Source organism: Xanthomonas sp., from assembly GCF_017163755.1.
Lineage (GTDB): Bacteria > Pseudomonadota > Gammaproteobacteria > Xanthomonadales > Xanthomonadaceae > Xanthomonas_A.
In genome coordinates, this window is sequence record NZ_JAFIWC010000031.1 from 1 (window position 1) to 57,671 (window position 57,671).

39 protein-coding genes and 1 tRNA gene (1 of these 40 running past the window's edge) are annotated in these 57,671 nt (G+C 70.2%); 15 read left to right on the forward strand and 25 right to left on the reverse strand.

The window, feature by feature from the left end:
* Positions 1-139 precede the first annotated feature (139 nt).
* The 3 genes from JR065_RS18000 (at position 140) to JR065_RS18010 (ending at position 2,902) form a co-directional block, all read left to right on the forward strand.
* Positions 140-1,363, forward strand: coding sequence for an ATP-binding protein (locus JR065_RS18000; RefSeq protein ID WP_206235751.1), 1,224 nt, complete (start codon positions 140-142; stop codon positions 1,361-1,363).
* Positions 1,360-1,935, forward strand: coding sequence for a response regulator transcription factor (locus tag JR065_RS18005; RefSeq protein ID WP_206235752.1), 576 nt, complete (start codon positions 1,360-1,362; stop codon positions 1,933-1,935). The genes JR065_RS18000 and JR065_RS18005 overlap by 4 nt, the downstream gene beginning before the upstream one ends.
* Before the next feature lie 121 nt (positions 1,936-2,056).
* On the forward strand, positions 2,057-2,902 hold the full coding sequence (locus tag JR065_RS18010; protein ID WP_206235753.1) for a CHAD domain-containing protein: 846 nt from the start codon (positions 2,057-2,059) through the stop codon (positions 2,900-2,902).
* A gap of 48 nt (positions 2,903-2,950) precedes the next feature.
* On the opposite strand, the gene JR065_RS18015 is transcribed toward JR065_RS18010, so the two are convergent.
* From JR065_RS18015 to pcnB, 11 genes are all read right to left on the reverse strand, one after another.
* Entirely contained in the window at positions 2,951-4,513 is a 1,563-nt protein-coding gene (locus JR065_RS18015; protein ID WP_206235755.1) for a sodium:solute symporter family transporter, read from the reverse strand.
* 274 nt (positions 4,514-4,787) lie between these two features.
* A complete protein-coding gene (locus JR065_RS18020; RefSeq protein WP_429001887.1) occupies positions 4,788-7,370 on the reverse strand; it encodes a glycoside hydrolase family 3 N-terminal domain-containing protein in 2,583 nt (860 codons plus the stop codon).
* A 636-nt stretch (positions 7,371-8,006) separates the two neighbouring features.
* Positions 8,007-8,705, reverse strand: a complete 699-nt coding sequence (locus JR065_RS18025) for a DUF4142 domain-containing protein (RefSeq protein WP_206235756.1) — start codon at positions 8,703-8,705, stop codon at positions 8,007-8,009.
* 113 nt (positions 8,706-8,818) lie between these two features.
* On the reverse strand, positions 8,819-9,016 hold the full coding sequence (locus JR065_RS18030) for a hypothetical protein (RefSeq protein WP_206235757.1): 198 nt from the start codon (positions 9,014-9,016) through the stop codon (positions 8,819-8,821).
* A 71-nt stretch (positions 9,017-9,087) separates the two neighbouring features.
* A complete protein-coding gene (locus tag JR065_RS18035; RefSeq protein ID WP_206235759.1) occupies positions 9,088-13,212 on the reverse strand; it encodes a CheR family methyltransferase in 4,125 nt (1,374 codons plus the stop codon).
* Positions 13,213-13,815: 603 nt separating this feature from the next.
* Positions 13,816-15,336 (reverse strand): glucose-6-phosphate isomerase, encoded by a 1,521-nt coding sequence (gene pgi, locus JR065_RS18040; RefSeq protein ID WP_206235761.1) that lies wholly within the window; start codon positions 15,334-15,336, stop codon positions 13,816-13,818.
* Positions 15,333-15,713 carry an aspartate 1-decarboxylase gene (gene panD / locus JR065_RS18045; protein WP_003470181.1) on the reverse strand — a complete coding sequence of 127 codons (381 nt, stop codon included), beginning with the start codon at positions 15,711-15,713 and terminating at the stop codon, positions 15,333-15,335. The genes pgi and panD overlap by 4 nt, the downstream gene beginning before the upstream one ends.
* Positions 15,714-16,335: 622 nt before the next feature.
* A complete protein-coding gene (gene panC, locus JR065_RS18050) occupies positions 16,336-17,175 on the reverse strand; it encodes a pantoate--beta-alanine ligase (RefSeq protein WP_206235762.1) in 840 nt (279 codons plus the stop codon).
* Complete coding sequence (panB, locus tag JR065_RS18055; protein ID WP_206235764.1) at positions 17,172-17,990, reverse strand: 3-methyl-2-oxobutanoate hydroxymethyltransferase; 819 nt, start codon at positions 17,988-17,990, stop codon at positions 17,172-17,174. The genes panC and panB overlap by 4 nt, the downstream gene beginning before the upstream one ends.
* Before the next feature lie 31 nt (positions 17,991-18,021).
* Positions 18,022-18,534: a 2-amino-4-hydroxy-6-hydroxymethyldihydropteridine diphosphokinase gene (folK, locus tag JR065_RS18060; protein ID WP_206235765.1), complete on the reverse strand. Its 513-nt coding sequence runs from the start codon at positions 18,532-18,534 to the stop codon at positions 18,022-18,024.
* On the reverse strand, positions 18,531-19,895 hold the full coding sequence (pcnB, locus tag JR065_RS18065) for a polynucleotide adenylyltransferase PcnB (protein WP_206235797.1): 1,365 nt from the start codon (positions 19,893-19,895) through the stop codon (positions 18,531-18,533). The genes folK and pcnB overlap by 4 nt, the downstream gene beginning before the upstream one ends.
* A gap of 82 nt (positions 19,896-19,977) precedes the next feature.
* Between pcnB and JR065_RS18070 the strand changes: the two genes are divergently transcribed.
* Positions 19,978-20,052: transfer RNA gene (locus JR065_RS18070), tRNA-Glu, on the forward strand.
* A 250-nt stretch (positions 20,053-20,302) separates the two neighbouring features.
* Here the strand turns inward: JR065_RS18070 and JR065_RS18075 are convergent.
* From JR065_RS18075 to JR065_RS18130, 12 genes are all read right to left on the reverse strand, one after another.
* On the reverse strand, positions 20,303-21,730 hold the full coding sequence (locus JR065_RS18075) for a sugar porter family MFS transporter (protein ID WP_206235766.1): 1,428 nt from the start codon (positions 21,728-21,730) through the stop codon (positions 20,303-20,305).
* Positions 21,731-21,821: 91 nt separating this feature from the next.
* Positions 21,822-23,162 carry a xylose isomerase gene (gene xylA / locus JR065_RS18080; protein ID WP_206235768.1) on the reverse strand — a complete coding sequence of 447 codons (1,341 nt, stop codon included), beginning with the start codon at positions 23,160-23,162 and terminating at the stop codon, positions 21,822-21,824.
* Positions 23,163-23,212: 50 nt separating this feature from the next.
* Positions 23,213-24,706, reverse strand: a complete 1,494-nt coding sequence (gene xylB, locus JR065_RS18085; protein WP_206235769.1) for a xylulokinase — start codon at positions 24,704-24,706, stop codon at positions 23,213-23,215.
* The gene (locus tag JR065_RS18090; RefSeq protein ID WP_206235770.1) at positions 24,703-27,075 is read right to left on the reverse strand and encodes a glycoside hydrolase family 95 protein; all 2,373 of its coding nucleotides are present in this window, start codon (positions 27,073-27,075) and stop codon (positions 24,703-24,705) included. Before JR065_RS18090 ends, xylB begins: the two co-directional genes overlap by 4 nt.
* Before the next feature lie 103 nt (positions 27,076-27,178).
* Positions 27,179-30,064 carry a TIM-barrel domain-containing protein gene (locus JR065_RS18095; RefSeq protein WP_206235771.1) on the reverse strand — a complete coding sequence of 962 codons (2,886 nt, stop codon included), beginning with the start codon at positions 30,062-30,064 and terminating at the stop codon, positions 27,179-27,181.
* A gap of 53 nt (positions 30,065-30,117) precedes the next feature.
* Positions 30,118-31,842 (reverse strand): DUF5597 domain-containing protein, encoded by a 1,725-nt coding sequence (locus JR065_RS18100; RefSeq protein WP_206235772.1) that lies wholly within the window; start codon positions 31,840-31,842, stop codon positions 30,118-30,120.
* Positions 31,843-31,859: 17 nt separating this feature from the next.
* A complete protein-coding gene (locus JR065_RS18105; RefSeq protein ID WP_206235773.1) occupies positions 31,860-33,785 on the reverse strand; it encodes a sialate O-acetylesterase in 1,926 nt (641 codons plus the stop codon).
* 114 nt (positions 33,786-33,899) lie between these two features.
* Positions 33,900-36,134, reverse strand: coding sequence for a cellulase (locus tag JR065_RS18110; protein ID WP_241093737.1), 2,235 nt, complete (start codon positions 36,132-36,134; stop codon positions 33,900-33,902).
* 462 nt (positions 36,135-36,596) lie between these two features.
* Positions 36,597-39,347, reverse strand: coding sequence for a TonB-dependent receptor (locus JR065_RS18115; protein ID WP_206235775.1), 2,751 nt, complete (start codon positions 39,345-39,347; stop codon positions 36,597-36,599).
* Positions 39,348-39,503: 156 nt separating this feature from the next.
* A complete protein-coding gene (locus JR065_RS18120; protein ID WP_206235776.1) occupies positions 39,504-42,230 on the reverse strand; it encodes a TonB-dependent receptor in 2,727 nt (908 codons plus the stop codon).
* A gap of 531 nt (positions 42,231-42,761) precedes the next feature.
* Complete coding sequence (locus JR065_RS18125) at positions 42,762-45,566, reverse strand: TonB-dependent receptor (protein ID WP_429001888.1); 2,805 nt, start codon at positions 45,564-45,566, stop codon at positions 42,762-42,764.
* Positions 45,567-46,128: 562 nt separating this feature from the next.
* Positions 46,129-47,088 carry a LysR substrate-binding domain-containing protein gene (locus JR065_RS18130; protein WP_206235778.1) on the reverse strand — a complete coding sequence of 320 codons (960 nt, stop codon included), beginning with the start codon at positions 47,086-47,088 and terminating at the stop codon, positions 46,129-46,131.
* Between the two features lie 335 nt (positions 47,089-47,423).
* On the opposite strand from JR065_RS18130, the gene JR065_RS18135 reads away from it, so the two are divergent.
* The 5 genes from JR065_RS18135 (at position 47,424) to fdxA (ending at position 51,558) form a co-directional block, all read left to right on the forward strand.
* Complete coding sequence (locus JR065_RS18135; RefSeq protein ID WP_206235779.1) at positions 47,424-48,044, forward strand: 2-dehydro-3-deoxy-6-phosphogalactonate aldolase; 621 nt, start codon at positions 47,424-47,426, stop codon at positions 48,042-48,044.
* A complete protein-coding gene (dgoD, locus tag JR065_RS18140; RefSeq protein WP_206235780.1) occupies positions 48,041-49,192 on the forward strand; it encodes a galactonate dehydratase in 1,152 nt (383 codons plus the stop codon). The genes JR065_RS18135 and dgoD overlap by 4 nt, the downstream gene beginning before the upstream one ends.
* Positions 49,193-49,196: 4 nt before the next feature.
* The gene (locus JR065_RS18145; RefSeq protein WP_241093738.1) at positions 49,197-50,102 is read left to right on the forward strand and encodes an SMP-30/gluconolactonase/LRE family protein; all 906 of its coding nucleotides are present in this window, start codon (positions 49,197-49,199) and stop codon (positions 50,100-50,102) included.
* Positions 50,099-50,983 (forward strand): 2-dehydro-3-deoxygalactonokinase, encoded by an 885-nt coding sequence (locus tag JR065_RS18150; RefSeq protein ID WP_206235783.1) that lies wholly within the window; start codon positions 50,099-50,101, stop codon positions 50,981-50,983. Before JR065_RS18145 ends, JR065_RS18150 begins: the two co-directional genes overlap by 4 nt.
* A 251-nt stretch (positions 50,984-51,234) precedes the next feature.
* Entirely contained in the window at positions 51,235-51,558 is a 324-nt protein-coding gene (gene fdxA, locus JR065_RS18155) for a ferredoxin FdxA (RefSeq protein WP_206235784.1), read from the forward strand.
* 390 nt (positions 51,559-51,948) lie between these two features.
* On the opposite strand, the gene JR065_RS18160 is transcribed toward fdxA, so the two are convergent.
* Both JR065_RS18160 and dapA read right to left on the reverse strand, forming a co-directional pair.
* Entirely contained in the window at positions 51,949-52,476 is a 528-nt protein-coding gene (locus JR065_RS18160; RefSeq protein WP_206235786.1) for a hypothetical protein, read from the reverse strand.
* Between the two features lie 18 nt (positions 52,477-52,494).
* Positions 52,495-53,403, reverse strand: coding sequence for a 4-hydroxy-tetrahydrodipicolinate synthase (gene dapA, locus JR065_RS18165; protein WP_206235787.1), 909 nt, complete (start codon positions 53,401-53,403; stop codon positions 52,495-52,497).
* Positions 53,404-53,549: 146 nt separating this feature from the next.
* Between dapA and JR065_RS18170 the strand changes: the two genes are divergently transcribed.
* The 6 genes from JR065_RS18170 to thiD all read left to right on the forward strand — a co-directional run.
* Positions 53,550-54,125, forward strand: a complete 576-nt coding sequence (locus JR065_RS18170) for a glycine cleavage system protein R (protein ID WP_087943489.1) — start codon at positions 53,550-53,552, stop codon at positions 54,123-54,125.
* A 64-nt stretch (positions 54,126-54,189) separates the two neighbouring features.
* A complete protein-coding gene (locus JR065_RS18175) occupies positions 54,190-54,669 on the forward strand; it encodes a peroxiredoxin (protein WP_206235788.1) in 480 nt (159 codons plus the stop codon).
* Between the two features lie 82 nt (positions 54,670-54,751).
* Positions 54,752-56,152 carry a PhoH family protein gene (locus JR065_RS18180; protein ID WP_206235790.1) on the forward strand — a complete coding sequence of 467 codons (1,401 nt, stop codon included), beginning with the start codon at positions 54,752-54,754 and terminating at the stop codon, positions 56,150-56,152.
* A complete protein-coding gene (locus tag JR065_RS18185; RefSeq protein ID WP_206235791.1) occupies positions 56,149-56,637 on the forward strand; it encodes a hypothetical protein in 489 nt (162 codons plus the stop codon). Before JR065_RS18180 ends, JR065_RS18185 begins: the two co-directional genes overlap by 4 nt.
* 35 nt (positions 56,638-56,672) lie before the next feature.
* Positions 56,673-57,341, forward strand: coding sequence for a DUF1275 family protein (locus tag JR065_RS18190; RefSeq protein WP_206235793.1), 669 nt, complete (start codon positions 56,673-56,675; stop codon positions 57,339-57,341).
* Between the two features lie 94 nt (positions 57,342-57,435).
* A protein-coding gene (gene thiD / locus JR065_RS18195; RefSeq protein ID WP_206235794.1) for a bifunctional hydroxymethylpyrimidine kinase/phosphomethylpyrimidine kinase crosses the window boundary here: on the forward strand, positions 57,436-57,671 show its 5' end (the start). The gene runs 574 nt beyond the window's last position; only the first 236 of its 810 coding nucleotides appear in the window; it begins with the start codon at positions 57,436-57,438; its stop codon lies beyond the right edge, outside the window.

Consider the following 57,671-nt stretch of genomic DNA (forward strand, 5'->3'; position numbering starts at 1 on the left):
ACGGCGTCGTACATGCGATCATTTTAGCTTGGCTGGCGCCCGTCCCCTACTCCCGGGACGCGCCGGTTCAGCCGGCCGCCGGCCGTTGCGACCGTTTGTCGCAGGCGGCTTCACCGATCACCGCATACGATGGGCCGCGATGAACCCCTCCGACGCTTCGTTCCTGCGCACGCTGTGCAGCCTGCGCTGGCTGGCCACCGCCGGCCAGGCCGCCACCATCCTGGTGGCCACCTGGCCGATGCGGCTGCCGCTGCCGCAACTGCCGCTGTGGGCCGGCGTGGCCGCGCTGGCGCTGTTCAACCTGTATGCCCAGCTGCGCCTGCGCCATGCCGACGCGGCGTCGCCGGCCACCGCGTTCGGCCACATCCTGGTCGACGTGACCGTGCTGACCTGGATGGTCGGCTGGAGCGGCGGCATCGCCAACGCCTTCGGTTCGCTGTTCCTGGTGCTGATCGCGCTGGCGGTGCTGGCGCTGCCGCTGCGCTGGGCGCTGGCGGTGGCGGTGGCCTGCGTGGCCGGCTACGCGGTCAGCGCGATCTTCGGCATCCCGCTGCCGCCCGGCCCGCACCAGCCGCTGGACCTGCAGCGCTGGGGCATGGCCGCCAACTTCCTGCTGTCCACCGGCGTGGTGCTGGTGTTCTCGACCCGGCTGGCGCTGGCGTTGCGCGAACGCGAGCGCGAGCTGGCGCTGCTGCGCGAACGCTTCACCCGCAACGAGGGCATCGTCGCCCTGGCCACCCATGCCGCGTCGGTGGCGCACGAACTGAACACGCCGCTGGCGACGATGACCCTGCTCACCGACGACATCGTCGAGCAGAGCACTCAGCCGGAACTGCGCGAGGACCTGGAAACCCTGCGCGAACTGCTGGTGCAGTGCCGCGAGCGGGTATTGGCGCTGGCCGCGCCGGCGCAGCGCGCCGGCGGCGGCAGCGTGTCGCTGGCGCACGTGCTGCACCAGTGGCAGCTGGTGCGGCCGACGGTGGAACTGCGCCGCAACGACGATGCGCCGCTGCAGCTGAGGCTGGAGAGCGCGGTCGGCCACCTGCTGCAGGTGCTGCTGAACAACGCCGCCGACGCCGGCGAACGCGCCGGTCACCCGCTAGTCGACCTGAGCGTGCGCGTGGCCGACGGCGAGCTGCACGGCGAAGTGCGCGACTACGGCGGCGGCTTCGATGCCAACCAGGTCGCGCTGCCGGCGACCCTGTTCCGCAGCGGCAAGCCGGAGAGCATGGGCGTGGGCCTGGCGCTGTCGCATGCGACCATCGAACGTCTCGGCGGCGAGCTGTGGACCCAGCCGGCGCCCGGCCACGGCGCCCGGGTCGGCTTCCGGCTGCCGCTCATCGCCCTGGAGACTGCGCCATGAACGATTCCCCGCTCGGCCTGCTGGTCGACGACGACCCGCTGTACCTGCGCACGCTGCAACGCACGCTGGCGCGGCGCGGCATGCAGACCCTCACCGCCGACAACGGCGCGGCGGCGCTGGCCCTGGCCGCCGACACGCCGCCCGACTACGCGCTGATCGACCTCAAGCTCGGCGACGAATCCGGGCTGGCGCTGATCCAGCCGCTGCGCGCGATCCGCGCCGACATGCGCATCCTGCTGGTCACCGGCTACGCCAGCATCGCCACCGCGGTGGAGGCGATCAAGCTCGGCGCCGACGACTACCTGCCCAAGCCGGCCACGGTGCCGATGATCCTGCGCGCGCTGGAGCTGGACGGCGAGCCGGTCGAGGACGACGACGCCGGCGACCTGGTTCCCGATGCGATGACCCCGCTGAGCCGGCTGCAGTGGGAGCACATCCAGCAGGCGATGCACGAGACCGGCGGCAACATCTCCGCCGCCGCGCGCCTGCTCGGCATGCACCGCCGCTCGCTGCAGCGCAAGCTGGCCAAGCGCCCCAGCCCGCAGAATCCGCCGCGCGATCCCTTGCGCTGAACGGCTCTGCCCGGGCCGCCGGTGCCCGCGCCGACATGACGTGGCGGCCTCACGGCCCGACGGTGATGGCATCCCACACGCAGGGGGGCGATCCGCTTCCGGCGCCGCAGCGAGGCGGGATATGCTGCACGCCCCGACCTGCCGCACCGTGCCGATGGACACCGCAGCCCGCACTCCGCCGTCGCAGGCCCTGCCGAGGTACGTGGCCGCGCAGCTGACCCAGGCCATCGCCCTGCTCGGCCGCGAACGCGGCCACCTCCATCGCGGCATCCACCAGGGGCGCAAATGCATCCGCCGCAGCCGTGCCGCGCTGGCCCTGGCCGCGGACGCGCTCGGCCCCGCCGGCGCGGCGCTGGACGCGCAACTGCGCACGATCAACCGCAGCCTGTCGGCGGCGCGCGATGCGCAGGCGCTGGTCGAGGCCGTGGCCCGGCTGGAAGACCAGGCGCAGGGCGAGAAGCGGCGCAAGCTGCTGCACCGCGCGCGCCGCCGCGCGGCGAAGGCGCGCGCGCCCGCGCTGCGCGCGGTGCTGGCCGCGGATCCGGGATTCGCGCGGCTGCGCCGGCAGCTGTTCGACCTGCAGACCGCGATCGCCGGCCTGCCGTGGCGCGAACTGAGCGAGGAGATCATCGAGGACGCGCTGGCCGCCAGCGCCGCACAGGTCCGGCGCGCCGCGCGCAAGGCGGCCAAACGCGGCGACGACGAACACTGGCACCGCTGGCGGCGGCGCGCGCGCCGGCTGTCGCAGCAACGCGGCCTGCTCGGCGAACTCGGCTGGCGGCTGCCGAAGGACCGCGACAAGGCCGTGGCGCTGGTCCTGGGCGAACAGCAGGACTACTCGCTGCTGCTCGCGCACTGCGGCGACGCCTCGCCGTTCAAGCCGGGCGACCGCGCCGAACTGCGCGCGCTGGCGCAGGCCAAGCTGCACAAGCTGCGGCGCCGGCTGGCCAAGTCGGTGGCGCGCTGAGCCTGGCGCGGTGCCGGTCGCCGGCACCGCGCACGAGGCGGCGCGCGCTCACCAGAACGTGGCGTACAGCGCGATCAGGATCGCCAGCACGCCGGCGGCGCCGGCCTTGAAGCTGATCGTGGTGCCGTAGGCGACGTCGTCGGTGCGGATGGTGTCGCGCCCGGGCGCGGCCGGGGTGGCCAGCGAGACCACCACCGCCAGCAGCAGCGACAACAGGAACACCAGGCCGATGCGGTCCATGAACGGCAGCGCCGGCCAGGCCAGCTTGAGCACGATCGACAGCGCGAACGAGCCCAGCGCCGCGGCCAGCGCGCCGGCCTCGTTGGCGCGCTTCCAGAACAGGCCGAGCATGAAGATCACCACGATGCCCGGGGTGAAGAAGCCGGTGTACTCCTGGATGTACTGGAAGGCCTGGTCGAAGCCGCCGAGCAGCGGCTTGGCGGTCAGGATCGCCAGCACCACCGATACCGTCGCGGCGATGCGGCCCACCCGCACCAAGCGCTTCTGCTCGGTGTTCGGGCGCGCCTTGGCGTAGAAGTCCAGGGTGAAGATGGTCGCCACCGAATTGATCTTCGACGCCAGCGAGGCCACGATCGCCGCCACCAGCGCCGCGAACACCAGGCCGAGCACGCCGGTCGGCAGCAGCTGCATCATCGTCGGGTACGCGTGGTCCGGCTTGCCCAGCCCGGGCGCGAGCATCACCGCGGCGATGCCCGGCACCACCACCACCGCCGGCATCAGCAGCTTCAGGAACGCGGCGAAGACGATGCCCTTCTGCGCCTCGCCGATGTCCTTGGCGGCCAGCGCGCGCTGGATGATGTACTGGTTGAAGCCCCAGTAGCTGAGGTTCATCACCCACAGGCCGCCGATCAGCACGCTCAGCCCCGGCAGGTCCTTGTAGAACGGGTTGTCCTTGGACAGGATCATCTGGAAATGCTCCGGATGGTTCTGCCACAGGGTGTGGAAGCCGGCGAGCATGCCTCCGTCGCCGCCGATCTTGCTCAGGGTCAGCCCGGTCACCAGCAGCCCGCCGAGCACCAGCAGCGAGACCTGCACGATGTCGGTGAGCGCCACCGCCTTCAGCCCGCCGTAGATCTGGTAGGCCAGCGCGAACAGGCCCATCAGGGTCAGCGCCAGCACCTGGTCCATGCCGGTGACCTGCGCCACCGCGATCGAGCCCAGCCACAGGATCGAGGTCAGGTTGACGAACACGTACAGGCCCAGCCAGAACACCGCCATCAGCGTGCGGATGCGGTTGCCGTAACGCTGCTCGAGGAACTGCGGCATCGTGTAGATGCGGTTGCGCAGGAAGATCGGCAGGAAGAACTTGCCGACGATCAGCAGGGTCAGCGCGGCCATCCACTCGTAGGACGCGATCGCCAGGCCGATGGCGTAGCCGGAGCCGGCCATGCCGATGATCTGCTCGGCGGAGATGTTGGCCGCGATCAGCGACGCGCCGATCGCCCACCACGGCAGCGTCTTGCCGGCGAGGAAATAGTCCTCGGCGCTCTTGCTGTGCCCGGCCTTCTCCCGCGACACCCACTGCGCCAGGATGAAGATGCCGGCCAGATAGACCAATACGATGGTTACGTCCAACGTCGCCAGACCCACTGCACATTCTCCCGTTCGGCCGCAGCCATGTCGTAGTCGATTGCCGATCGCCTGGCCCTGCCCCGATGGGCACCGGGGACAGGGTTCGGGCGAAGCCTCGGACGGTCCGGCGCAGGAAACCGCGCCATCGCTCGTCCGTTCTTGCGAGTAACGTGTTGCCTGGTGCCGTGGTCGCGGCGCCGGACCGGCGCGGCCGCCTCGCGCGCGGCGCCGCGATCCTCGGGATCGCCCTGCCCCTGCGGATGCCCGCAGGAGCGGGACTATCGGTGCCGGGTCAGCGCACCGGGCAGTCGAGCACCGTCTGCGCCTCGTTGCTGGCGCCCAGCGCGATCCGCGACACCGCCAGGTCCAGCGCGCCATCGCTCTCGATCACCGGGATGCGCTCGAGCTTGGACACGTCGCCGCCGGCCACCGCGAAGCACTTCAGCGGCACGCCCAGCGTGCGCCATTCGTTCTTCGGGAACGCCGCCAGCGTCTTGCCCAGTTCGAGCCTGGGCGCGCAGCCCTGGCCGCAGGCCACGCCCAGCGTCGGGTTGCCGCCCGGCGCCGCGCCGAGCTTCAGGGTCAGGATCAGCTGCACGTCGCCGTTGCTTTCGCGCGACACGTCCAGCGGCTTGGGCAGCACCAGCGCCGCGGCCGCCTTGCCGCCGCCCGACCACACGAAGCGGCGCGCGTCCTCCTGCGCCTTGTGGTCGATCGCGCTGACCTTCAGCGTGCCGTCGGCCAGCGCCGCCGGCATCGTCGCCGCCGGCAGGTTGGCCTGGCTGGCGCCCTGCAGGACCAGGTTGATCCCCGGCGCCGGCTTGCCGCGCTCGAAGTACACCCCGCCCACCGCCTGCGCGCCGGACACGCCGGACACCTCCGACAGCCGCGGCAGTTCGCCCTTGTCGGCGTAGGTCAGGCCGTAGCCGAACGCGAACTGCGGGTTGTAGTTCTTCTGCCCGACGTTGTTGGCGTACTGCGTGGCGGTGCGCGGCCAGGAGAAGCTCAGCTTGCCCTTGAAGTCGTGCTGGATGCCGCCATCGGGCTTGCGCAGCAGCACGTCGGCGACGCCGGCGCCTTCCGAGCCCGGCAGCCACGCGGCGACGAACGCGTCGGCGGCGTTGATCTCGCGGTTCATCCACAGCGGACGCCCGCTCAGGAACACCGCCACCACCGGGATGCCGTCGGCCTTGAGCCGCTTGATCAGCTGCAGGTCGCTGTCGTCGCCGGGCTTGTACAGCAGCGTGGCGATGTCGCCCTGGAACTCGGCGTAGGGGTTCTCGCCGAACACCACCACCGCCACGTCCGGCTTGGCCTGGTACTTGCCGTCGATCGCCAGTTCGGCGCTGCCGCCGGCGGCCTTGACCTGCTGCTGCAGGCCTTCCCATATCGTGTTGCCGTTCGGGTAGTCGGCGCGCTTGGTGCCGGTGCCCTGCCAGTTCAGGGTCCAGCCGCCGGACTGTTTGCCCATGTCGTTGGCGCCGTCGCCGGCGACCAGCACCTTGCTCTGCGGCTTCAGCGGCAGCAGCTGCTTGTGGTTCTTCAGCAGCACCAGCGACTCGCGCACCGCCTGCCGCGCGATGGCGCGGTGCGCCGGCGCGCCGAGCAGTTCGAATTTGCCGCCGAGCGGGCGCTGCGACGGCTTGCCGGCCTCGAACAGGCCCAGGCGCAGCTTGACCCGCAGGATGCGGCGCACCGCGTCGTCGAGCCGGGTCATCGGGATCTCGCCCGTCTGTACCGCCTTCAGCGCGCTGTGGTAGTAGCCCTTCCAGCTGTCCGGCGCCATCAGCATGTCCACGCCGGCGTTGAACGAGGCCGGGCAGTCGTCGTTGCTGCAGTCGGCGACCTGGCCATGGCCGTTCCAGTCGCCGACGACGAAGCCACCGAAGTTCATCCGGCCCTTGAGCACGTCGGTCAGCAGCGGCTGGTTGCCGTGCATCTTGACCCCGTTGAAGCTGTTGAACGAGGCCATCACCGTCTGCGCGCCGGCCGCGATCGCGGACGGATAGCCGGCGCCGTGGATGTCGCGCAGCTGTTCCTCGCTGATCCGGGTGTCGCCCTGGTCCTTGCCGTCGGTGGTGCCGCCATCGCCGAGGAAGTGCTTCACCGAGGCGATCACGTGCGAGCCGTCGAGGAAGCCCGGCTGCCCGGGGATGCCCTGCAGGCCTTCGACGACCTTGCCGGCGAAGCTGGCGACCACCTCCGGCGACTCGGAATAGCCTTCGTAGCTGCGGCCCCAGCGGTCGTCCTGCGGCACCGCCACGGTCGGAGCGAAGGTCCACTCCATGCCGGTGGTGCGCGTCTCGGCGGCGGTGACCTCGCCGATCTGGCGCATCAGCTCCGGGTTGCGCGTGGCGCCCAGGCCGATGTTGTGCGGGAACAGCGTGGCGCCGACGATGTTGCTCTGCCCGTGCACCGCGTCGATGCCGAAGATGATCGGGATCGCGTGGCGGCCGCCGGCGCTGTCCATCGACGCGTCGTAGAAGGCGTCGGCCAGCGCCAGCCACTGCGCCGGCGTCGCGTCGTACTTGCCGCCCGGGTCGGAGTTGCCGCCAGCCAGCACCGAACCGATGTGGTACTTGCGCACGTCGTCGGGGGTCATGCTGGCGATGTCGCCCTGCACGATCTGCCCGACCTTCTCCTCCACCGTCATCTGCGCCATCAGCTTGGAAATGCGCGCTTCCAGCGCCGGATCCTCGGCCAGCGGCCACGCCGGCGCGGGCCAACGTTCCGGATGCACCGGTGGGGTGGCGGTGGCCGCGGCGGGCGCCGACTGCCCGGGGCCGATCGCGGCCAGCATCAACAAGCCGAGCGCGGCCGCCATGGCCAACGGATTGCGGGTCGGCGCAGACACGCCACTGGACTGCTTTTCCAAGATATCCCCTCCAGGAACGGTGATTGCGACATGCGCGCCTGCAGCCGGAACCGATCCGGGGCGCTCAGCCCGCCTACGCTTTCTCAATCGGCGGACGGTGTCAACCAACGTGCGGAGTATGCCATTCGCGCAATGGCATATCGGATTGCGCTATAGCGAAGGAATACCTCATCGCCTGTGATCCCACGTCCGGTGCATGCGCGCCTGCGTGTGCATGGCCGGTGGCGTCGATGCGATTGCTGCAGCACAGCATGAGCCCGATGGCGCACTGCGCAAAACAGGCGCGTCCCACGCCGGGCGGCCCGGTCCGGTTCGGCCGCCCGGATCCGGGCGTCGGCAGGCAGCCAGCCGGCGTTGGCGGCCGCGACTGCTGCGTGCGGCCTGTGCATTGCGAAAGACACCGACGTGCGGCCAGCGGCGGTCGGCCAGCATGCCTGGCGCTACGCCCACCGCATGGGTTTGCCTCCACGCCCCTTCGTCCATCAAAGAAGGCCGACGTTCGCCCAGCGCACTCGCGACACGGCGAACGCCCCGGCTCGGATGCTTCGAAAGCTGCACCGCGCGACCGGGCATCCGCAGGCAGCTTCCACGCATCCCCACCCCGAATGCCCAATCGCGCGCCACCGCGCGCTTGGCCTATTGCAACTTCTTCGCCGCTTCCAGGTGCTGGGCCACGTGCTCGCGGGTCATCTTCAGGTGCGCCACCACCGCGTTGGTCTTGGCGCTGGGAATCAGTTGGTCGTCGAGCAGGGTCAGCGCCTCCTGGTGGCCCTTGACCATGGCCTGCACGTACGCCTTCTGGAAGGCCGCACCGTCCAGGCCGCGCAGGCTGCGCAGTTCCGCCTCGCTCTTCTTGAGTTGCGCGGAGACCTTGGCATCGTCGCTGTCGGGCATCAGCTTGTCGGTGGCCTGCTTGTTGGCGCTGTGCTCCTTGATCATCATCTCGGCGTAGTCGCGCACCGGCGTGTCGACCTTCTTCTCCACGGCCAGGCGGCCGCTGTCGATCTCGTGGTTGTTGATCGCGTTCAACACGCCCAGCCCGACGCGTTCGTCCGCGGTGGCCGGGCTGTTGGCGGCGGCATTGCCCTGGGTGCCGGCCGCCGCGGTGTCGCCGGCCGCCGTGTCGCCGGCCGCGGTACCCGCCGCGCCGGCGTCCGCCCGCGCCATGCCCGCGGCGCCCTGCCCGCCCGCCGGGCTGCCGTCGGCGCCGGTGGATGCGGTGCCGTCCGCCACGCCGGGCGTATTGCTGTCGTGGGCGGTGTCGTCGCGGCGCTCGCATGCCGTCGCCAGCGCGACGGTCAGCGCCAGCACCGTGATCTTGGATAGGGTCTTCATGCGCAAAGCCTCCTGGTTGGACCTGCGCAGTGTCTTTGCCCCACGGTGACCGGCCCGTGCAGCCGGCGTATACGCGGCGCGAGACGCGGCGGCCTCGGCCTGGGCCGCGCTCGCTACATCGAACCGGCGCGCGGCGCCGGATCGGTCGCCAGCAGTTCCACGCAACGCTCGCAGGCGGTGTCGATCTTCTCCAGGCAGTCGCGCAGCATCTCCTCCTGCCCGAGCTCGGCCGCGCGCTTGGCCAGGCGCCCGGCCATGCAGATGGAGTTCACCTGGTTGCGGATGTCATGCAGCAGCTCTCGCTCGCCCATCGTCTTTCCTCGCCGACACCGACCTTGCACCGAGCATAGCCGCAGCGCGTGAAAGGCACGCGCAAAAAACGCTAACGCGACTTGCGGCCGCGCGCGCGGGTCTGGATCCGGATCTCCGACAGCAGCGTATCGATCGCCACCGGCTTGTTGATGTGCGAAGTGAAACCGGCCGCCAGCGCGCGCGCCACGTCCGCCTGCGCGCCGAAGCCGGACAGCGCGAACGCCGGCACCTGCTCGTAGCCGGGCAGCTGGCGCAGCCGGGTGATCAGCGCCAGGCCGTTCATGTCGGGCATGCCGATGTCCGAGAGCACGATGTCGAAGCGCGAGGCCGCCGCCAGTTGCAGCGCCTCGGCGCCGCTGGTCGCCACGCTGACCATCGCACCCTCCAGCTCCAGCAGCGCCGCCAGCGATTGGACCGTGTCGCGGCTGTCGTCCACCACCAGCGCGTGCAGCCCTGTGAACGGCTCCGCCCCGGCTTCGGTCTGCAGCGCCGTGCGCGCGACGGCCGGCTTGGCCAACGGCAGCCACACCACGAAGGTGCTGCCGCTGCCCAGGCCCTGCGACAGCGCCTCGACCCGCCCGCCCTGCTGGTCCACCAGCTGCCGCACCAGCGCCAGGCCGATGCCCAGCCCGGTCTGCTTGCTCGCCACCCGCGCCGCCGCCTGCCCGAACATGTCGAACACGCGCGGCAGGAAATCCGGGCTGATGCCCAGGCCGGTATCCTCCACCGCCAGCCGGCCGTAGCCGCCGACCTTGCTCAGGTGCACGGTGACGCGGCCGCCTGGCGGGGTGAACTTGATCGCGTTGGACACCAGGTTCCACACGATCTGCTCCACCCGCTGCGGGTCGCCGCGCACCAGCAGGTCCTCGTCGTCGCACAGCACGCTCAGCTGCAGCTCGGAGGCCGCCGCATCGGCCGCGGCCACCTCGACGATGTTGCGGGTCAGCGGCAGCAGCGGCAGGTCGGTGATGTTCAGGTGCAGCTTGCCGGTGCGGATGCGCGACAGGTCCAGCAGGTCGTCGATGATCTTCGACTGCCCATGGATGGCGCGCTTGACCACATCGATGATGCCCACGCTCTTGCTCGAGTTGCGGAACTCCGGCATGCGCGACAGCAGCTCGATGTTGACGCTGATCAGGTTCAGCGGATGCTTGAGCTCGTGCGACATCACCGCCAGGAAATCGCCCTTGAGGTCCTGCTCGCTGCGCGTATCGGCATCCAGCGCCGCGGCCGGCGCGCTGGCCGACGCCAATGCGCGTTCCGGCGCCTGGCGCCAGAGCAGCTTCAGCGACTCGGCGGCGGCGACGCCGAGCGGGATCGTCATCTCGAACAGGTCGACGAGCTCGCCGTCCCGGCAGCGCAGTGCGCGGCGCTCGGTGCGCGGCTCGCGGCCCGGTGCCGGCGCGGCCGCCTCGCCGCCGGGCGCGCGCGCCTGCGACGGCGGATACAGCTGCGCGAACGGCGTGCCGAGCATGGCGTCGGCGTCGTAGCCGAGGATCTGGCCGGCGCCGGCGCTCCAGCAGCGGATCGCGCCGTCCGCATCGACCGCGACCACGCCAAGCTCGCCGCCGTCGCCGGGCGGCATGCCGGCCGACGGCCCCAACTCGCGCGCCTGCTGTTCGGCGCGGCGCAGGCTGGTCACGTCGACGAAGGTCAGTACCGCGCCGTCGATGCGGTTTTCCTGGGTGCGGTACGGCAGCACCCGGGCGATGTAGCTGCGGCCGTCGATCGCCCGCACCTCGCGCTCGCGCACCTGCAGCGAGGAGAACGCGGCCTGCGCGTCGGCCGCCAGTTCCGGATAGTCCAGGCGGTGGGTGATGTCCAGCAGGCGCCGGCCGACGTCGGCCGGGATGATGCTGAAGATGCCCTCGGCATGCGGCGTGTAGCGCTTGATGCGCAGTTCGGCGTCGACGAAGATCGTGGCGATCTCGGTGGAGGCGATGAAATTGCGCAGGTCGTCGTTGACCTCCGCCGCCTCGTCCACCTTGGTCTTCAGCTCGTAGTTGACCGTGGTCAGCTCCTCGTTGAGCGACTGCAGTTCCTCCTTGCTGGTTTCCAGTTCCTCGGTGGCCGAGCGCAGTTCCTCGTTGATCGCCTGCAGTTCCTCGTTGGAGGCCTTCAGCTCCTCGGTGGAGGTCTCGGACTGTTCGATCGTGGTCTGCAGCCGGTCGCGGGTGGCCTGCAGTTCCTCCTCCAGCCGCAGCAGCACCGCGTCCTTGGCCGGCGATGCGTCCTGCGTCGCCTGCTTGGGGCTGAGCGTGTCGTCGACCTCGTCGAAGAACACCAGCATGAAGTCGGCATCGGCATCGGGGTCGCGGAACGGCCGCACCACCATGTTGAGATAGCTGCGCATGCCGTTGCGTTCCAGCCGCACCTGCCGCGCCTCCACGCTGCGCTTGGTGTGCACGGCCTGGAACAGCGCGCTGCGCAGCTCCAGCCGCAGCGCCGGGTCCACGACCGACAGCAGGTTGTAGCTGGGCTCGCCGCCGGCGAACTTCATGAACCGGCCCACCTCGCTGGACATGTGCACGATGCTGTAGTCCTGCGCGACGATCACGCTCGGCGGCGCGTAGTGCTCGAGCACGCGCTGGTGCACCTCGGCGAAGGAGAACCCGCGCGCGCGCGCGGACGGCAGCGGCAGCGCGCTCGCCGGCTGGCCCGCGCGCAGCGGCAGGCTCGGCGTCAGCAGGCTGCGCGACTGCGCGCGGGCGCGGAAGATGCGGCTCTTCTTGTCCACCGGCTCGAACAGCGCCGAGGCCGCGTCGGCCGATTCGGAACTGCCCAGGAACAGGTAGCCGCCGGGGTTGAGCGCGAAATGGAACATCTGCAGCAGCCGCGCCTGGATGTCGCGGTCCAGGTAGATCAGCAGGTTGCGGCAGCAGATCAGGTCCACGCGCGAGAACGGCGGATCGCGCAGCACGTTGTGCAGCGCGAACAGCACCCGGTCGCGCACGTGCTTCTTGACCCGGTACTGATGGTGCTCGCGGCCGAAATACTCGCGCAGCCGCGCCGGCGGCACGTCGGTCACGATCGAGTCCGGGTACAGCCCGGCGCGCGCGCGCGCCAGCGCGCGCTCGTCGATATCGGTGGCGAACACCTGGACCGGCGGCGGCGACTCCATCCGCGCCGCTTCGTCGCACAGCAGCATCGCGATCGAATACGGCTCTTCGCCGGTCGCGCAACCCGGGGTCCAGACCCGCACCGCGCCGCTGTCGCGCCCGCGTTCCATCAGGCTGGGCACGATGTCCCGTTCCAGCGCCTCGAACGCCTCGCGGTCGCGGAAGAAATTGGTGACGCTGATCAGCATGTCGCTCAGCAGCGCGCCGGTCTCGGCCTCGTTGGCGGCCAGGAAGTCGCGGTAGCTGGCGATGTCCTTGAGCAGGTTGACCTGCAGCCGGCGCTCGATGCGGCGCAGCACGGTGGCGCGCTTGTAGTGGTGGAAGTCGTGGCCGGTGCGCACGCCGAGCATGCTCAGGATATCGCGCAGCGTCTCCTCGTCGCTGCGGCTGGCCTGGACCTTGGTGGCCATCGTCGGCTCGTCGATCTCGCCCTTGGCCGGCAGCACGATCTGGCGCGCGTTGAGCCACAGCTGCATCAGCTTCTGCGGCATTTCCGCGGTGGGCAGCACGAAATCGACGAAGCCGCTGGCGATCGCGTTGCGCGGCATGTCCTCGTACTCGCTGTCGTCCGGCGATTGCGCCAGGGTGACGCCGCCGTATTCCTTGAGCGAGGCGATGCCGACCGAGCCGTCCGAGCCGGTGCCCGACAGCACCACCCCGACCGCGCGGTCGCGATGCGCCAGCGACAGCGTGCGGAAGAAGGTGTCGATGGCGGTATGGCGCCCGCGCGGGCGCTCGGCCTGTTGCACGATCAGGCTGCCGTCGTTCATCAGCAGGTCGACCGACGGCGAGATCACGTAGACGTGGTTGCGCTCGATCTTGCGCGGCTCGGTGACCTGGACCACTGGCATGCGCGTGGCGCGCTGCAGCAGCTGGTCGGCGCTGCTCTCGTGCTTGGGCGACAGGTGCAGGATGACCACGAACGCCATGCCGTTGTCCGCGGGCAGGTTCGACAGCAGCGTCGATACCGCGGCCAGGCCGCCGGCCGAGGCGCCGATGCCCACCACCGGAAAATCCAGATGGCTGATCTGGATGGTGCACTCGTCGCTTTCGGCTGCATCGGCTGAGATCGTCATCGTTGGATCGAGGGAGAGCGCCAGGGCCGTTCATGTTACCGCCCGGCTTGTGATTTCTCCGCATTCAACGAACGTTCACCCGCCTTTTCGCGCGCGGCGACGTCTGGAGCTCTTCGCTTTCTGCCGGCCGAACAGGCCGCAGCACGTGCTCTGGCAGGCGTGTATTTCCGCGCGATATGCGTCGTTATGCGGTTTTCCCGCGCATTCATGAGGATGTGCAGCATCGCGAACGAACATCGCGGGCGTACGGTCTCACAACTGCATCTGTCTACGGCGCAGGTCCAAGACGCTGGCGCAGGATCTTCTTCTACTACCGTGCCTTGCGCAGCCCTCGCTGGCCAACCGCCCTGCACGCGCGCCAAGGCGCGCGCCCAGCCATGCGCAGGCGCATGGGACGGGACGGGACGCGGCGCATCGCGATCGCACCGCGTGGGGAGCGGCAGGCGCGATCGCGTCTATTCACCGCGGCCTGCAGCGATCGTCCGCCGAGTTGACGCGGATTTCGTTCGTTCGCGATTCCTTCGCAGGCCTGGCCGGCCGCCGTTGCACCCGGCGCGAGCGCACCGGGCGCGCCCGCGCTACGCCCGCGCACGCCAGCGAAGCTCAGCCGCCGGCCTGCAGCCGCGCCAGCACCGCGCGGGTCACCGGATCGGCGATCTCGGTGTCCTCGCCCTGCAGCGCCGGCAGCAGCTGGCTGGCCAGCTGCTTGCCCAGCTCGACGCCGAACTGGTCGAAGGCGTTGATGCCCCAGATCACCGACTGCACGTAGACGCTGTGCTCGTACATCGCGATCAGCGCGCCCAATGCCTGCGGGGTCAGCGCATCGAGCAGGATCAGCGTGCTCGGGCGGCCGCCCGGGTAGTCGCGGTGCGGATCGTCGCTGCCCTGCCCGTTGCCCAGCGCCTCGGTCTGCGCCAGCAGGTTGGCCAGCAGCGCCTGGTGGTTGACCAGGTAGGGATCGTCGTTGCGGATGGTGCCGATGAAATCGGCCGGCACCACGCTGGTGCCCTGGTGCAGCGCCTGGAAGAAGCTGTGCTGCACGTCGGTGCCGGCGCCGCCCCACCACACCGGCACGGTATCGGTCTGCACCGGCGTGCCGTCCAGCCGCACGCGCTTGCCCAGGCTCTCCATCACCAGTTGCTGCAGGTAGGCCGGCAGCAGCGCCAGGCGCTGGTCGTAGGTCATCACCGCCTGCGTGGCGTAGCCGAGCGCGTTGCGGTTCCACAGCGTGGTCAGCGCGTGCAGCACCGCCACGTTGCGCTGCAGCGGCGCGGTCAGCGCGTGCTCGTCGAACTGCGCCGCGCCGGCGAGCAGTTGCTCGAAGCCGTCGGCGCCGATCGCCAACGCGATCGGGAAGCCCACCGCCGACCACAGCGAATAGCGCCCGCCGACCCAGTCCCACATCGGCAGCACGCGCCCGGCGGCGATGTCGAAGGCCTTGGCGGCGCGCTCGGGATTGGCGCTGACCGCGTACAGGCGCTCGCTGCCGCCGAGCCAGTCGCGCAGGATCTGGCCGTTGAGCAGGGTTTCCTGGGTGCCGAAGGTCTTGGAGATCAGCACGCCGGCGGTGCGCGCCGGGTCCAGCGCGGCCAGCGTGCGCTGCATCGCCGCGCCGTCGACGTTGGAGACGAAATGCACGCGGAACCGGCCGCCGTCGACCGGGCGCAGCGCGTCGGCGACCAGGCGCGGGCCCAGGTCCGAACCGCCGATGCCGACGCTGACGATATCGGTGACCTCGGTCTGCGCCAGCGCATCGATCAGCGCGCGCATGCGTTGCTGCACCTCGCGCGCGGTGGCATTGGCCTGCGCGGCCACCGGCGCGCCGCTGAGGTCGCCGCGCAGCGCGGTGTGCAGCGCCGCGCGGCCCTCGGTGACGTTGACCGTCTCGCCCTGGAACAGGCGCTTGAACGCGCCGGCCACGTCGTGCTCGGCGGCCAGCGCCAGCAGCGCATCGAGCGCGGCGCGGTCGTATTTCTGCCGCGCGAAATTGAAGTACAACGGCCCGACCTGCACTGCCAGCGCTTCGGCACGACCGGGCTCGGCGGCCAGCAGTTCGGGAAGACGGGCCCCGCGCAGGCGCTGGGCGTGGGAGTGCAGTGCGTGGAAACCGTTGGACTGTGTCATGCGGCCTGCTTCGGGATGCTGTGGTTGGTGTGGGTGATCTTGTTGGCGCCGTCCACGTAGACCAGGGTCGGCTGGAAGCGCGCGGCCTCCTCCTCGCTCATGCCGGCGAAGGCGGCGATGATGATCAGGTCGCCGACCTGCACATGGCGCGCGGCGCCGCCGTTGAGCGAGACGATGCCGCTGCCTTCGTCGGCGCGGATCGCGTAGGTGCTGAAGCGCGCGCCGTTGGTGACGTCCCAGATGTGCACCTGCTCGAACTCGCGGATGCCGGTGGCGTCCAGCAGCAGCCCGTCGATGGCGATCGACCCTTCGTAGTTCAGCTCCGAATGGGTGACGGTGGCGCGATGGATCTTGGTCTTCAACAGGCTCAGTTGCATGGCTCGCGGTGCTGCGGTGGGGAAAGGCGCGCAGTTTAGCAGCCGGGGGGTTAAGCGGCAGCGGCAGCAAGGCCCGGCGGCCCGTGCGGGCGTTGTCCGATAGCGTCCCGGCATGCCGACCGCAGGACATGATTGGCTGCCTGATGCGGCAATGCGCGGCGCGAACAACGTCGGCCGCGGCCGAGCGGCGGATCCCGCGGCACGGATAGCGTTGCCAAGCGGCAAGCCTGCCAGCGTCGGGGCTGAAGCCCCTCCCACAGTGCACCCAGCTGGCTCGCCGCAAGTCCCTGTAGGAGCGGCTTCAGCCGCGACGAACGAAGCGGAAGGCTCGACGGCTTCGGACACCGACGGGGCTGAAGCCCCTCCTACAGTGCACCCAGCTGGCTCACAGCAAACCCTGTAGGAGCGGCTTCAGCCGCGACGAACGAAGCGAGAGACCCGACGGCTTCGGACACCGTCGGGGCTGAAGCCCCTCCTACAGTGCACTCGGCCGGCTCACAGCAAACCACTGTGGGAGCGGCTTCAGCCGCGACGCGCGACGCCGACCTGCGATCCGTCCCTTCGACCACATTCGGCACGGTGCCGACGCCGACGCCACGGCAGCCACTGCGCGCTGCCGCGCTCAGAACTCCAGATTGTCGATCAACCGGGTGCGCCCCAGGCGCGCGGCGATCAAGGCCACGCGCGGGCCTTCCTGGTCCTGTGGTTCGCTCAGGTCGGGCAGGCGCAGCACGGTGTAGTCGACGTCGAAGCCGGCGTCCTGCAACTGCCTGGTCGCCGCCGCCTCGACCTCGGCGCGCGGGGTCCCGGCCAGGTGGCCGTCGCGCATCGCCAGCAGAGCCTGGCGGATCTGCGCCGCGCGCGGCCGCTCCTCGGCCGACAGGTACTGGTTGCGCGAGCTCATCGCCAGCCCGTCGGGCTCGCGCACGATGCTGCCGCCCAGGATCTCGATCGGGAACGCCAGGTCGGCCACCATCTGCCGGATCACCGCCAGTTGCTGGTAGTCCTTCTTGCCGAACGCGGCCACGTCCGGCTGCACCTGGTTGAACAGCCGCGCCACCACCGTGCACACGCCGTCGAAATGGCCCGGCCGGCAGGCGCCTTCCAGCACCTCGCTGACCCCGGGGGTGTGCATGCGCAGCGCCAGCTCCACGCCCAGCGGGTACATGCTCTCCACCGTCGGCAGCCACAGCACGTCGCAGCCGGCGTCCTCCAGGCCGCTGGTGTCGGCCTCGGGGGTGCGCGGGTAGCGGGTGAAGTCCTCGTTCGGGCCGAACTGGGTCGGGTTGACGAACACGCTGGAGACCACCCGGTCGGCGTACTGCCGGGCCAGCATCACCAGCGAGAAGTGCCCGGCGTGCAGGTTGCCCATGGTCGGCACGAACGCCACGCGCAAGCCCTGCCGCTTCCAGCCGGAGACGACGGCGCGCAGCCGCGCCAGTTCGGTGATGGTCTGGATCATTTGGCGTAGGCGTGTTCGGCGTCGGGGAAGGTGCCGGCGCGTACCGCGTCGGCGTAGGCGCGCACGGCGCCGGCGATGGAGCCGCCTTCGGCCAGGAAGTCCTTGACGAAGCGCGGCCGGCGGTGGCCGCTGTCCAGGCCCAGGAAGTCGTGCAGCACCAGCACCTGGCCGTCGCAGTCCGGGCCGGCGCCGATGCCGATGGTGGGGATGGCGACCTCGGCGGTGATCCGCGCGGCCAGCGGCGACGGCACGCATTCGAGCACCAGCAGCGCGGCGCCGGCCGCGGCCACCGCCTTGGCGTCGGCGAGCAGCTTGGCCGCCGCGGCCTCCTCGCGGCCCTGGATCTTGTAGCCGCCGAAGGTCAGCACCGACTGCGGGGTCAGGCCCAGGTGCGCGCACACCGGGATGTCGCGCTCGCTGAGGAAGCGGATCACCTCCAGCTTGTGCCCGGCGCCCTCCAGCTTGACCATCTCCGCGCCGGCCTGCAGCAGCCGGGTCGACGCGTTCAGCGCGCGCTCGGGAGTGGCGTCGGACTGGAACGGCAGGTCGGCCACCAGCAGCGCCCGCTGCAGCACCCGGGCCACCGCGGCGGTGTGGTAGGCAATGTCGGCCACGGTCACCGGCAGGGTCGAGTCGTGGCCCTGCACCACCATGCCCAGCGAGTCGCCGATCAGGATCAGGTCCACGCCGTTGGCGTCGAACGTGCGCGCGAAGCCGGCGTCGTAGGCGGTCAGCATCACCAGCTTCTGCTGGCGGCGCTTGGCCTCGGCCAGGGCGGGAACGGTCCAGGGCTTGCTGTCGGCGTGGCTGCTCATTAGCTCATGCGGTGCGGTGATAAGCCGGGCATTATCTACCGATTGGCGCGATTCCGTCGGTTTCGATGCGGTCGCGTATGTCACGCACCGTTCCATGCCCGGGAATGACCGCCCCGGCGGCGATCTCGGCCAGCGGCAGCAGCGCGAAGGCCCGCTGGTGCAGGTAGGGATGCGGCACCTGCAGCCCGGGCAGGTCGATCACCGCGTCGGCGTACAGCAGCAGGTCCAGGTCCAGCGTGCGCGGGCCCCAGCGCTCGCCCGGGTCGCGGCGGCGGCCATGGCGGCGCTCCAGCGCCAGCAGCGCGTCCAGCAGCGCCGGCGCCGGCAGCGTGGTGCCCAGCACCGCGGCGGCGTTGATGAAGTCCGGCTGCGCCTGGTTGCCCCAGGCCGGGCTGCGGTACAGCTGCGAGGCGCGCAGCAGGCGGGTCTGCGGCAAGCCGTCCAGCTCGGCCAGGGCGGCGCGCAGCGTGGCCACGGCGTCGCCCAGGTTGCCGCCCAGGCCGACGCAGGCTTCGACCGGCGCGGCGGCGGTCGGCGCGCTCACTCGGCCGGCGCGGTGCTGTCCGGGCGCCGCCGCCGGCGCCGGCGGCGCTTGGGCATTTCCTCGCTGTCGGCCGGCGCCAGCGCGACCTCGTCGCCGACGTAGTCGATTTCCGGGTCGAAGCCGCGCGGCGGCGGCGCGAAGCCCGGCTGCTGCTGCAGTTCGCGCCAGTAGGCGATGTCGGCCTCGTGCTCGGCCGAGGCGAACTGGCGCAGGATCAGGAAGTCGAACGCGGCGCGGAAGCGCGGATGCGACAGCGTGCGCACCACCCGCTTGCGCAGGCGCGAGCTGAAGCGCGACTGCAGCAGCCAGATCTCCTGCATCGGCAGCGAGAAGCGGCGCGGCAGCGCCACCGTGGTCAGTTGGTGCAGGGTCACCCGGTCGGCGGCGCGGCGCTGCGCCTCCTCCAGCTGCATGCCCTGCTTCTGCAGCGCCATCAGCGCGCGGCAGTAGGCCGGCCACAGCAGCAGCGCGAACAGGAACGCCGGCGATACCGGTTCGTCGTTGGCCACCCGCGTGTCGGTGTTGCGCAGGCCCTCGACCAGCATCCGCCGCAGCGCGCCGCTGCGGTTGGACTTCAGCGCGGCCGCGCTCTCCGGGAACAGCGCGGCGAACAGGCCGTAGCGCTCCAGGCCTTCGAAGCTGGCCACGCCGTTGCCGGACAGGAACAGCTTCAGCACTTCCTCGAACAACCGCGCCGGCGCCGCTTCGGACAGCAGCCCGGCCAGGCGCGGGATCGGCTCGGCGGTGGCCGCCTCGATCTGGAAATCCAGCTTGGCCGCCAGCCGCACCGCGCGCAGCATGCGCACCGGGTCTTCGCGGTAGCGCTGCTCTGGGTCGCCGATCAGGCGCATCAGCCGCGCCTGCACGTCCTCGAAGCCGCCGGTGTAGTCGCGCACCGAGAAATCCTCGATCGCGTAGTACAGCGCGTTGCAGGTGAAGTCGCGGCGCACCGCGTCGTCCTCGATGCTGCCGTAGACGTTGTCGCGGACCAGGCGGCCGTTGTCGAGCTCGCGGTCGCCGCTGCCGTCGTCGACGTTGGCGCGGAACGTGGCCACCTCGATGATCTCGCGCCCGTACACCACGTGCGCCAGGCGGAAGCGGCGGCCGATCAGGCGGCAGTTGCGGAACAGCTGCTTGACCTGCTCGGGGGTGGCGTCGGTGGCGACGTCGAAGTCCTTGGGCTGCAGCTCGACCAGCAGGTCGCGGACCGCGCCGCCGACCAGGTACGCGCCGAAGCCGGCTTCGCGCAGCCGGTAAAGCACGCGCAATGCATTGGGGCTGATGTCCTTGCGCGAAACGTTGTGCTGGTCGCGCGGGATCAAGTGCAGAGTGAACGGCGATGGAACTGGCGGATTGATGATGGCGCTTCCGTATCGAGTTGCGGGATTGCCGACGGGCGGCTAGCCCCATATACTAGCGCCCTGCAATCGGCGCGACCAATACGCTCCCTTCGTCTAATGGTTAGGACGTGGCCCTCTCAAGGCTAAAACAGGGGTTCGAGCCCCCTAGGGAGCACCAACTTCGCACCGGTCGCAGTGAAAACCACAAAAGCCCCGCCATCGCGGGGCTTTTGCGTTTCCGGCGGGCGCCGGCATGCGGCGGCCCACGGCGCCATGCCCCGCCGGCCCGGCCGGGCGGTCGCGAGCCGGGCGCGTGGCGGCGGCAACGCGAACGGGCGCCCCAGTGGCGCCCGTCCCCTGCGGCGGCGCATCGCGCCACCGCGTCGTCCCCTGCCCGGCACGTACCCGTGCCGGGGGCGGGTCCGGCCTCAGCCCTGCATCTGTTCCAGCTCGCGGCCCTTGGTCTCGTACACGTACTTGAGCACGAAGAACACCGAGATGAAGGCGGCCACGGTGTAGATGCCGTAGGCGCCGGCCAGGCCGATGCTGCCGAGCAGGATCGGGAAGCTGACGGTGATGGCGAAGTTCGAGGTCCACTGCGCCGCGCCGGCCACCGCTAGGCCCGAGCCGCGGATTTGGTTGGGGAACATCTCGCCCAGCATCACCCACATCACCGGGCCCCAGGACATGTTGAAGAAGATCACGTAGACGTTGGCGGCGATCAGCGCCAGCCGGCCCATGCCCGGCGACAGCGCCAGCTTGCCGGCCTCGTCCAGCGACGCGCTGGCGAAGGCCAAGGTCACCAGCGCCAGCGACACCGCCATGCCGGCCGAGCCGATCCACAGCAGCGGCTTGCGCCCGATCTTGTCGATCAGCATCACCGTGACCAGGCAGGCGCCGATGCTCAGGCCGCCGGACAGCACGTTGATCAGCAGCGCGTCGCTTTCGGAGAAGCCCACCGCCTGCCACAGCACCGCGCCGTAGTAGAACACCACGTTGATGCCGACCAGCTGCTGGAACGTGGCCAGGCCGATGCCGATCCACACGATCGGGCGGATCTTGCCGGTGGCCTTGCTGACCAGGTCCGACAGCTTGGGCCGGTGCTGGTCGGCGGCCAGCGAGCCGGAGATCTCAGTGAGCTTGGTCTGCGCCTCGCGCGGGCCGTACAGCTTGGTCAGCACGGTCAGCGCATGCTCGCGGCGGCCCTTGACCACCAGATAGCGCGGGCTTTCCGGGATCGCCAGCAACAGCAGCAGGAACACCAGCGATGGGAACGCCTGCATCCAGAACATCCAGCGCCACGCCGCCTGCCCCAGCCACAGCGCCTCGGTCGAGGCCCCGGCCGCCTTGGCCAGGAAGTAGTTGCTGAGGAAGGCGCAGAACAGGCCGCTGATGATCGCGATCTGCTGCACCGTGGCCAGGCGCCCGCGGTAGCGCGCCGACGCCACTTCGGCGATGTACGCCGGCGACATCACGCTGGCCGCGCCGACCGCGAAGCCGCCGAGCACGCGCGCGAGGATGAACACCAGCGAGGTGTGCGCCGCGCCGGCCGCCAGCGCCGACACCAGGAACAGCACCGCCGAGATGATCAGCACCACCCGGCGGCCCCACAGGTCGGCCAGGCGCCCGGCGAAGAACGCGCCGATCGCGCAGCCGAGCAGCATCGAGGCGACTTCGAAGCCGATGCCGGCCTCGCTGGACTGGAAGGTCTGCTTGAGTCCGTCGACGGTGCCGTTGATCACGCCGCTGTCGAAGCCGAACAAAAAGCCGCCGATCGTCGCCACGCAGCTGATCAGGACGATGAAGCGGGTGTTTTCGCCGGCACTGGCGGCGGTGTCGAGTGAAGCGCTGGACATGGGATCACCTGGATTCGTGCAAGGGGCCGGGGACGCCGGGCATGTGCGGATACTGGCACGGCGCGCCGCGGCGCGCCGGCCCGGGCAAGCGTCAGCGCAGCAGGTACTGGTTGATCAGGTTCTCGTAGGCTTCCTGGCGGCCGCTGCGCTGCTGCGGCGCGCCGGCCTTGAGCGCATGCGCGTGCAGCTGCGCCAGCGTGCTGCGGCCGGCGGCGAACTCGGCGCCGGCGCCGCTGTCGAAGCTGGCGTAGCGCTCGGCCCGCCACTGCTCCAGCGGCGAGGACGTCAGCAGCGCATGCGCCACCTCCAGCCCGCGCGCGAACGCGTCCATGCCGCCGATGTGCGCCAGGAACAGGTCCTGCGGGTCGGACGACTCGCGCCGCACCTTGGCGTCGAAGTTCAGTCCGCCCGGCGCCAGACCGCCCTGCCGCAGCACCACCAGCATCGCCCCCACCGTGTCGTACAGGTCGGTCGGGAACTGGTCGGTGTCCCAGCCGTTCTGCGGGTTGCCGCGGTTGGCGTCGATGCTGCCCAGCAGCCCCGCATCGGAAGCCACCTGCAGGTCGTGCTCGAAGCTGTGCCCGGACAGCGTGGCGTGGTTGGCCTCGATGTTGAGCTTGAAGTCCTTGTCCAGCCCGTGCTCGCGCAGGAAGCCGATCACCGTGGCGCTGTCGAAGTCGTACTGGTGCTTCATCGGCTCCATCGGCTTGGGCTCGATCAGGAAGTTGCCGGTGAAGCCGATGCTGCGCCCGTAGTCGCGCGCGGCGGTCAGGAACCGCGCCATGTGCGCCTGCTCGCGCTTCATCTGCGTGTTGTGCAGGCACGCATAGCCTTCGCGCCCGCCCCAGAACACGTAGTTCTCCCCGCCCAGCGCCACCGTGGCGTCCAGCGCCGCCTTGACCTGCACCGCCGCGCGCGCCACCACGTCGAAATCCGGGTTGGTCGAGGCGCCGTTCATGTAGCGCGGGTGGCTGAACAGGTTCGCCGTGCCCCACAGCAGCTTGATCCCGGTGTCGGCCTGGCGCTGCCTGGCGATGCCCACCATGTGCTGCAGGTTGGCCTCGTACTCGCCGATGTCCTCCGCGTCCGGCGCCAGGTCGATGTCGTGGAAGCAGTAGTACGGCACGCCGAGCTTGGTGAAGAACTCGAACGCCGCATCGGCCTTGGCCTCGGCGCGCGACAGCGCCGCGCCGCCGGCATCCCACGGATAGGCGCGCGTGCCCGGCCCGAACGGATCGGCGCCGTTGCCGCAGAAGCTGTGCCAGTACGCCACCGCAAAGCGCAGGTGCTCGGCCATGGTCTTGTCGCCGATCCGCTTGTCGGCGTCGTAGACCTTGAACGCCAGCGGGTTGTCCGAGGCCTTGCCTTCGAACGGGATGCGGCCGATGCCGGGGAAATATTCCTGGGCGCCGACGAAAACGGAAGTGCTCATGACGAAGTCCTGGTTGCGTTTGGGGGAATGCGGAACGGGAACGAAAATACTCAGCCGGCGTAGAGCGGGCCGATGGCGTGCAAGTGTTGCAGGAAAGTCCGGTAGTGCGCCTGGTACTGCGCACCGCGCTGCGGGTCCGGCCGCGCGGCCAGCGACGCGTCGTCCTGCTGGTGCGCCAGCACCACCTCGGCCAGCGTGGCGCGCGCGCCCTGCGCGTGGCCGTCGGCCCACAGCGCCTGCAGCGCGGCGCCGAACGCGGCGCCCTCGGCCTGCGCCGGCACGTGCACCGGCAGCGCGAACAGGTCGGCGACCAGCTGCCTCCAGCCGGCGCTCTTGCTGCCGCCGCCGGTGACGTAGATCGAGTCGAAGCGCAGCCCGGCGTCGACGAAGGCGTCGAAGCCGTTGCGCAGGCTGTAGGTCGCCCCTTCCATCGCCGCACGGTAGAAGTGCGCCGGGGTGGTGTTGTGCAGGTCCATGCCGGTCAGGCAGCCGCGCGCGGCCGGCAGGTTCGGGGTGCGCTCGCCGTTGAAGAACGGCAGCAGCACCAGCCCGCCGGCACCGGGCTCGGTGGCGGCCAGCAGCGCCTCGCCTTCGCCGGTCCTGATCCCGAACAGGCGCGAGATGGTCTCGGTGGCGACGGTGCAGTTCATCGTGCAGATCAGCGGCAGCCAGCCGCCGCTGGACGAGCAGAACGCGGCCCAGCGCGCGGCGTCGTCGACCACCGGCCGGTCGGCGTAGGCGAACAGCGTGCCCGAGGTGCCCAGGCTCATCGTCAGCCGCCCCGGCACCACGTTGCCGGTGCCGATCGCGGCCATCATGTTGTCGCCGCCGCCGGTGGCCACGCGCACCTGCCGCGGCAGGCCCAGCGTCTGCGCCGCCGCCGCGGACAGCGCGAAGGTGGTCTCGGTCGGCACCAGCGGCGGCAGCGCCGCGGCCAGGTCGCGCTGCGGGTCGATCGCCGCCAGCAACGGCGCCGACCACTGCCGGGTGCGCACGTCGAGCCAGCCGCTGCCGGAGGCGTCGCCGAATTCGGTGTAGCGCTCGCCGGTCAGCCAGAAGTTGACGTAGTCGTGCGGCAGCATCACCGAGCGCATCGCCGCGTATGCGTCGGCGCGGTGCTTGCGCGTCCACGGCAGCTTGGAGGCGGTGTAGCCGGCGAGGATCGGGTTGCCGGCCAGCTCCACGCAGCGCTGCGCGCCGCCGGCGGCGGCCATGATCTCGTCGCATTCGCGCTGGGTGCTGGTGTCGCACCACAGCTTGACCGGCGCGGTCACCTGCCCTTGCGCGTCCACCGGCACGAAGCCGTGCTGCTGGCCGGACACCGCGATCGCGCGCACCTGCGCACGCTGCTGCGCGCTGAGCGCGGCGAAGCAGGCGACGATGCCGTCGATCCACCACTGCGCCTGCTGCTCGCGGGTGCCGTCGTCGCGGCTGATCAGTTCCAGCGCGTGGCCGTGCGTGGCGACCACGCGGCGGCTGTCCGCGTCGTAGGCCAGCAGCTTGACGCTCTGCGTGCCCACATCCAGGCCGATGTACAGGCTCATCGCCGCACCAGCGTGTCGTTGCGCAAAACCAGTTCCATCGTCGCTCCAGGTTGAAGGTCGGCGCTCAGGGTCTGCCCGCCGTATACCACGGTGTAGTGTCCGCCGCGATCGCTGGACAGGCGAGCGCTTTGCAGGCGTCCGTCACGCCATGCCAGGTCCACGCCGGCGGCGCCGCGCACGCGCAGCCCGCGCACCTGCCCCTGCGGCCATGCCTGCGGCAGCGCCGGCAACAGCCAGATGCTGCCGCCCCAGCTTTGCAGCAACATCTCGGTGATGCCCGCGGTGCCGCCGAAGTTGCCGTCGATCTGGAACGGCGGGTGCGCGTCGAACAGGTTCGGGTAGCTGCGCTGCGGCGACAGCAGCTTCTTCAGGATCGCGTAGGCGTGCTCGCCGTCGCCCAGCCGCGCCCACAGGTTCAGCCGCCAGCCGATGCCCCAGCCGGTGGCGTCGTCGCCGCGGATCTGCAGCGAGCGCTTTGCCGCGGCCGCCAGGTCCGGGGTGTCGCGCGGGTTGATCTGCGCCGACGGGTACAGCGCGTACAGATGCGAGACGTGGCGGTGGTGGATTTCCGGCGCCTCCATGTCCCAGTCCTGCTGCCACTCCTGCAGCTGCCCGGCCTTGCCGATGCGGTGCGGCGGCAGCTGCGCGCGCAGCGCCGCCAGCTGCGCGGCGAACTGCGCGTCGCGCCCGAGCAGCCGCGCGGCCTCGATGCACTGCCCGAACAGGTCGCGCAGCAGCTGCGCGTCCATCGACGGGCCGGCGCACAACGCCGCGCCGAACGGATGCTGGTTCTCCGGCGAGATCGACGGATTGGTGACCATCGCGCCGGTGCCCGGGTCGCGCACCAGGGTGGCGGCGAAGAACTCGGCCGCGCCCTTGAACAGCGGGTAGACGCGCTGCAGGTAGGCGCGGTCGCGGCCGTAGTCCCAGCGGTCCCACAATTGCTGCAGCAGCCATACCCCGCCCAGCGGCCACAGGCTCCACTTGGCGCCGTCGATCGGCCCGGCCTGGCGCCACAGGTCGGTGTTGTTGTGCACCACCCAGCCCGGCGCGCCGTACAAGGTGCGCGCGGTGCGCGCGCCGGTGCGCGCCAGGTCGAACAGCATCGCCTCCAGCGGCTCGACGCATTCGTGCAGCGCATTGGCCTCGCTGGGCCAGTAGTTCATCTCGGTGTTGACGTTGATGGTGTACTTGCTTTCCCACGGCGGGTCCATCAGGTCGTTCCACACCCCCTGCAGGTTGGCCGGCTGGCTGCCGGCGCGCGAGCTGCAGATCAGCAGGTAGCGGCCGTACTGGTGGTACAGCGCGTCCAGCGCCGGATCGTCCTGCGGCTGCGCGCGCACGCGCTCGTCGGTGGGCCGCTGCGCCGCGGCGTGGCCGCCCAGGTCCAGGGACACGCGGCGGAACAGGCGCCGGTGCTCGGCGAGGTGGCGCGACAGCAGTTGGGCGTAGTCCAGCGCGGCCGCCTTGCGCAGGGTCTGCTCGGTGGCGCGCAGCGGGTCGCCGCCGACGTCGTCGTAGCGCCGGTAGCTGGTGGCCGCGGCCAGCAGCAGCACCACCTCGTCGGCGCCGTCGATGCGCAGGCGGTCGCGCTCGAACGCCAGCTGGCCGCCGCGCACCCGCGGCAGCACGCGCAGCGCGAAACCGAGCTTGCCGTCGATGCCGTAGCGCGCCGCATTGCGCCCGTGGAACAGCAGGCCGTCGCCGTCGCGCAGCACCTCGCCGGCCTGCGGGCTGTCGATGCCCACGCGCAGCGACAGCGCGCCCGGCCTGTCGGCGCTCAGGCGCACCACGATGCACTGTTCGGTCGGCGAGACGAACACCTCGCGCCGGTACGTGGTACCGCCGCTGACGAAGCGCGTGGTCGCCACCGCGCTGTCCAGGTCCAGCTCGCGCCGGTACTCGCCGATGTCGTCGGCGCGCGCGTGGTCCAGCAGCAGGTCGCCGAGCGGCTGGAACGGCATCTGCTTGAGCGGGCGCGACAGGAACTTGGCATCGGCCAGCGCCTCGGCCTCGGCGTAGCGCCCGGCGAAGACCAGCGCGCGGATCTGCGGCAGCGCTTCCAGCCCTTCCGGGCTGTCGGCATGGTACGGGCCGCCGGCGTACAGCGTGTCCTCGTTCAACTGCACGCGCTCGTGGGCGATCCCGCCCCATACCATCGCGCCGAGCCGGCCGTTGCCGACCGGCAACGCCTCGACCCACTGCGTCGCCGGCTGCCGGTACCACAGCGTCAGCGCGTCGGGGCCGGGCGGCGGCGGCGCGGCCTTGGCCGCGGCGGCGCGCGCCGACGACGGCCACGGCAACGCCGCCGCGGCCACGCCGACGCCCAGCGCGGCGCACAGGCCGCGGCGGGTCAGGTCCGCGCTCATCGCCGGGCTCCGTGGCGCGCACGGCGCGCGCCGCGCGATGCATCGCGGCACGGTCCGGTGGCGATGCGCGGAGGCGGCAGGCCGGCCGCGTTCCCCGGCCCGCTCATCGCGCCTTGCGCTTGGCGCCGGCCGCCGGCGCCTTGACCGTCTTCGCGCGGCCGTCGTAGACGAAGCTGGTGTCGGCCTTGGGCTCCAGCGCGCCGGCATCGGTGCGCGGGCCGCCGACGAAACGCACGCGGATGGTGCGCTTGGCCAGCATGCCCGGGTAGCCGCCTTCGCGCGCGCCCACGCTCAGTTCGCCCTTGGCCTGGTTCCAGACCAGCGGGATGCGGCTGAACTCGCCCTTCTCGTAGCCGTAGCCCTTGCCGTCGTCCTCGTACAGCGAGAACGCGCCGTCGGCGCCGGTGTAGACGACCACGGTCAGCGGCGCGTCCGGCTTCTCGTCGACGTACTGCTGCACCGTGGTGGTCGGCACGATCGCGCCGGCGCGCACGAACAGCGGCATGCGCTGCAGCGGCGCGTCGGCCTCGATGCGCTGGCCGCCGTCGAAGCGCTTGCCGGTGTAGAAGTCGTACCAGGCGCTGCCGGCCGGCAGGTATACCGGCCGCGAAGTGGCCTTGAACCGGGTCACCGGTGCGACCAGGAACGCCGGGCCGAACAGGTACTGGTCGGCGATGTCGCGGACCTGCGGGTCGTTGGGGAAATCCATCGGCAGCCCGCGCATCATGCTGCCGTCGCGGTGGTAGGTGTCGCCGGCCAGGGTGTAGATGTACGGCAGCAGCGTGTAGCGCAGCTTGTCGTAGTACACCATGCTGTCGTAGTACGGGGTGCCTTCCGGGGCGATGTTCCAGATCTCGCGGTACGGGAACTGGCCGTGCGAGCGGAACAGCGGCACGAACGCGCCGAATTGGAACCAGCGGGTGTTGAGCTCGCGCCATTCCGGCAGGTGCGCCGGGTCCTGGTCCTCGTAGCGCTTCTCCACCGAGAAACCGCCGATGTCGAAGGTCCAGTTGGGCAGGCCCGACATGGACACGTTGACGCCGGCGGAGATCTGCTCGCGCATGTCGTCCCAGCGCGAGACGATGTCGCCGCTCCACACCGCCACCGCGTTGCGCTGGGTGCCGGCATAGCCCTTGCGCGAGAGGATGAACACGCGCTTGCCGTCGGCGGCGCGGTCGCCTTCGTAGACGCCCTGGGTGTGCGGCAGCGGATAGGAGTTGAAGAACTCGGTGGACGGGCCGAGCGCGGTGGGCGTGGTGCGCGCCTTGCGCTCGCCGATGTCCAGGTTGGAATGCACGTCCGGCTCGTCGGCGTCCATCCACCACGCATCGAAGCCCTTGCTGTTGAGCTTTTCGTTGATCTGGCGCCAGTAGATGGACTGCGCCTGCGCCGAATACGGGTCGTAGAACGAATTCTTGTAGCCCTTGCCGATCCAGTCCAGCTCGCCGACCTCGACGTTGCGCTTGTACATGTAGCCGGCCGCGTCCAGTTCCTTGTAGTTGGCGGTGGTCGGGTAGAACTTGGGCCAGATCGAAATCATGATCTGCCCGTGCAGGTCGTGCACCTGCTTGACCATGCCGTCCGGGTCGGGGAAGTTCACCGTGTCGAAGTCGTGCGAACCCCACGCGTTCTCCGGCCAGTACGACCAGTCGAGCACGATGTTGTCCACCGGCAGCTTGCGCCTGCGGTACTCGGCCAGCGCGCCGACCAGTTCGTCCTGGGTCTTGTAGCGCTCGCGGCTCTGCCAGAAGCCGTAGGCCCACTTCGGCAGCAGCACCGCCTTGCCGGTCAGTTCGCGATAGCCGGCGATGACCTGGTCGGCGTTGTCGCCGGCGACGAAGTAGTAGTCGATCATCTGCCCGGCCTCGGACCACAGCGACAGGTCCTTGGCCTCGGCGGCCGGCAGCGGGTCGCGGTGCAGCAGCGCGATGTAGCTGGGGTCGATCAGGTCCCACTCGACCTTGACCTTGTGCCGCTGGCCCGGCTGCAGCGCGAGCGTGAACTCGTGGTGCCACGGGTTCCAGTTCTGGCGCCAGCGGTCGATCACCAGCTTGCCGTCCACGTACAGCTTGGCGTACTCGCTGGCGTACAGCGAGAAGGTGTGCGCGCCGCCGCGCTTGGCCTCGATCTCGCCTTCCCAGCTGACCTGCATGCGGCTCTTGTCGCTGGGCTTGGCCTTGCTCGGGAACTTGCTCAGGTCTTTCAGGTATTGGTAGTTGATCTCCTTCTCGCGGCGCTCGACCACCTGCTTGCCGTTGACCGAATAGCGCGCGGTGAGCGCGCCCGGCTTGCCCTTGGCGTCGTACAGCTTCAGCGACGCCGGCAGCGGCTGCAGGCCGCGCGGGTCGCCCATGCGGGTGATGGAGTTGTTGTCCCAGAGGATGCCGTAGTTGCGGCTGGACACCAGGTACGGCACCGCCAGGTCGATATTGCTCTGCAGCAGCTCGACGTTGCGGCCCTTCTGGTTCATCCAGCCCTGCTGGTGCTGGCCGAAGCCGTAGAACGCTTCGTCGTCGGGCGAGGCGAAGCGCTGGCGTGTGCTCAGGTAGGCCTTGCCCTCCACCTTCAGCGGCGAGAAGCTGCGCCCGCCGGCCACTTCGGCCAGCAGCGGCTTGCCGCCGGCATCGACGAAGCTGACATGGCCGTCGACCGTGGACACCTGCGCGGTGACCTTGGCGGTCTTCACCTGCACCGTGTCGCCCTGCTCGTCGAGCTGGAACGCGGTGTCGCCCTGCACCGGCACCCGCATCAGGCTGGGGGTGCGCTGGAAGTCGCCGTCCGGATCGGCGCTGACGCGGATGATGCCGCTGTCCACCACCTGCAGGCGCACCGGCGCGGCGCCCTTGGCGCTGGGACGCACGGTGACGCCGTCGGCGTCCTGCTTCACTTCCTGCGCCTCGGCGCCGGCGGCGAGCACGGCCAGCGCCAGGGCCAGCAGTCGCGGCAGCGGCTTCATCGCCAGGCGGGCGGGTCGGTTCGGGTTGTGCATGTTCACTCCTTGGTATCGCGTGACGGCGCCACCTCGATGGCGGCGCCGAGGTGTCAGTAGGTGGCCAGCTTGATCTTCAGCAGTTGCGGCACGCTGGAGAAATTGACCCCGTAGTCGGTCTGGTCGCCGTTCCAGTTGCGCTGGAACCGCCACTGGCCGCCATCGTAGAAGCCTTCCTCGACCCGGTCGTAGACCATGTTGGCGGTCGCCTCGCTGGCCGGGTGCAGGGTCACTCGCGCGTGATAGGCGGTGACCAGGAACTCGTCCGGGCCCAGCTCGGCGATCAGCGCCGCGCCGATGGGTTCGGGATTGCCGGGCGGCTCGCCCTTGAACCAGAACTGCGGCACGCCGTAGGTGATGGTCGCGCTCCAGCGGTCGTTGAGCCGCAGCTCCTGCACCGGCTGTCCGGGTTCCTCGGCGGTGCCGTGCAGCTTGCCTTCCGAGGCGGCCTTGGCGAACGCGCGCATGCCCAGGCCCACCGACTTGAAGCCGAGCGCGAACGGGGCCAGGGTGGCCTCGTCCACGTTCTTGGCGCCCAGCGGATAGTTGGAGTAGCGGGTGTAGTCGATGCCGAAGGTGGACCAGCCGATGCCGTCGTGGCCCAGCGTCGGGTACAGGTAGCGCGCGTATTCGGGGCGGTTGCCGGTCTCGGCCACGAACAGCGCGTTGTCCGCGCGCGCGTAGCGCTCGAGCACCGTGGTGTACATGCGGTACTCGGGCATGTAGATGTCCGGCGCCAGCAGGTCGATGTGCGGCGCGGCCGCCTTCCAGACGTCGAGCACGTTGTCGGTGGGGCCGCCGCTGGCGTACTGGCCCGGCTGGCCGGGATTGAACGGTCCGCGCAATGCCGCGTTGACGTACATCGGCAGCGGGTATTCGGCCTTGCCCGCCTCGGCCAGCTGGTCGATGAAGCGGCCGATGTGCCAGGCGTGGAAGAACTCGTCGGCATCGGCGCCGAACACCTGCGCCCAGGTGCCCGGCTGCCGGCCCAGCTTCTTCACCAGCGCATCGGGCACCGGGCCGTCGAAGGCCTGCTGCGCCATCGGCGAGAAGTCGCGCACGCTGCCGTAGGTGCCCGGCTCGTTCTCCGGCTGCACCATGATCACGGTGCGTTGCGGATCGGCCTGCTTGAGGTGCTTCATGAAGGCGACGAAGGCCTTGCGGTCGGCCTCCAGCGTGGCCGGCGCCAGCGGCGACAGCGAGCCGATGCGCTTGCCGTCGCGGGTGACCACGCGCGGGAAGCGCGCGTTGTCAGTCTTGACCCAGCGCGGCGTGTAGTTCGGTCCGTTGTTCTTCCAGGTGCCGAACCACAGCAGCACCAGCCGCACCTTGCGCTCGCGCGCCTGCGCCAGCAGCGTGTCGACGAAGGAGAAGTCGAACCTGCCCTCTTCCGGCTCCACCTGCTCCCAGGCGATCGGCACCTGCACGGTGTTGGGGCCCAGCACTTCCATCGCCGGCCACACCTGCTCCAGCGCCGCCGGATAGTTGCTGGAATTGTTGACCTGCGCGCCGAGGATCAGGAACGGCTCGCCGTCCACGAGCAGCGCGTGCCTGCCGTCCTTGCTGACGAACTGCGGGATCGGCGCCTCCTTGGCCGCCGGCGCGGGCGCCGGCGCAGCGCCGGGCTGGCCGGCGGCGGGATCGACGGCGCCGCTGCGCGCGGCAGGCGGGTCGGGTTCGCCGGACTGGCACGCGGCCAGGGCCAGCGCCAGTGCGGATACCAGCAGCGGACGCCAGCGCGGGGGCGCGGCGCGATGGCGCGGAACAGGGGTTTTCATGCGGGTAGGACTCCGTGTCACCAGGTGTCGGTTCGGAAGGGGGAAACAGGCAGTTGTTCGCGGTTGACCAGATTGGCCTCGGCGGGGTTCTCGCTCCAGCCATAGCGCACCGCCAGCGGCTGCGGCACCTGCGCGCTGCCGACCACGACGGTGTCGCCGTCGATGCGCGCCCGCGCCGGGTGGAAGCGGCGGTCGGCGCCGGCCACGCGGAAGCCTTGCAGCGCGCCGCCGCCGCGCACCGCCAGCGCGCTGCCCATCGGATCGAAGTGCAGCGTGGCCGTGCCCGCGCCGAATTGCGCGCGCTGCAGCACCGGGGCGCTGTACACCAGCGACTCGCCGTAGGCGACGTGCCGCGCCGCCAGCGCCAGGCGATGGCCCACGTCCTGCTTGTTGGTCGGATGGATGTCGCCGGGCTCGCCGATGTCGATGGTCACCGCCTGCGCGGTCGCCGGCAGCGCCAGCGTCCTGGACTGCGATTCGCGCAACAGCGCCCACGGGCTGAAATCGCCCTGGTCGGCGCCGGCCCTGAAGTTGGCCAGCTGCACCCACAGGAACGGCAGCCGCGGCTGCCCGCGCTCGCTGCGCCACTGCCGGATCATCGCCGCGAACTGCTCGCGGTACTTCACCGCGCCCGACGCGCTGGCGTTGGTCTCGCCCTGGTACCAGATCACGCCCTTGAGCGGATACGGCTGCAGCGGGTGGATCATGCGGTTGTACAGCAGCGTCGGCAGCTGGTTCTTGTTGTCGGCCAACGACACGGTCACCTGCGCCGGGCGGAACGTCCAGTCCTGCAGCGGGCGTCTGGCGCCCTCGCCCACCTGCACGAAACGCTCGGCGGCGTCGCCGTGCATGCCGCCGCCACCGCTGAGGTCGGTCACCCGCACCGCGACCTGGTTGACCCCGGCCTTCAGCGCCGCCGCCGGCACCCGGTACACGCGCGGCAGGTTCCATTGCTTCTCGGTCCGGCCGACCGGCTGGCCGTTGACGTAGGTGATGTCCGAATCGTCGATCTGACCCACGCCCAGGCTGATGCCGGCCTGGGCTTCGGCGGCGCTGAGGGTGAACGAGGTGCGGTACCAGGCGATGCCGTCCATGCCCTCGTAGCCGCTGGCCTCCCATTGCCGGTCGACCGGGATGCGGTCCCAGTCGCGGTCGTCGAAGTCCGCTGCGCGCCATTGCGGCGGGTCGGCTTGCGCGGCCGGCCAGCGCGCGATGCGCTGCCGCGTGGCCGCGGCGGTACGCGCATCGCGCGCCTGCATCCGCGCGCTGGCGTCGGCGCTCTGCCGTGCGTCCAAGCCCAGCGATGCGGCATCCATCCACGCCTCGATCGCGCTGCCGCCCCAACTGCTGTCGACGATGCCGATCGGCACGCCGGTGCGCTGGCGCAGCTCGCGCGCGAAGAAGTAGCCCACCGCGGAGAACTCGCCGGCATTGTCCGGCGTGGCCGCCTTCCACTGCCCGCCGGCCAGCCGCGACTCCGGCTGCGCGGACCACGACTTGGGCACCTTGAAGTGGCGCAGCTGCGGATCGGCCGCTGCGGCCGCCTCGCGCGCGCCATCGCGCGCCTGCGCCAGCGGCCATTCCATGTTGGACTGGCCGCTGGCCAGCCACACGTCGCCGACCAGCACGTCGCCGATGCGCCGCCGGGTGCCGTCGCCCTCGACCTCCAGCACGTACGGCCCGCCGGCCGCATGCGCCGGCAACTGCGCCTGCCAGCGGCCGTCGGCGGAGGCGACGGCGCTTGCGGCCTGGCCGTCCAGGCGCACCTGGACGCGTGCGCCGGGCGTGGCCCAGCCCCACACCCGCATCGGCACGTCGCGTTGCAGCACGGCGCCGTCGCCGAACAGCAGCGGCAGTTCCAGCGTCGCCCAGGCCGAGCCGGGCAGCGCCGCCAGCGCCAGCACGGCCAGCCATTTCACGCTCGGGTGCACGGAGTTTGTCATTGCCTCGATCCTGTGGTGGTCGATCCGTCGATGTACGGCGCGGCGACGGCCGCATCCGGCAGGCGCTGGAACCGGCGCTTCGCCCGCCATACCGCCAGGCCCTGGCCGCACGGACTACTCGGCATCGCCATACACGATGCCTCGGCCGCCGGTGGCGAAATAGACCCGGCCGACCCGGCGCGGATCGCCGGTGACCGCATAGGGACGGCCGAAGCGGTGCGCGTCGTCGTCGATGCGTTGCCAGCGGCGGCCTTCGTCCTCGGAGCGGAACACGCCGCTGACGCCGTCGACGCTGCCGGCCAGGAACAGCATCGGCGCCGCGCCATCGCGCGGCGCGCGGCCCAGGCCGAGCGAGCGTGCCTCCTGCACCTTCGCCAGCACGCTCAGCCCGCCGTTCGCCCAGCGCATCACCCCGTGGCTGGGGCTGGCCAGATACACCACGCCGGCGCGCGCCGGGTCCGGGCGCAGCTGCGGGCGGCTGCGTTCGGCGCGCGCCGGCACGCCCACGTCCACGCCGCTGTCGCGGAACTGCCGGCCGCCGTCGTCGCTGAAGTAGAAGCGTCCGCTGGCCGCGTCCACGCCGTACCAGCGCCGCGGATCGACCCGGTCGGCCTCGATCAGCACGGTATCGGCCAGGCCTTGCACGCGCTGCCAGTGCCGGCCCCAGTCGTCGCTGGCCCACGCGCCGCCGCGCTGCGGCGACCAGATCACGCGGCTGCCGTCGGCATTGATCGCGATATGCCCGGCGCCCTCGCCCGCCGGCGGTTCGCTGGCGAACGCGGACCAGCTGGTGCCGCCGTCGCGCGACCAGGCGGCGCGGATCTCGCCGTGGCGCCGGTCGCGTACCGTGCCGCTGCGCACCACGAGCTGCGGCGCCTGGCCGGCGGCATCGATGCTCTCGCCGTTGGTCAGCCGCGGCCCGGCGAACTGCGACTGCGCGCGGTCCAGCGCATCGTGGCGGAACCCGTCGATGTCGCCGAGCGCGCTGAGCAGCGGCGCGCCCTGCGCCGGGCTGAGCAGGTCCAGCGGCACCGTCTCCTCCAGTCCGGCGTCGGCGAACCACCACTGCACCTGGCCGCCGGCGTCGAACGCGCGCAGGTTGCGCGAGGCCCAGATGCCGTAGCCGGTGACGAACAGCGCGCGGTCGCTGTCGAATGGGTCGATCGCCAGCGACGCCATCCAGTGCGGCCGCGCCTGCGCGGTCCACGGCGCGGCGTCGTGGTCGAAGCGCGAGCGCGGGAACAGCGGCGCCCAGCTGCGTCCGCCGTCGGTGCTGCGGTAGATGTCGTCGCTCGGCCGGTAGCGGCGGAAGGTGCTGGCGATGAGCGTGTCCGGCCGGCGCGGGTCCACCGCCACCGCGCCCCAGCCGAAGCCCGGCCCGGCGTCCGGCTGCGGCACCGGCGTGATGTCGGTCCAGCGCGCCGCGGCCGGCTCGTACTTCCACACCGCGCCGTTGGCCATCAGGTCCGGGCCCGGTTCGTCGCCGTAGCTGAGGTAGTAGATGCCGTCGCCGGAGCGCGCCATGCGGCTGGGGCGCAACCCGGTCGGCTGCCCCGGTAGCGGCTGCCAGCTGCGCCCGCCGTCCTCGGATACGAACAGGCTCTGCGCGACGGTGGACACGCCGGCGTAGATCCGCTGCGAGGCCTTGCCACGCTCGGCGCTGGCCGGATCGAACACCACGAACACGATGCCCACCTGCTGGCGGCGTCCGGCATGGTTCACCGCGCTGGCCGACGCGCCGCTGGCCACCGCCGGGAACGCGCGCACCGGCTGCCAGTGCTCGCCGCGGTCGTCGCTGCGCCACAGGCCCGCATCGCGCGAGCCGAGCAGCAGCACGCGACCGTCGTTCGGATCCACCGCCAGGCGTTCGCCGTTGCCGCGGCCCAGTTCGTTGCCGCCCAGCTTGAACGGCAGGTCGGTGCGGGCGAAGCTGCGGCCCTGGTCGTGCGAGCGCAGGATCGCGGCATGGCCGGCGCGCTCGTGCGTGTAGGTGCCCGCGGCCAGGTACAGCGCCTGCGGATCGCGCGGATCGATCGCGAACCCATCGATGCCCATCAGGTTCTCGTCCGCCGCGCCGAGCCAGTCGGTCAACGCGGTCCAGCGTGCCGACGCCGCGTCCCAGCGGTACGCGCCGCCGACGTCGGTACGCGCATACACCAGGCCCTGCTGCGCCGGATGGAACAGCAGCCCGCTGACGAAACCGCCGCCGCCGATGGCGACGTTGCGCCAGCGGTACGGCACCTGCTCGACCGCGGCCGCCGGCAGGACCAGCAGCGCGGCCAGCAGCACCGAGGCGAGCGCCCACAGCGCGCCGCGGGCGGCACCGTGGGCGCGACGCGGCGCGCGCATGCGCATGCTCAGCCCGCCGCGCATGGCACGGGCGCGCCGCGGCGCGCGCAACGGTGCACGTTCCGCGGCGGCGGAACATGGCGGTACTGCAACGACATGGATTCCCTCCCAGGACACATGTACTTGGGTCGCCGGACGCAGCGCCGCGGGGCCGGCAGCCGCCCCGCCGCCTCGGGCGCGGCGCGGCGCCGCGACAGCATCGGCGGCCGTGGCGCAGGCAAAGGCCGCAGCTTGCCGGCGCGGGTCGAGCATAGGCGCGGCAGCCGATCGCGCGCAAACCGCCACGTCATGTCCGCGCATCCGTTGCGGCCGGCACGGGGCCGGCGCGGCGACACCTGCGCCGCCGGACACGTATCGCGCGCACGCCGGTGCCGCAACGCGGCTGCCGGAGCGCACCGGGGTACGCCGCCGGCGCGCACGCGGACACGCCCGGCGACGCCGCGGCGGCGGTCCGTCCCGCACTCAGTAGCTGGCCCGCAAGCTGAAGCCATAGCGGCGGTCGTTGATCTGCCAGTCCTGCTGCCGCGAACGGAAGCCGGTATAGGTTTCGATCTTGGAATCGAGCAGGTTGCTGCCGTCCAGCGACACCGACCACACGTCGTTGATGTTGAAGCGCAGCGAGGCGTCCAGCTGGCCGTACTCGTCGTTGTACACCGGCAGGTTGCCGGTGCCGTTGCCGGCGGTGGTCACCAGCCATTCGCTGCGCCAGTTGTAGGCCACGCGCGCGGAGAAGCGCGCCTTCTCGTACATCAGGATCGCGTTGTAGCTGTTCTTGGACAGCCCTTCCAGCGGCACGATCAGCGCATTGCCGTTGGTGTCGGTCGCGCCCGGGCTGGGCGCCTCCGAATGCACGTAGGTGTAGTTGGTCTGGATGCCGAAGCCGCTCAACCAGCCGGGCAGGAAGTCGAAGAACTGGGTGTAGCCGACCTCCACGCCCTTGACCGTGCCCTGGTCGCCATTGACCGGGCGGGTGATCTGCCACACCTGGCCGTCGTAGACCTCGTTGAACACCGCATTGGCGATGAACCCCTTCACCTTCTTGTAGAACACGGTGCCGTACAGCGTCGAGCCCTGGCCGAAGTACCACTCCAGCGCGGTGTCGAACTGGTCGGCGGTCATCGGCTGCAGGTCCGGGTTGCCGGCGCCGCCGGTGCGCGTGGTGACGCCGCCGGCGTCGTTGGCGCTCAGGCTCAGATTGGGATTGAGCTTGTCGAAGGTCGGACGCGAGATGCCGCGCGAGGCGGCCACGCGCCATTGCAGGTTGTCGCGCAGGAACCAGCGCAGATTGAGGCTGGGCAGCACGTCGGTGTAGGTCTGCTGCGCGCTGACCGGCAGCAGGCCGCCACCCTCGGCATCGGTGGCGGTGCGCACGCCGGTCGAACTGACTTCGGTGCGCACGACGCGCAGGCCGATGTTGCCGTCGAACGGCACCTCGCCGTCGGTGCCGAAGCGCAGCACGCCGTAGGCGGCGTAGGTCTTCTCGCCCTGGGTGTTGATGTGGTTGGGGCCGAACTGCAGCGGCGTGGCGCCGAACGCGGCCAGGGTCTGCTCGTAGTTCTCCACCGCGGCGTCGGATGCGGTCAGGGTCGGCCCGAAGAAGTAGCCATCGCCGCGGAACGCGTCGGTCACCGGGTTCTGCACCAGCGCCACGCCGGGCATCTGCGCGAACGGCACGCCGGAGCAGTCCTGCGTGGTCGCCGGCAGGCACATGAAGCGCCAGACGTTGCCGCGGTTGGTCGCGTCGCGGTCGGTGTAGCGCACGCCGGCCTTGAAGCTGCGCGCGAAGCTGTCGTCGAACGCCAGGTCCATGTCGGCGCGCCAGGCGAACTCGGTCGCCTCGTTGTCGTCCTTGTTGTCCAGGTGCCAGCGCCAGCCGCCGTAGTTGGCCGGGTTGGCGGCGAAACCCTCCGCGCCGTTGGCGTCGGTGATCCACATCCGCGCCAGGTCGCCGCTCAGGTCCATGTTGAGGTACGGTGCCGGCGACGCGCTGCCGGTGTTGATGATGTAGCGCGTGGACTTGGTGGTGGCGTCGATGTACTGGAAGTCGGTGGACAGGGTCAGGCTCGGGTTGACCGCCCAGCGCGCGCCGCCGGAGTAGTCGCTGGTCACCGAGTGGCGCCGGGTCAGGCTGGTGTTCGATTCGATCGGCACGTCGCGGAACACGCCGCGCACCATCTCGCCGCGCTCGTTGAACTCGAAATCGCCGGCATCGATGCTCGGCGTGATCGGGTTGTTCCCGGTCAGCGAGAAGAACGAATAGTCGTGCCACTGGAAGCGGTAGTCCGAGCGCAGCCCCTGCAGGTAGACCTCCACGTCGTCGTTCGGGCGCCACTGCAGCGCGACGGAGCTGGTCTCGCGTTCGCGGTCGCCCAGCGTGCTGGTGATGCCGCCGCCATGCGGCACGTACACGTCCTCGCCCACATGGCCGGGAATGTCGTTCTGCAGCCACCAGGTGGAGATCGTGCCGACGTCGCGGCGGAAGCTGCCGTCCTGCTTGGACGCGTTGACCAGCACGCCGATCTCGCCGATCCCGGTCTGCCAGCGGTTGCTGAACAGCCCCGAGAACGCGGTCTCGCCCTCGTCGGCCAGGTCGTAGTAGTTGTACTGCACGCCGCCGGCGAGCTTCATGCCGTCGAAGTCGAACGGCAGGCGCGTACGCAGGTCGACGGTGCCGCCCAGGCCGCCTTCGATCATTTCCGCCGACGGGTTCTTGTAGACGTTGACCCCGGCCAGCAGCTCCGCCGACACGTCCTCGAAGCTCAGTCCGCGGCCGTCATTGGCGGTGAAGATGTCGCGGCCGTTGAGCTCGGTGCGCACCTGGGTCAGGCCGCGTATGGCGATGGTGCTGCCCTCGCCGTAGTTGCGCGCGATCTGGATGCCGGAGATGCGCTGCAGCGCCTCGGCGACGTTGTTGTCGGGCAGCTTGCCGATGTCCTCGGCGACGATCGAATCGACCACCTGGTCGGCGTTCTGCTTGATCGACTGCGCCTTGGTGACGCTGCTGCGGGTACCGGTGACCTGCACCGTGTCCAGCTGGGTGGTCGCCTCGGACGTCGCCGGCTCGGCGCCGGCCACGCGGCCGGTCGCGTCCTGGGCGTAGGCCTGCGTGCTCAGCAGCGCGGCGATGCTGGCGGCGATGAGCGAACGGCGCACATCGCGCGAACTGCGGTGGCCTGGTGCGAAAACGCGGGCATTGCGGTGGTGCGCTGACATGGTGCTCTCTCCAGTGCCATGTTCCGTTCGTTGGCAGGCAGCGTCGCTGAGGGGGACCTGCGGCCAGTGCCGCATCCGCGGCCGTCCAAGCAGCCGCCGGACCGGCGGCCGCTGGGCGGCACGTCGGACCGGCGTCGCACGCAGGGCGTGCGCGGGTTACAGGCTCGCGCGCAGGGTGATGCCGTAGCGGCGGTCGTTGATCACGAAGTCGCGCAAGCGCGATTCGTAGCCCAGGTAGCTCTCGTTGCGGGTGTCGAGCAGGTTCACCCCGTCCACCGAGACCGACCACACGTCGTTGATGTTGTAGCGCACCGACGCGTCCAGCTGGCCGAAGCCCTTGTTGTACACCGGCAGGTTGCCGGTGCCGTTGCCGGCGGTGGTCACCAGCCAGTCGCTGCGCCAGTTGTAGGCCGCACGCGCCGAGAAACGCGCCATCTCGTAGCTGAGGATCACGTTGTAGCTGTTCTTGGACAGGCCCTGCAGCGGCACCGTCAGCGCCTGGCCGTTGGTGTCAGTGGCGGTCGGGCTCGGCGCCTCGCTGTCGACGTAGGTGTAGTTGGTCTGCAGGCCGAAGCCGCTCAGCCAGCCCGGCAGGAAGTCGAAGAACTGGGTGTAGCCCACTTCCACGCCGCGGACCTTGCCGTCCTTGCCGTTGACCGGGCGGGTGATCTCCCAGGTGTCGCCGCCGTAGACTTCCTCGAACACCGCATCGGCGATGAAGCCCTCGACCTTCTTGTAGAAGACCGTGCCGTACATCATCGAGCCGGTGCCGAAATACCATTCCAGCGCGGTATCGAACTGGTCGGCCTTCATCGGCGCCAGATCCGGGTTGCCGGCCGAGCCGGTGCGGCGGGTGGTGCCGTCGCCGCCGTCGCTGGTGCCCAGGCTCAGGTTCGGGTTGAGCCGGTTCAGGTCCGGGCGCGAGATGCCGCGCGAGGCGGCGAAGCGCCACTGCAGGTTGTCGGTGAGCATCCAACGCAGGTTCAGGCTCGGCAGCACGTCGGTGTAGGTCTGCTGCACGTCCACCGGCAGCAGGCCGCCGCCCTCGGCGTCGGTACCGGTACGCACGCCCTGCGAATCGACCTTGGTGCGCACGATGCGGATGCCGATGTTGCCGTCGAACGGCACCGCGCCGTCGTCCACGCCGAAGCGCAGCACGCCGTAGGCGGCGTAGGTCTGCTCGCCCTGGGTGTTGATGTTGTTCGGGGCGAAGACCAGCGGCGAGGCGCCGAACATCGCCAGCGTCTGCTCGTAGTTGCCGACCAGCGCATCGGAGGCGGTCAGCGTGGGGCCGAACGCGCGCGAATCGCCGCGGAAGAAGTCGGTGATCGGGTTCTGCACCAGCTCCGCGTCCGGATACTGCGAGAACGGCGCGCCGATCGGCATCCAGCGCCACACGTTGCCCTTGTTCTCCGCGTCGCGGTCGGTGTAGCGCACGCCGGCCCTGAAGCTGCGCGCGAAGCTGTCGTCGAACGCCAGGTCCATGTCCGAGCGCCAGGCGAACTCGGTGGCCTCGTTGTCGTCCTGGTTGTCCAGGTGGAACTTCCAGCCGGTGTAGTTGGCCGGGTCGGTCAGGTAGCCCTGGTTGCCGCTGGCATCGGTCACCGACAGCCGCGGCAGGTCGCCGCTGAAGTCCACGTTGAAAAACGGCACGCTGGTCATGCCGGTGCCGACGATGTAGCGCGTGCCCTTGGTGGTGGCGTCGATGTACTGGAAGTCGGTGCTCAGGGTCAGGTTCGGGGTCACCGTCCACTTGGCGCCCAACGAATAGTCGGTGGTCACCGACTTGCGCCGGGTCAGGCTGGTGTTGGAGTCGGCCGGGGTGTTCTGGAAGGTGCCGCTGACGAACTCGTTGCGGTCGTTGACCACGATGTCGTCGTAGCCCTGCATCGGCGCCTGGCCGCTGTAGGCGAAGAACGAATAGTCGTGCCAGCTGAAGTCGTAGTCCGAACGCAGCACCTGCGCGGTGACCTCGACGTCGTCGTTCGGGCGCCACTGCAGCGCGAACGCGCCGGTCTTGCGCTTGCGCTCGCCGACGGTGGTGTTGATGCCGGCGCCGTGCGGCACCGAGATCGCCTGGCCCTGGTAGCCCGGCAGGTCGGTCTGGGTGTACCACGGCTCGACCGAGATCGTGTCCTGGCGGAACGGGCTGGTCTGCTGCGAATAGTTCACCAGCAGGCCGATCTCGCCGATGCCGGTCTGCCAGCGGTCGCTGAACATGCCCGAGAACGCCGGCTTGCCGTCGTCGGCCAGGTCGTAGTGGTTGTACTGCACGCTGCCGGCGATCTTGCGCCCGTCGTAGTCGAACGGCAGGCGCGTGCGCAGGTCGACGGTGCCGCCCAGGCCGCCTTCGATCATGTCCGCCGACGGGTTCTTGTACACATTGACGCCGGCCAGCAGTTCCGCCGACACGTCCTCGAAGCTGAGCCCGCGGCCGTCGTTGGCGGTGAAGATATCGCGGCCGTTGAGCTCGGTGCGCACCTGGGTCAGGCCGCGGATGGCGATGCTGCTGCCTTCGCCGTAGTTGCGCGCGATCTGGATGCCGGAGATGCGCTGCAGCGCCTCGGCGACGTTGTTGTCGGGCAGCTTGCCGATGTCCTCGGCAACGATGGAGTCGACGATCTGCTCGGAATTCTGCTTGACCAGCTGCGCCTTGGTGACGCTGCTGCGGGTACCGGTGACCTGCACCGTGTCCAGCTGCGTGGCCGGATCGGCCGTGGTCGAAGCGGGCTCGGCCTGCTGCGCCTGCGCGGCGGACGCGGCGACCAGGGCGGCAACGGCAAGGGCGATCGCGGAACGGCGCAGCGCGCGATCGGAAAGACCACGGGTAGAACGGAGCGCCACGGTCCGCTGTTGCGGACAATGGCTATGAGACGCTGACATGGTGCTTCCCTCCCAGGACACATGTACCAACGGTTCGACGATCGCGCCGGGATGGCAGGCGTCGCCGTTTCTAGTTGTCCGGCCACGCCTGCTGATGCGGCGTGTTGCCGTAAGCCGCACGGGCGTTGCGGGATGCAGCGCACATATGGACCGGAAACCGGTCCAGGCTCGATCGAAGCATAGGGCGCGCATACATGCCCCACCAATGAAAAATTCACGCGCAGCTATTGCGATTTCATATATGAAGCAGCTGTCCGCCAGCGATAACGCTTACATGGCGGCAGCGATTCTGGCGATCCGGCGCCCGCGACCACCCTGCCGCCCTGTCCCGACATCCGCGGCCAGCCGCCGTACCGGCCCGAGGCGTTCCCCTGGCAGCGGACCGCATCGCCTGCGGGGCGGTCTCGGCTTTCGGTGCGGCGCGGCTCCAATGCGGCAGCGCCGACGGCCCCCAGCGCCCGCCTGCAGCCGAAAAAAAAGCCCGCATGCAGCCGCATGCGGGCGGAGGAAGCGCGAATTTCCCGCGCGCCGCTACCAGTTGGCGCGCAGCACCAGCGAATAGCGGCGGTCGTTGACGAACCAGCTGCGCGTATACAGGCGGTTGTCGATCTCGCCGTCGGCGTAGGACGTCGGCCCCATCAGCACCTTGGTCACCGTGTTGGTCAGGTTGTTGGCCTGGATGCCCAGCTGCAGGTGCGGGGTGAAGCGGTAGAAGGCCGAGGCGTCGAGCTGGCCGTAGTCGTCCGCCCAGGTCGGCAGCTTGGTCGCCACGTCGCTGGCGGTCAGCAGGTAGCGCGAACGCCAGTTGTAGGCCAGGCGCACCGACAGCGGCCCCTTCTCGTAGATGCCGGCCAGGTTGTAGCTGCGCCGCGACAGCCCTTCCAGCGGCAGCGCGACCCCGGTGACGGTGGTCTGGGTATACGGGTCGGTGGCGCTGTTGACCCCGCCGCTGCTGTCGACGAAGGTGAAGTTGGCATTGACGCCGAAGCCGCTCATCCAGCCCGGCAGCGAGTCGAAGAACTGGGTGTAGCCGTACTCGAAGCCGCGGATGCGGCCCTTGGCCATGTTGTACGGGCGCGTCACCAGCCAGTCCTGGCCGCCGTAGGTTTCGGTGACGGTCTGGGTGGAGAAGTAGTCCTTGACGCTCTTGTAGAACACGGTCAGGTACATCATGTCGCTGGTGTCGAAATACCACTCCAGCGCGGTGTCGTACTGGTTGGCCTTCATCGGCTTGAGGTTGGGATTGCCGGCGGTGCCGGTCCACTGCGACACGCTGCCGTCGTCCTCGGTCTCCGCGGCCAGCAGCAGGTACGGCTGCAGCTGGGTGTAGTCCGGGCGCGCCATCGCCTTGGACGCGGCGATGCGCCACTGCAACGCATCGGAGAACCTGAAGCGCACGTTGAGGCTGGGCAGCACGTCGGTGTAGCGGCCCTGCGCGTTGTTCTCGAAGTACTGGCCGGTGTATTGCGCCTTGAGCGCATCCGGCGCCGAAGTGTCCGACAGGTCCGGGAACTGGCCGTAGCCGGCCGCCTCGGTCCTGGTCTGCACCACGCGCACGCCGAGGTTGCCGTCCACCGGCACCCCCAGCGCCTCGTCGTTGCCGAAATACAGCACCGCATAGGCCGCCTGGGTGCGCTCGAACTGGCGGTTGGTGTCCTGCAGCTGGTACTGGTCCGGCGCCCAGCCCCAGCCGCGCAACGCCACCACCTGCTCGATCAGCGCCGAGGTGCCGGCATAGTCCTTGACCGCGCCGTTGCTGGGGAAGTACAGGCTGTTGGGCACGCTGACCTTGCCGCGGAACAGGTTCGAATACGAATACAGCGACGAGGACGCGGTCATGTAGCTGGCCAGATCCGCCAGGCCGGTGCTGTTGCCGGGAATCATCGCCCAGTTGTCGCTGATCACGCCCCAGTTGTAGCCGGAGTTCTTGTTGGTCTGGGTGCGGTCGGTGGCGCGGATGCCGGCGCGGAAGCTGCGCAGCCATGGGCTGTCGTCGTAGGTGTATTCCAGGTCGAAGCGCGTGGCCAGTTCGCGGCCGCGGTTCTTCGCCAGGTGGTCCATCGCCGCGCTCCAAAAATAGTTGGAGGGCTCGGCGGTATAACGGCCGTCGGCGATCGCCACCGACGGGTACTTGCCGCCCAGGTCCACGCTCAGCCCGGGCAGGTAGACCGAACTGAACAAGGTGAAGTCCAGCGAGTCGCTCTCCGAGCGCACCAGCTGCATGTCGCCGCGCAGGGTCAGGTTGCCGGTCAGCCGGTGGCTGAAACCGCCGGCCAGGTCGGAGGTTGTGGTGCTCTGCTGCGCGTAGCGGTTGTCGGTGTTGAAGCGCACCCCGTCGGTGGTCAGGTTGCCGCGCCAGGAACTGGACACCGGCGATCCGCCGACGAAGCGGCCCTGGTCGTCGTATTCGAAACCGGTGCCCGGGGCCGGCAGGATCGTATTGGTGTCGTCGTTGAAGAACGCCGCGCGCTCCTGCCAGTTCATGTCGTACGTCGAGCGCAGGTACTGCACGTAGATCTCGGTGTCGTCGCTGGGCCGCCACTGGAACGCCCCGGCCACGCCGCGTCGCTTGCGCTCGAAGTCCAGCTGGCGCCAGTTGACCCCGCCGGGCACGTAGACCTGGTCGAAGTCGGTGCCGGCGAGCAGCGCCGGGTCGTTGCGGCGCACGAACGGCTCGACCTGGATGCCGTCGCTGCGCGTGGCCAGCTCCGAATACGCCACGTCGAACATGAAGCCCATCTCGCCCATGCCGGTGTCCCAGCGGTCGCTGAACAGGAACGAGCCGGACGGCTTGTAGCGCTTGCTGAAATCGCCGTAGTTGACGTCGGCGGTGAAGCCCATGATCCGGCCGGGCTGGTCGAACGGCATGCGCGTGCGCAGGTTGACCGTGCCGCCCAGGCCGCCTTCGATGATCTCCGCCGACGGGTTCTTGTACACGTCCACGCCCGCCATCAGCTCGGCCGGCACGTCCTCGAAGCTGAGCCCGCGGCCGCTGGCGGCGCTGAAGATGTCGCGGCCGTTGAGTTCGCCGCGCACCTGGGTCATGCCGCGGATCATCACCCCGCTGCCTTCGGCGGAGAAATGGTCCGGATCGCTGCGCGCCATGAAGTGGTCGATGGTCACGCCGCTGACCCGCTGCAGGGTCTCGGTGACGCTGCGGTCGGGCAGCGCGCCGATGTCCTCGGCGCTGACCGAGTCGATGATCTGCTCGGCGTCGCGCTTGATCGTCTGCGACTTGATCAGGCTGGCGCGCACGCCGGTGACCTCGACCGCGTCCAGCTGGGTGATCGGGTCGCCGCTGCGGCGTGTCGCCGCCTCGTCGGCCTGCTGCGCCATCGCCTGGGTGCTGAGCAGCAGGCCGATGCCCAGGGCCATCGCGGAACGACGCAAATCGCAGGTGGAACGCGGGCCTGCGGCCCGGATGGCCGGACCACGGTAGTGACGCGATGCCATGATGCTTCCCTCCCAGGAGACATGCATACACACGGGCGACGGTCGCGCGCTAACGCGCCGTCCTGCTGGTCATGGCCGGGCTCGCGGCCCGTGCCGTATCGCAGGTCGGGCCGGGACGCGGTGCGCGGACCCGTGCCAAACGTCACGATGGACCGAGCCTAGGTCTGGGTTCACGCAATTCAAATGAAATTTTCACGTCTATCGATACATGTTTTTACATGTATCGATTTAAGTCGAGAATAGCGGCTCGATCGCCACAGATGACCACCCGTTAAAAGTAGTTGCCGCCTGGAGAACAGTTACGGGTGCAAGGACCCAGGGTTTTCGCGTCGCAAATGCTGCATGACGGCACGATGACAGCGGCTGCGACACATATATATATGTAGGAGGCAGTTCACCGCCACGCCGAGCCAGGCGCGCCTGCGCATGGCCCGGGCGCGCCGGCTCAGTCCGTCGTGCGGTCCGGATACAGGCGCTTGGCGGCGCTGCGCAGCGCGAGCAGGATGCGCTCGGCGCCCGGCGGCAGCAGGTAGTCGCGGCGCCGGATGATGCCGAACGATTCCATCCGCACCCCCAGCGCTATCGGCAGCACCGTCAGCAGCTTGGCCTGCACGTAGGGCGCCACCGCGTCGGCCGGCAGCGCCGCCAGCAGGTCGCTGCCGCGCAGCAGGCTGGTCATCACCGGCAACGACGAGGTTTCGATCACGTTCTGCGGCGTGGGCACGCCGTGTTCGAGGAACATCGCGTCCAGCCGCGCGCGCAGCACGCTATCCACCGGCGGCAGCACCCAGCCATAGCGCGCCAGGTCGGCATGGCGCAGGTCGCCGCGCGCGGACAGCGGGTGCCCGGCGCGCGCCACCGCCGAATGCGGCTCGTCGGCCAGCGGCTCGAACTCCAGCTCGTCGCCGCCGTGCGGGCCGAGGATGCGGCCGATCACGATGTCCAGCTGCCCGTCCAGCAGCTTGGCCACCAGCGGCCGGCTGTAGTCCATCTCCACCCGCACCAGGATCCCGGGAAACTCGCGCTTGACCTCGGCGATCGCCTGCGGCACCAGGTTGGTGCCCGGGTTGACCACGGTGCCGATCGACACCTGGCCCATGCGGCCCTCGCACAGCGCGGCGATCTCCTCCTGCGCCCGGCTGATCTCCGACATCGCCGCGCGCGCGCGACGGATCAGCACCTGGCCGTACCAGGTCGGTTCCACGCCGCGCGCATGGCGCTCGAACAGCTTGACCCCGAGCAGGTCCTCCATCTCCGCCAGCAGCTTCGACGCGGCCGGCTGGGTCATGCTCGCCGCCTCGGCCGCGCGCAGCACCGAGCGATGCTCGTGCAGTTGCAGCAGCAGCAGCAGGTGTCGGGTCTTCAAGCGCGAGGCATTGAACCAAGGGTTGGCGGAAGCGGTCATTACAGAGCGGGATCCTGAAGTAACGGGGAGTGCGTATTCACCAACGGAATAGGATATGTCGAAAATTTCATTTGCCGTGCATACCTTCACACGCGCACCCTATCGGCCAACCGCGGCTAGCGCCGCGCCCCGCCCCAACGCCAGACCCGCCTCGTGGACGCGCGGACGCTTCGCCTGCGCACATGATAAGGACGATCAGCCAGGAGGAAGGCCGATGGCAACCGATAGTTCGTCGCGAGCGGGGTTCCTCTCCCGGGCGCGAGCGCGCTTGCGGCCATGCCGCGCATGCCCCGCCTGCGCTCCCTACCGCGCCACGCACCCCATCAGGTAAGCCGATGCCCGCCGCCTCACCCTTCCAGTTCCCGTTGATCGCGATCCTGCGCGGCATCACCCCGGCCGACGCGCTGGACCATGTCGGCGCGCTGGCCGAGGCAGGATACGACGCGATCGAGATCCCGTTGAATTCGCCCGACTGGGCCGACAGCATCGGCCAGGCCGCGCAGGCCTTCGCGCAGACCTGCTGGATCGGCGGCGGCACGGTGCTGCGCGTGGCCGACGTCGACGCCCTGGCCGACCTGGGCGCACGCTTCATCGTCACCCCCAACACGCGCCCGCCGGTGATCCGCCATGCGGTCGCGCGCGGCCTGCAGGTGGTGGCCGGCTTCGCCACCGCCAGCGAGGCCTTCGACGCGCTGGACGCCGGCGCGCAGATGCTCAAGCTGTTCCCCGCCGCCACCTATGGCCCGGGCCACCTGCGCGCGCTGCGCGCGGTGCTGCCGGGCACGGTGCCGCTGTTCGTGGTCGGCGGCGTCAGCCCCGCCACGCTGCCGGACTACCTGAGCGCCGGCGCGATCGGCGCCGGCATCGGCGGCGAACTGTACAAACCCGGCCAGTCGCTCGCCCAGACCCGGGCGCAGGCGGCGGCCTTCCGGCAAGCCTATCTGGACCACGCATGAAGATCGTCCGCCTCACCACCTACCACGCCGCGCCGCGCTGGCTGTTCCTGAAGATCGAGACCGACGAGGGCATCACCGGCTGGGGCGAGCCGGTCATCGAGGGCCGCGCGCGCAGCGTCGACGCGGCCGTGCACGAACTGAGCGGCTACCTGATCGGCAAGGACCCGGCGCGGATCAACGACCTGTGGCAGCTGCTGTACCGCAGCGGCTTCTACCGCGGCGGGCCGATCCTGATGAGCGCCATCGCCGGCATCGACCAGGCGCTGTGGGACATCAAGGGCAAGACCCTGGGCGTGCCGGTCTACGAACTGCTCGGCGGGCTGGTGCGCGACCGCATGAAGACCTATCGCTGGGTCGGCGGCGACCGCCCGGCCGACATCATCGCGCACATCGAAAGCTATCGTGCGCTGGGTTTCGACACCTTCAAGTTCAACGGCACCGAGGAGATGAAGCTGGTCGACGGCCCACGCGCGGTGGATGCGGCGGTGGCCAAGGTCGCGCAGATCCGCGAGGCGTTCGGCAACGCGATCGATTTCGGCGTCGACTTCCACGGCCGCGTCGGCGCGCCGATGGCGCGGGTGCTGCTGCGCGAGCTGGAGCCGTTCAAGCCGCTGTTCGTCGAGGAACCGGTATTGCCGGAACTGGCCGAGTACTACCCGCGGCTGGCCGCGTCCACGCCGATTCCGCTGGCGGCCGGCGAACGCATGTATTCGCGCTTCGACTTCAAGTCGGTGCTGCAGGCCGGCGGCCTGTCGCTGCTGCAGCCGGACCTGTCGCATGCCGGCGGCATCACCGAATGCCTGAAGATCGCCAGCATGGCCGACGCCTACGACGTCGGCCTGGCCCCGCATTGCCCGCTCGGCCCGGTCGCGCTGGCGGCCTGCCTGCAGGTCGATTTCGTCTCGCACAACGCGGTGCTGCAGGAACAGAGCATCGGCATCCACTACAACGAAGGCGCCGACCTGCTCGACTACGTGTTGAACAAGGAAGACTTCGCCTGCGACGATGACGGCTGCATCGCCGCGTTGCCCAAGCCGGGCCTCGGCGTGGAAATCGACGAGGAACGCCTGCGCCATGCCCACGAGAATCCCCCCGACTGGCACAACCCGGTCTGGCGCCACGCCGACGGCAGCATCGCCGAATGGTGAGCCGTTGAACCCGCGGCACACCGCCGCGCTGGCGGTGGACAGCCGCTGCGCGCACGGCGAAGGCGTGCTGTGGTGCGAGCGCCGGCAGGCATTGTTCTGGGTCGACATCAGCGGCCGCCAGCTGTGGCGCCACGACCCGGCCGGCGCCACCACCCGCCGCTGGGACCTGCCCGACCGCCCCGGCTGCCTGGGCCTGTTCGACGACGGCCGCCTGCTGCTGGCGCTGGCCAAGGGCCTGTACGCCGCCGATCCCGACGCCGCCGACGGCGCCGCGCTGGCGCTGCACAAGCTGGCCGACGTCGAGCCCGAACGCGACGACACCCGCAGCAACGACGGCCGCGCCGACCGCCACGGCAACTTCGTGTTCGGCACCATGAGCGAACGCGACGACCAGGCCCCGGTCGGCAGCTTCTACCAGTGGTCGGCGCGGCATGGCCTGCGCCGCCTGCCGCTGCCGGGCGTGGCCATCCCCAACGCGATCTGCTTCAGCGCCGATGGCCGCACCCTGTACTACTGCGACTCGGTGCGCCCGCAGATCCTGTGCTGCGACTACGACGCCGATGCCGCGCAGACCGCCAACAGCCGCGTGTTCGTCGAGCTCGACCGCACCGATGCCGAGCCCGACGGCGCCATCGTCGATGCCGAAGGCCACCTGTGGAACGCGCAGTGGCGCGCCTGGCGGGTGGTGCGCTATCGCCCCGACGGCAGCGTCGAGCGCATCGTCGCGCTGCCGGTGAAGCATCCCACCTGCCCCGCGCTGGGCGGCGCCAACGCCGACACGCTGTACCTGAGCACGTCGCGGCTGGACCACGAGGACGCCGAACTGCAGCGCACGCCGCAGGCCGGCGGCGTATTCGCCGCCGCGGTCGGCATCGCCGGCCTGCCCGAAGGACGCATCGCAAACGCATGATCGCCATCGACTGGGGTACCAGCAGCCTGCGCGGCTATCGGCTCGGCGCCGATGGCGCGGTCCTGGAGCAGCGCCGCAGCGACCAGGGCATCGGCGCGTGCGGCGGCCGGTTCGCCGACACCCTGGCGGCGCTGGTCGACGGCTGGGCCGGCGACCTCGTGCTGTGCGGGATGATCGGCAGCCGCAACGGCTGGATCGAACTGGGCTACGCGCCCTGCCCGGCCGACGCCGCCGCGCTGGCCGCGGCGATGCGGCCGCTGCAGGATCCCGCGCTGCCCGGGCGCACGCTGTGGTTCGTGCCGGGCGTGTCCAGCGGCGCCGACACGGTGCCGGACGTGATGCGCGGCGAGGAAACCCAGCTGATCGGCCTGCTCGACCGCCTGCCCCACGGCCGCCACCAGGTGTGCCTGCCAGGCACGCACAGCAAGTGGGTGGAGCTGCGCGACGGCCGCATCGTCGCCCTGGCCACCGCGATGACCGGCGAGCTGTACGCGGTGCTGCGCCAGCACAGCCTGCTGGGCCGGCTGATGAGCGGCGACGACGCGCACTTCGACACGCCCGCCTTCGATGCCGGGCTGCAGCGCAGCGGCGAACCCGGCGGCCTGCTGCACCACCTGTTCGGCGTGCGCAGCCTGGGCCTGTTCGATCGCCTGCACGGCGCCGCCGCGCCGTCGTACCTGTCCGGCCTGCTGATCGGGCACGAACTGCGCGCACGCCTGCCGTTGGAGGCGCCGGTGCACCTGATCGGCGGCCACGGCCTGCTGAGCCGCTACGCGCATGCGCTGCGGGCGCTGGGCATCGACTCGCAGGCGCATCCGGAGGACCTGGCCGCGCGTGGCCTGTACCGGCTGGCGCAACGGCGCGGCGGCATCGGCGACTGAGTGCGGGCGCGGGGGCGGGATCGCGGGCTTGGCGCCTTCGGGACCGGGGACCGGGGACCAGGGACCCGGAGAAGCGACTGCCGAGGCGTAACGATCTTGCACGGGATCGCTCTCTCGATGCAGCAACCAGGTATGGATATGTGCATCGCCGGAGCGCTCGCCTGCGCGCTGCCCTTCGGCCGCATCCGGTCATTCGCTACGCGGCGGCGCCGACTGCTTTAGAATTGCCGGGTTAATCGCCGGACCGAACCATGCCTTTTGTCGTCACCGAAAACTGCATCAAGTGCAAATACACCGATTGCGTGGAAGTGTGTCCCGTGGATTGCTTCCACGCCGGGCCCAACTTCCTGGTGATCGATCCGGACGAGTGCATCGACTGCACGCTGTGCGAGCCGGAATGCCCGGCCAATGCGATCTATCCCGAAGACGACGTGCCCGCCGGCCAGGAGGGCTTCGTTGCGCTGAATGCCGAACTGTCCAAGGCCTGGCCGGTGCTGACCACGCGCCAGGAGCCGCTGCCCGACGCGGCCGACTGGGACGGCAAGCCGAACAAGCTGCCGCTGCTGTTGAAGTAGCGTTCCACATCCAGCGGGGCGGCGGCCGCGTACAGCGCGCTACGCCGCCACACACGCTGCCGGGCCACTGCGGCCATTGCCGCGGGGAGCATGAGTGACCCCGCATACGCCACCGAGCCACTTCAGCCATCGCCGCAGCACTTTGCCGCCGACACTGGTCCGCTATCGCCCCATCTACGCCAATAGCGCTTGTTGTGGGAGCGACTTCAGTCGCGACGGGCTTTACCGGTAAGGCCCGTCGCGACTGAAGTCGCTCCCACAGTCGCGCCGGTCGAGCGCCAGCGCCGCCCGCGCAGGCCTTTACCTCTCCCCCAAACGAAACGGGCGCCCTGCGGCGCCCGTTCCCTTGTCTCGCAGCGGTCGGCGCGAACGCCGACGGCCGCCGCCCGCTCAGCCGCCCAGCTTGGCCTTCAGCGCCGCGATCAGCTTGACCGGGGCTTCGCCGGTGGCCGGCAGGCCGCGCGGATCCACCGCCGAAACGTAGACGCCGGCGTCCACCGCGACCACGCGGACCAGGAAGTTGCTGCCTTCGTAGGCCACGTCGTAGGAACCGAGCACCTGCGCGCGGCTGGCGATGGTGACGCCCTCGGTGCTGCCGAGCGCGTCGCCGACCTTGGCGAACACCGCGTCGCGCGCGCCGGGCACCACGAAGCCGCTGTTCGACGCCGCCGGCGCCTGGCCCGGCGCGGTCGTGCTTGGGCGCTGCGCCGAGGAGGCCAGCGCCGGCACCTTCATCGCCGCCGAGGTATCGGGCGCATTCAGATCCGGCGGCACTTCCAGCGGGCGCATCTCGGGGGCCAGCGCGTAGTCGCCGCGCGGCTTGCCCTTGCGGAACCAGCTGCAACCGCTGGTGGCCGCGACCAGGGTGGTCGCCATGAGGACGGCCGTCAGCACGCGGTAGGAAACGGAAGCACGCATCGATAAATCTCCTGGGGGTCAGGCCGCGAGCGTTTCGCGGCTGGATAGTTCTTCCAACGCGGCTGCGTCGGTGGCAAGACGGTCGGCGGTGGCCTGGTGCGCCGACGACAGCGGCAACAACGGCAACCGCAGGCCCTGGCCGATGCCGGCGCGCTGCAGCAGCGCCTTGACCGGGATCGGGTTGGATTCGACGCCGCAGAAGTCGTGGAACGGCTGCAGGCGCGCGTCCCAGGCCTGCGTGGGTTCGCCCAGGCGCGCGCGGGCCAGGTCGCACAGCCGCCGATAGGCGCCCGGCAAGGCATTGGAACCGACCGATACCAGGCCGTCGAAGCCGTCCAGCATCGCCCGCGCGGCGCTGCCGTCGTCGCCGCTGAGCACGACGAAGGTCTCGCTGCGCAGCGCCAGCAGCGCGGCGATGCGCTCCGGTTCGCTGCGCGCCTCCTTGATGCCGACGATGTTCGGGTGCGCGGCCAGCTGCGCCACCGATTCGGGGAGCAGATCGCAGCCGGTGCGTCCGGGGACGTTGTACAGCACCACCGGCAGGCCGCCGTCTTCGGCCACCTGCAGGTAGTGCGCGACCAGCCCGGCCTGGGTCGGGCGCACGTACGGCGGCGTCACCACCAGCGCGTACTGCGCGCCGTTGGCGGCGGCACGGCGGGTCTGGGCGACGGTCTTGGCGGTGCCGGACAGCCCGGTGCCGGCCAATACCGGCACCTGCCCGGCGATGGCCTTCACCGCTTCGCGCAGCAGCAGGTCGTATTCCTCGTCCAGCAGCGTGGCGGCCTCGCCGGTCGATCCCGCCACCACCACGCCCTGCACGCCGCCGTCCAGCTGCCGTTTGAGCAGCTGCCGCCAGGCGTCGAGATCGAGGTCGCCGTTGCCCTGGAAGGGCGTGGCCAGTGCGGTGATGATGCCGGAAAGGGACAAGTGCCGGTTGCTCGGTGGGAAAAGGAGGGCCGCGTGCGGCCTGCACGGACGGGTTCGCCCCGCATGTTACTTGCGGCCTGAAAGCGCGGGCAAGTATGCTGCACACTGCACCGAGCGACCGCCCGGACGCCGTTCAGCCTTACGCAATGCCGGAAGCCCCTTTGACAGACACCACGCCCCGGCCCGCGCCGACCGAAAACCACCTCCTGATCAACGCCTACACGACGCATCCGGAGTCGCCGCTGTTGCCGGTGACGCGGCGCATCGCCGACAGCGGCTGCAATCTGGTCGACGCGCGCCTGGCCACGGTGGGCCGCGACGTGTCGGTCACCGCGCTGGCGACCGGCTCCTGGGACTCGGTCGCCAAGCTCGAGGCGATGCTGACCCGGCTCGACCGCGAGGAAGGCATGAAGCTGGTGTGGTACCGCACCGGCGCCAAGCAGGCGCAGTCGAACCTGCTGCCCTACATCGTCGAGGTCATCGCCGCCGACAAGCCGGGCATCCTGTTCCAGCTGGCCGACTTCTTCGACCGCCAGGGCATCACCATCGAGAACCTGCAGAGCACCCGCTACCGCGCGATGCAGACCGGCGCGGAGATGTTCTCGGCGCAGGTGACGATCGGGGTGCCGGCGAACATGCACATCGCCGCGCTGCGCGACGACTTCCTCGAATTCTGCGACCACCTGAACCTGGACGCGATCATGGATCCGATGAAGTTCTGACGCCACGCTGGACATCGGCACATTCGAACGCAGATGATGGCGATGCAAGCGGAGGACTGAGGCGATGAAGGACGGCGATACCCTGGACCGCAACACGCTGGCGCTGCCGCTGGCGCTGTCCGGCGGCGTCAGCGCCACGCTCGGCGATTACGCCGGACGCTGGCTGGTGCTGTACTTCTACCCGAAGGACAGCACGCCCGGCTGCACCACCGAGGGCATCGACTTCAACGCGTTGTTGCCGCGGTTCGAGCAGGCCGGCGCCAGCGTGCTCGGCGTATCGCGCGATTCGCTCAAGTCGCACGACAACTTCTGCGCCAAGCAGGGCTTCCGCTTCCAGCTGGTCAGCGACGCCGACGAGGCGCTGTGCCGCGCCTTCGACGTGATCCGCGAGAAGAACATGTACGGCCGCCAGGTGCTCGGCATCGAGCGCAGCACCTTCCTGATATCGCCCGACGCCCGGCTGCTGCGCAGCTGGCGCAAGGTCAAGGTTCCCGGCCACGCACAGGCCGTGCTGGACGCACTGCAGGCCGCCGCTTCGCAGTGATCATTCGCGCTTCTCGCATCCTTCGTCACCCTGCCCCGCAGGCGGTGATGGTTCGCCCCTGTCCCAACCCCAGGAATCCAAGATGACCCGAGGCAAGCGCATCTACGTGCTGGATACCAACGTGCTGATGCACGATCCGACCGCGCTGTTCAAGTTCGAGGAGCACGACGTGTTCCTGCCGATGCAGGTGATCGAGGAGTTGGACAACGCCAAGAAGGGCATGTCCGAGGTCAGCCGCAACGCGCGCCAGGTCAGCCGGTTCCTCAACGAGCTGATCGAGGGCGCCGGCGCCGAGCAGATCGAGTCGGGCATCCCGCTGAGCCATCCGCAGGGCATCCAGCTCAAGAGCAGCGGCAGCATCGGTCGGCTGTACTTCCAGACCCGACCGGTGGAACCCGGGCGCAGCTTCGGCACCGTGGCGCCGGACAACAAGATCCTGGCCGCGGTGCTGGCGCTGCGCGAGGACGGCCCGGAAACGCCGGTGATCCTGGTGTCCAAGGACATCAACCTGCGGATCAAGGCGGCGATCAGCGGCCTGGTCGCCGAGGACTACGAGAACGACCGCGCGCTCGACGATTTCAGCCTGCTGTACACCGGCGCGATCGAGCTGCCGGAGGATTTCTGGCAGAAGCACAACCAGGACCTGCGCAGCTGGAGCGACCGCGGCCGCACCTGCTACGAGATCGCGCTGGCCGACGACGAGGACTGGCACCCGAACCAGTACCTGTACCTGCCCGGCGACGACGAAGTGGAACTGCGCGTGGTCAAGGTCAGCGGCGAGCGCAAGGCGACGCTGGCGCTGGTCGACGACTTCCGCAGCGGCCAGCACGCGGTGTGGGGCATCGCCGCGCGCAACCGCGAGCAGAACTTCGCGCTCAACGCGCTGATGGACCCGGAGATCGACTTCGTCACCCTGCTCGGCACCGCCGGCACCGGCAAGACCTTGCTGGCGCTGGCGGCGGGACTTGCGCAGACCATGGACCAGCAGCGCTACCGCGAGATCATCATGACCCGCGCCACCGTGAGCGTGGGCGAGGACATCGGCTTCCTGCCTGGCACCGAGGAGGAGAAGATGACGCCGTGGATGGGCGCGCTGACCGACAACCTGGAGGTGCTGACCCACAACCAGGAAGGCGGCGCCTGGGGCCGCGCGGCGACCAACGACCTGCTCGCCAGCCGGATCAAGATCCGCTCGATGAACTTCATGCGCGGGCGCACCTTCCTGTCGCGCTACCTGATCCTGGACGAGGCGCAGAACCTCACGCCGAAGCAGATGAAGACGCTGATCACCCGCGCAGGCCCCGGCACCAAGATCGTGTGCCTGGGCAACGTCGAGCAGATCGACACGCCGTACCTGACCGAGACCACCTCGGGCCTGACCTATGCGGTGGACCGCTTCAAGGCCTGGCCGCACAGCGCGCACGTGACCCTGCGCCGCGGCGAGCGCTCGCGCCTGGCCGACTACGCCTCGGAGGTCCTGTGAGCGCGCGCGCGCGGCTGGGCGGCGCGGCGCTGGCGCTGGCCCTGCTCGGCGCGTGCGCCACCCCGCGCGGACCGAGCAGCGTGCCGACCGCGCTGAAGGCCGGGCAGTCGTGGATCGTCACCCGCAACAGCACCGCCGCACAGGTGCTCGACACCTGTTCGCGCGACAGCCCGGCGCGCCACGACGGCGCGGTGACCGGCTACTGGGCGCCGACGCTGGAGCAGATCGAGCAGTTGGAAGCGCGCCTGGCGCAACTGCAGCCGACCATCGCCGAGCCGGCCGCCTACGACCGCCAGTACGTGGGCATCCACTACAACGGCAGGCAGGTGATCTACGTCAACGCGTTCAAGCCGAACGACGACAGCGGCCTGGATCCCGGCAAGGATGCGGTGCGCGCCTGCGACGGCGGCGCCAACTTCTGGGGCGCGGTGTTCGACCCGGCCAGCGGCGCGTTCTCCGAGATCGCGGTCAACGGCGCGCTGTGAGCCGCATGGCGCCATGAGCGGGCGGCGCGCCTAGCGTGGGCTTCGAGCTGCCGCGCTGGGCATGGGCGTTCGCCGGCGCGCTGGCCTGCGTGGCCGGCATGGTCAACGTGGTCGGCTATCTGGGCTTCGAGCACCAGGCGGTGACCCACCTGACCGGCACCACCACCCTGCTCGGCGCGGCACTGGCCGACGGCGACATGCGCGCCATCGGCCAGCTGCTCGGCGTGGTGCTGGCCTTCCTGTGCGGCGCGGTGCTCAGCGGCATCATCGTGCAGGACAGCCGCCTGCGCCTGGGCCGCCGCTACGGCGTGGCGCTGGCGCTGGAGGCGGTGCTGCTGGTGCTGGCGATGCACGCGTTCAAGCAACAGCAGATCGCCGGCGCCCTGCTCGCCGCCTGCGCCTGCGGCCTGCAGAACGCGATGACCACCATCTACAGCGGTACCGTGGTGCGCACCACGCACCTGACCGGCATGTTCACCGACCTGGGCATCGGGCTGGGCCAGGCGCTGCGCGGCCTGCCGTTGCCGCTCAGGCGCATCCGCCTCAGCGCGCTGATCGTCGGCGGCTTCCTGTGCGGCGGCGTGCTCGGCGCATGGGCCTATCGCCGGTTCGGCTTCGACGCCCTGCTCGCGCCGGCGGCGCTCACCGGCCTGGTCGGGGCGGCGTACACGCTGCAGGCGCACTACCGGCGGCGCGAACGCTGACCGCGCGGCGTGGCGCCCGGGGCTTGCGTGCGTGCCTGCGCCGACCCGGCCACGCGCAGTCGCCAAGCCGCGCCCGGCGCTGCACAATCGGCGCATGAGCGAACCCACCGCCGTATCCGCACTGACCATCGCCGGCTCCGATTCCGGCGGCGGCGCCGGCATCCAGGCCGACCTGAAGACCTTCGCCGCGCATCGCGTGCATGGCCTGTCCGCGATCGCGGCGCTGACCGCGCAGCACACCCGCGGCGTCACCGCGGTGCACGTGCCGCCGCTGGAGTTCCTCAGCGCGCAGATCGAGGCCTGCTTCGCCGATTTCGACGTGGTCGCGGT

Bases quoted from the DNA above. Each gene is read 5' to 3' on its own strand.
- JR065_RS18000 (WP_206235751.1), top strand. From the start codon at position 140: ATGAACCCCTCCGACGCTTCGTTCCTGCGCACGCTGTGCAGCCTGCGC.
- JR065_RS18180 (WP_206235790.1), top strand. From the start codon at position 54,752: ATGACCCGAGGCAAGCGCATCTACGTGCTGGATACCAACGTGCTGATG.
- JR065_RS18130 (WP_206235778.1), bottom strand. From the start codon at position 47,088: ATGACCGCTTCCGCCAACCCTTGGTTCAATGCCTCGCGCTTGAAGACC.
- JR065_RS18075 (WP_206235766.1), bottom strand. From the start codon at position 21,730: ATGTCCAGCGCTTCACTCGACACCGCCGCCAGTGCCGGCGAAAACACC.
- JR065_RS18125 (WP_429001888.1), bottom strand. From the start codon at position 45,566: ATGGCGCAGCAGGCCGACGAGGCGGCGACACGCCGCAGCGGCGACCCG.
- JR065_RS18115 (WP_206235775.1), bottom strand. From the start codon at position 39,347: ATGTCAGCGCACCACCGCAATGCCCGCGTTTTCGCACCAGGCCACCGC.
- JR065_RS18010 (WP_206235753.1), top strand. From the start codon at position 2,057: ATGCTGCACGCCCCGACCTGCCGCACCGTGCCGATGGACACCGCAGCC.
- xylA (WP_206235768.1), bottom strand. From the start codon at position 23,162: ATGAGCACTTCCGTTTTCGTCGGCGCCCAGGAATATTTCCCCGGCATC.
- JR065_RS18150 (WP_206235783.1), top strand. From the start codon at position 50,099: ATGATCGCCATCGACTGGGGTACCAGCAGCCTGCGCGGCTATCGGCTC.
- panC (WP_206235762.1), bottom strand. From the start codon at position 17,175: ATGATCCAGACCATCACCGAACTGGCGCGGCTGCGCGCCGTCGTCTCC.
- panD (WP_003470181.1), bottom strand. From the start codon at position 15,713: ATGCAACTGAGCCTGTTGAAGACCAAGATCCATCGCGCCACCGTCACC.
- JR065_RS18105 (WP_206235773.1), bottom strand. From the start codon at position 33,785: ATGACAAACTCCGTGCACCCGAGCGTGAAATGGCTGGCCGTGCTGGCG.
- JR065_RS18030 (WP_206235757.1), bottom strand. From the start codon at position 9,016: ATGGGCGAGCGAGAGCTGCTGCATGACATCCGCAACCAGGTGAACTCC.
- JR065_RS18120 (WP_206235776.1), bottom strand. From the start codon at position 42,230: ATGTCAGCGTCTCATAGCCATTGTCCGCAACAGCGGACCGTGGCGCTC.
- JR065_RS18005 (WP_206235752.1), top strand. From the start codon at position 1,360: ATGAACGATTCCCCGCTCGGCCTGCTGGTCGACGACGACCCGCTGTAC.
- xylB (WP_206235769.1), bottom strand. From the start codon at position 24,706: ATGAGCCTGTACATCGGCCTGGATGTGGGCACGCAGAGCGTCAAGCTG.
- panB (WP_206235764.1), bottom strand. From the start codon at position 17,990: ATGAGCAGCCACGCCGACAGCAAGCCCTGGACCGTTCCCGCCCTGGCC.
- JR065_RS18035 (WP_206235759.1), bottom strand. From the start codon at position 13,212: ATGACGATCTCAGCCGATGCAGCCGAAAGCGACGAGTGCACCATCCAG.
- JR065_RS18175 (WP_206235788.1), top strand. From the start codon at position 54,190: ATGAAGGACGGCGATACCCTGGACCGCAACACGCTGGCGCTGCCGCTG.
- JR065_RS18100 (WP_206235772.1), bottom strand. From the start codon at position 31,842: ATGAAAACCCCTGTTCCGCGCCATCGCGCCGCGCCCCCGCGCTGGCGT.
- JR065_RS18170 (WP_087943489.1), top strand. From the start codon at position 53,550: ATGCCGGAAGCCCCTTTGACAGACACCACGCCCCGGCCCGCGCCGACC.
- JR065_RS18110 (WP_241093737.1), bottom strand. From the start codon at position 36,134: ATGCGCGCGCCGCGTCGCGCCCACGGTGCCGCCCGCGGCGCGCTGTGG.
- JR065_RS18090 (WP_206235770.1), bottom strand. From the start codon at position 27,075: ATGAGCGCGGACCTGACCCGCCGCGGCCTGTGCGCCGCGCTGGGCGTC.
- JR065_RS18160 (WP_206235786.1), bottom strand. From the start codon at position 52,476: ATGCGTGCTTCCGTTTCCTACCGCGTGCTGACGGCCGTCCTCATGGCG.
- JR065_RS18025 (WP_206235756.1), bottom strand. From the start codon at position 8,705: ATGAAGACCCTATCCAAGATCACGGTGCTGGCGCTGACCGTCGCGCTG.
- fdxA (WP_206235784.1), top strand. From the start codon at position 51,235: ATGCCTTTTGTCGTCACCGAAAACTGCATCAAGTGCAAATACACCGAT.
- pgi (WP_206235761.1), bottom strand. From the start codon at position 15,336: ATGACACAGTCCAACGGTTTCCACGCACTGCACTCCCACGCCCAGCGC.
- dgoD (WP_206235780.1), top strand. From the start codon at position 48,041: ATGAAGATCGTCCGCCTCACCACCTACCACGCCGCGCCGCGCTGGCTG.
- JR065_RS18135 (WP_206235779.1), top strand. From the start codon at position 47,424: ATGCCCGCCGCCTCACCCTTCCAGTTCCCGTTGATCGCGATCCTGCGC.
- JR065_RS18095 (WP_206235771.1), bottom strand. From the start codon at position 30,064: ATGCACAACCCGAACCGACCCGCCCGCCTGGCGATGAAGCCGCTGCCG.